Source organism: Salinivibrio sp. IB574 (assembly GCF_001996205.1).
GTDB lineage: Bacteria > Pseudomonadota > Gammaproteobacteria > Enterobacterales > Vibrionaceae > Salinivibrio > Salinivibrio proteolyticus.
Map to the genome: position 1 here is coordinate 1 of NZ_MUFN01000011.1, position 57,671 is coordinate 57,671.

The following is a 57,671-nucleotide window of genomic DNA, read 5'->3' on the forward strand; positions in this document are numbered from 1 at the left end:
CCCGAGTTCGCCTCTTAGCGCTATGTATTCACGCTAAGATACCTGCTTATGCAGGTGGGTTTCCCCATTCGGAAATCCCAGACTCAAATGGCTTTTACTGCCTTATCTGGGCTTATCGCAAGTTAATACGTCCTTCATCGCCTCTGACTGCCAAGGCATCCACCGTCTACGCTTAATCACTTAACCATACAACCCCAAGAGGTCTTTTTGCTCGATCTTTCTCTTTTATACGGCCTCTTGCTCACCGTTTGCTTGGTCACGTAACACGTTACGCTCCCAGCGACAAACGCCTCGCGCGAGATTGTCTAAAAAAGAAATCTGCGTCGCAAAACCACTGAGTGTTGAATCATCAACTAATTAAGGTTTTGTTTTTGCCGGACTCAAAATAGAGACTTTGCTTATCACTAAGACAAAGCCCAAGCACACTTGATTGTGTGAGTGACATTTCTGTCACTGATTGAGAACTTTACTGTCATTNAACGCCTCGCGCGAGATTGTCTAAAAAAGAAATCTGCGTCGCAAAACCACTGAGTGTTGAATCATCAACTAATTAAGGTTTTGTTTTTGCCGGACTCAAAATAGAGACTTTGCTTATCACTAAGACAAAGCCCAAGCACACTTGATTGTGTGAGTGACATTTCTGTCACTGATTGAGAACTTTACTGTCATTCTTTAAAGAATGACTTGTCAGCTTTCCAGATTGTTAAAGAGCATGTGAATCTATCAAGACGATAATCCACTTTTTAAAAACACTTGTTATAAATGTGCTTAAAAAGTGGTGGAGCTAAGCAGGATCGAACTGCTGACCTCCTGCGTGCAAAGCAGGCGCTCTCCCAGCTGAGCTATAGCCCCATCATGAATTCCTTAGATGCTGGTGCCAATTTCTTTTGAAGCAAGGCGAGGCATTTCGACGCTTAGTAAACTAAACGAGTAAGGCATCAACGCCGCATCAGGAGAAATTGGTGGGTCTGAGTGGACTTGCAATCTGTGTGAACACTCGCAAGAATAGCGTCAGTAAGGAGGTGATCCAGCCCCAGGTTCCCCTAGGGCTACCTTGTTACGACTTCACCCCAGTCATGAACCACACCGTGGTAAACGCCCTCCCGAAGGTTAAGCTATCTACTTCTGGTGCAGCCCACTCCCATGGTGTGACGGGCGGTGTGTACAAGGCCCGGGAACGTATTCACCGCAGCATTCTGATCTGCGATTACTAGCGATTCCGACTTCATGGAGTCGAGTTGCAGACTCCAATCCGGACTACGACAAACTTTAAGGGATTCGCTTAACATCGCTGTCTCGCTGCCCTCTGTATCYGCCATTGTAGCACGTGTGTAGCCCTACTCGTAAGGGCCATGATGACTTGACGTCGTCCCCACCTTCCTCCGGTTTATCACCGGCAGTCTCCCTGGAGTTCCCRMCATTAYKYGCTGGCAAACAAGGATAAGGGTTGCGCTCGTTGCGGGACTTAACCCAACATTTCACAACACGAGCTGACGACAGCCATGCAGCACCTGTCTCAGCGCTCCCGAAGGCACTCCTCTATCTCTAAAGGATTCGCTGGATGTCAAGAGTAGGTAAGGTTCTTCGCGTTGCATCGAATTAAACCACATGCTCCACCGCTTGTGCGGGCCCCCGTCAATTCATTTGAGTTTTAACCTTGCGGCCGTACTCCCCAGGCGGTCTACTTAATGCGTTAGCTCCGAAAGCCAAAGTCTTAAACCTCAGCCTCCAAGTAGACATCGTTTACGGCGTGGACTACCAGGGTATCTAATCCTGTTTGCTACCCACGCTTTCGCATCTGAGCGTCAGTCTTTGTCCAGGGGGCCGCCTTCGCCACTGGTATTCCTTCAGATCTCTACGCATTTCACCGCTACACCTGAAATTCTACCCCCCTCTACAAGACTCTAGCCTGCCAGTTTCAAATGCGGTTCCGAGGTTGAGCCCCGGGCTTTCACATCTGACTTAACAAACCGCCTGCATGCGCTTTACGCCCAGTAATTCCGATTAACGCTCGCACCCTCCGTATTACCGCGGCTGCTGGCACGGAGTTAGCCGGTGCTTCTTCTGCAGCTAACGTCAAGCAATGCACGTATTAAGTACACTACCTTCCTCACTGCTGAAAGTGCTTTACAACCCGAAGGCCTTCTTCACACACGCGGCATGGCTGCATCAGGGTCTCCCCCATTGTGCAATATTCCCCACTGCTGCCTCCCGTAGGAGTCTGGGCCGTGTCTCAGTCCCAGTGTGGCTGATCATCCTCTCAAACCAGCTAAGGATCGTCGCCTTGGTAAGCCRTTACCTTACCAACTAGCTAATCCTAACTGGGCCCATCCCRACGYGATAGCTTACATGTAGAGGCCACCTTTGGTCCGTAGACATTATGCGGTATTAGCCGTCGTTTCCAACGGTTATCCCCCTCGTCAGGGCAGGTTCCCAGCCGTTACTCACCCGTCCGCCGCTCGACGTCCAGTAAATCCACCGAAGCTTCAATACTGCCGTTTCCGCTCGACTTGCATGTGTTAGGCCTGCCGCCAGCGTTCAATCTGAGCCATGATCAAACTCTTCAATTAAAGTTTTTTNACGTCCAGTAAATCCACCGAAGCTTCAATACTGCCGTTTCCGCTCGACTTGCATGTGTTAGGCCTGCCGCCAGCGTTCAATCTGAGCCATGATCAAACTCTTCAATTAAAGTTTTTTCGAAACCGAAGTTTCAGCTCAATGAATACTGATTACTGTTTATCTCCGAAGAGAAAAACGAATTGACTGTGCCGAACAACTRTAAAAGTTGTCGTTTGGTCACTCAGTTCATCGAATAAATCTTTTTGTCTATTCTCAACGAGTGCCCACACAGATTGCATAGGTCAAATTGTTAAAGAGCGTCGCTCAATTTTGAGCGGGAGTGGCATTTTACGCCACAGAGGCAGTGAGTCAAGCTTTTTGTTTACTTGGCTTTGCTGCCGTTTGTTAGCGCGGTTTGCCGTGCCAACGAGGAGCGCATTATAGAGAGGTATTTTTGTGACGCAAGGGGTTTTTAAATAAAAAAATACCGACCGAGCAAAAAACACACAAAAGGGTGCATTAAAGGGGCTGGGTTTAACCATGGCGATGGATAGAAGCGGTAAAATAAAAGGTTAACGACTGGGAAATCCCTCGGCTATCTTTCCAACTTACAATGACTTCCAACTGTTTAGCATAAGGGCCTGTCTCCCCCATCAAGGTTTTTGTGGTTTTCGCTTCTAGTTGGTAAGGCGTCTCTTTGGTTTCAATCAAGCACCCGGCAATATTTGAAAGCCCAATCATTTCTCCATTGTTTGCTGAGCATGGTGTATCAGTGTTGATGCGCTGCCAAAGGGCGAGTTGATCACTGGCAATATGCATGGCTCCTTCGGCTAGCCGAGCATTATATTGCCGAGCTTCAATCTCTGCGGTGAGGCTATACAGCCCTAACCCCGTGACAGAAACCAGCACCAGCGCGATCATTATCTCTAAAAATGAAAAGCCAGATTGAGACTTCATCGCCTTTACCCTCCACTGGGTGGTGTTAGGTTGTAATAGCTATTGGGTAAGGGCCTTAACTGTCCGAGCCCCTCAAAACTAGCACGCTTATTACCATCATCATAATTAGCAACCAACGAGCCATTTATGACTGTATTTCCACCGGGCACATCAATAATAAATGCACCATTGGTTTTAAAACTACCATGAAACCAAAATGGGACTCGGCTTGCTTGCTCAGGTTCTCGCACATTGGTTGTAATATGCTGGCAAAGCTCACTTATCGACGCATTACTATGGCTACATGATAGCTGCTTGCCCTGTCCTACCGTCATTCCCCACTGTTTTGCAAATTCATTGGCCTGAATAGTGGGATTAAACTGATACACTGCGCCGTTAAAGGGATCTATCGTACCACGAAGTGCCATGATGCCATCTTGCACAACCAATAGGATGGGCGGGCTACTCGGCAAACTCTTTTCCCCTCCACGGCTTAAATCACAAGGCCCATCAACCCAGACTTTAACGTTAAGTTGTCCGTTCCCCTGTTCCATCGCGTTGTAGACCGCTTCATAACATTTCGATGCATCGCCATGCGTTTCAACGATGGTTCCGCCTTTTTCCTCAAACTGCTGTTTGGCAAGCCGCCACTGTGAACGCGGGACACCAAAAAAGTCTTGGAAAAGATCCATCTCCTCCACATTGGTTTGTACATCTTTTTTGAGCAGCTTCCTTGTCTCATCGCGGTTATCAGCTACTTTGTAATCGAGCACCTCAGTTTTATACTCAGGTGCACATTCATCTCCTCCTCCTAAGTGGACGGAGAATGTGTTTTGGCTTTTTTCCTCTTCGTTCTCCGGCACACCTTCACTTGGTTTTCGCGGGCTAATCCTCACATCACCACCAGCAATAATGGACTGACATTCATAGCGTCCATCGTCACGTTTTTTGCCCTTCGCCGGCCGCCACTTATTCGCTCCATAAAATAACGCCGAACCTGACGTGACAAACGCCGCCGCGCGACCGCCTCCCGCGCCTTGCAAGGTGACTCCAACCTGCTGCTGATGTGAGTGACTACTTAGCCGCCACAACGAGGGATTGTTTGGCCAAGGCGCTAGCTCTAATCGACTTCCAGCCACACCTTGGCACTCTGATAATTGAGTCAGCCCTTTGGCCGCATCACCGGATGAGAGATCGAGGCCCTCTTGATAAATTTTCGCCACCGCACAATCTAACCCCGCCCAAGCCCGAGAGAGGTACTCTTGGGTTTTAATTCGTGCCTGCGCCTGCTGGATATCATTGATCGCACGCTGACTCACACCAAACACCATCAACAGTGCAATCAAAGCAATACTGGCTACCACGACGAGCGTTGCAATACCGGTTTGTGTCTTCCTCATAACTGCCTCATTGTATTGCGTAATACCAGAGTGCGAGATAGGGTTTCTTGCGTGTGTGGGGCCTCTTTTAACGCGGCAGATAAGGTGATGGTTAGGGCCGTGACGGTGCGATGGTTAGACGTGCTCACTTCTTTGCGCTCAAAAGTCAGGTTATCAATTACAATGTTGCGTGAAGAGATATCTCGCCAGTAACCGGACTGACACGTCCAGTTGGATGTATTGTCGTGGTTCTCGTAGATTTCTACAGCCTGATTATCAGCATCAAACCGAAAGCCTTTGACATCATCTTTTCCTGCATCCAACTGAGGAACGACGCCCGCCTGTTGGTAGGCAAACCGAATGCATTGCCCCTGATTGTTGCTGCCAGTGTCGTCAATCAAAATCAGATGCTTATCTACTTGGAACGCTGCTGTCTCACCACACTGATAACACAATCCAGCTCGACGAATATCAGACTCCATCATGGTCAGTAAGCGGCTTAGATCAAGGGACAAGTTAGTCTTCGCATCAAGACGGGTTTGAGTCACACTGGCAGACGTCATCATCGACAATGCCGCCAACATGACCATCAGGCTAACCGATAAACCGATCAGCAGTTCGAGCAAACCATACCCCCACTGATTAACTACTCGCATCGTTTTCGTCCTCAGTGCGGCAAGTCGTGTTGTCTTTATTTTTGCAATGGCTAAAACCAAGGTACTGACGGATTTGCACGATATAGTCTGGCTGTTGGCTCTTTGCGGTGCTTAATCCCAGTGTGAGGTTGAGGTTCGGCCGCTGGGTGCGAAAGTCAATCGTGAATAAATCGCCGTCAGGTTGTACTTGCCACTTTTCTTTAACTTTCTGTTTTAGCGTGACCTGTTTATCTAGCCTCACCATCAAGGCTTGGGTTTGGTGACAGTCGAGAGACGTTGGCTGTCGGCCTGCTGATGTTCGGGCTGTGGACACTGGCTCTGCTTTGGCAACAATGCAATCCACCCCATCCTCACTCACGAAGCTGACAACATACGGACGACTTTCTTTAACGGCTCGGCTTTGAGCCAATTGAAACAAACTGGTGAGTGCCGCACTGTCATTGGCAATTAACGTCGCTTGGCGCGCTTTTTGAAAGTTGGGAAACGCAATGCTGCAAGTGATCGCCAGCACAGCAAGCGCGATTAGTGACTCAATTAAAGTAAAGCCATGAGAAAGCCGCTTCAGATGAGGGATAAAACGCATACTGCCTCCCAAGTTAATCGCCCACCGATTGATGATGAGAGTACCACTGCCCTAGGCTGGATGACGTTTTAGTGACAGAGTCTTCGAGAGGCTAACAAAAATGAGCTTTAACAGTATCTCACGCTTACAAAAAGGCGTGACATTAGTCGAGTTACTGTTTGGGGTAGCCATTATTGCTACGTTGGTAGGCATCGCGTTACCCGCTTATTCTCATTACAAACAGCAACAAGAAAGGCAACATGCAAAGCGTAATCTGGTTCAGCTGCAAGGGTGGATAGAAGATCATTTTATTACCCATCAATCCTTTCCTAACTCCAGCGACCAAACTGAGTTAAAAGATAAGCTGTGCGAAAACTGTCAGCTATCTGAACGCTACAACTTTGCAGTCCATGGGCAAACGAAAAGCTATTATGTCACTGCTACGCCACGTCAGGAAAGCGCGCAAAACAACGACCCCTGTGGGGTATTGACCTTATACCCGAGCGGGCTAATTGCCGCGCAATCAAACCATAAAGACTGTCCGCTTCCCCATATACAGCGGCCGACGAAAGGATAAAAAAATAGCCAGCACAAGGCTGGCTATTCATTATCTTAGTGTTCTTTGGACACGTGGCACTTTTTACCCGGTAAGGTCATCGAAGAATTTCTTCACGCCATCGAAAAAGCCTTCTGATTTTGGCTTATGCTTTTTCGCTTCGCTTCCACTGAATGACTCTTCAAGCTCTTGTAAAAGCTCTTTTTGACGGCTACTCAATTTGACAGGGGTTTCCACCACCAGCTTACAAATAAGATCGCCCATACTACCGCCACGTACGGATTGTACGCCTTTACCGCGCATCCGGAACATGCGTCCCGTTTGCGTTTCGGCCGGCACTTTCAAGCTCACACGGCCATCCAACGTCGGGACTTCAACTTCGCCGCCGAGTGCGGCCATTGTGAAACTAACCGGCACTTCGCAGTACAGGTTATTGCCATCACGAGTAAAAATATGATGCTCGCGAATGTGTACTTGTACGTACAAATCACCCGCTGGGGCACCGTTTTCTCCGGCTTCACCTTCACCCGATAGGCGAATACGATCCCCTGTATCGACGCCAGCTGGAATTTTCACATTCAGGTGTTTGGTCTTTTTCACACGACCTTGACCATGACAGCTGTTACAAGGGTCTTTAATAATGGAGCCGCTACCATGACAGGTTGGACAGGTTTGCTGCACAGCAAAGAAACCTTGGCGCATTTGCACCTGACCAATACCATTACAGGTACCACAGGTTTGCTTTTGCGAGCCAGGTTTGGCACCGCTGCCATGACACGTATCACAGCCTACATAGGTCGGGACTTCGATCTCTTTGCTGACGCCACGGACCGCCTCTTCAAGCGTTAGCTCCATGTTATAGCGCAGATCGGCACCACGTTGCGCGCGTTGCTGACCACCGCGACGCCCTCCGCCGAATATATCGCCGAATACGTCACCAAAAATATCGCTAAAGTCAGCGCCACCGCCGAAACCACCGCCGCCGAAGCCGCCGCCACCCATACCGCCTTGTTCAAAGGCTGCGTGGCCATATTGATCATAGGCAGCGCGTTTTTGTGGGTCGGTCAGCACTTCGTACGCCAGCTTAATTTCTTTGAACTGGTCAGCGGCATCTTCGCCTTTATTACGGTCTGGGTGATATTTCATCGCCAGCCGCTTATAGGCTTTTTTAATATCGCGCTCGCTCGCATCGCGGCTTAGACCGAGCACTTCATATAAATCTCTTTTTGACATGGTCTGACTGCACCTGTTTACGTCAACAAAACAAAGACGTTCAAATCACGGTTTGATAAAACGACGGGCGAAGGAGATTGCTCCCCTACGCCCGTGCTTACTAACGACAGCGCTTTCGCTTATTTCTTGTCGTCGTCTTTGACTTCTTCAAACTCAGCGTCAACAACGTCATCGTCTTGTTTCGCTGAATCTGCACCGGCGTCTTGTTGCGCCTGCTCAGCTTGTGCTTGCTGCTGAGCAATTTCCATCAGTTTTGATGAAGCCGCGACCAGTGCTTGTACTTTCGCATCGATGGCTTCTTTATCTTCGCCATTGCGCGCAGTTTCAAGCTCAGAGATCGCTGTTTCGATCTTCTCTTTGTCTTCTGCTGGCAGTTTGTCGCCGGCTTCTTCAACTTGCTTACGGGTGCCGTGAACCAGCTGATCCGCTTGGTTACGTGCAGTTGCGAGCTCTTCGAACTTCTTGTCCGCTTCTTTGTTCGCTTCTGCTTCTTGAACCATCTTCTCAACTTCTTCGTCACTCAAGCCGCCAGACGCTTGGATGGTGATTTTCTGCTCTTGACCCGTTTGCTTGTCTTTCGCAGACACGTTCAAGATACCATCAGCATCAAGATCGAAGGTCACTTCGATTTGTGGCACACCACGTGGCGCAGGCTGAATGCCTTCTAGGTTAAACTGACCCAGTGATTTGTTATGCATGGCTTGCTTACGCTCACCTTGAATCACGTGGATAGTCACCGCGCTTTGGTTGTCTTCCGCAGTCGAGAACACTTGGTTCGCTTTGGTTGGGATCGTGGTGTTCTTCTCGATGAGCTTAGTCATCACACCACCCATGGTTTCGATACCCAGTGACAGAGGCGTTACGTCAAGCAGTAGCACGTCTTTTACGTCGCCTGCCAGTACACCACCTTGCACTGCCGCACCAACAGCAACCGCTTCATCAGGGTTCACGTCTTTACGTGGGTCTTTACCGAAGTACTCAGCAACTTTCGCCTGTACCATTGGCATACGGGTTTGACCACCTACCAAGATGACATCAGTGATTTCATCAACAGACAGCTCTGCGTCTGCCAGAGCAACTTTCATTGGCTCAAGAGAACGTTGAACCAAATCTTCAACCAAAGACTCAAGCTTGGCGCGCGTTACCTTGATGTTCATGTGCTTAGGACCAGTAGCATCCGCAGTCACATAAGGCAGGTTCACGTCAGTTTGCTGTGCAGAAGAGAGCTCGATTTTCGCTTTTTCTGCCGCTTCTTTCAGACGTTGCATCGCCAATGGGTCTTGACGCAAGTCGATGCCTTGCTCTTTCTTAAACTCGTCGACCAAGTAAGTGATCAGACGGTTATCAAAGTCTTCACCACCTAGGTGCGTGTCACCGTTAGTCGCCAGTACTTCGAACGTTTGCTCGCCATCTACTTCATCGATTTCGATGATAGAGATATCGAAGGTACCACCACCCAAGTCATAAACTGCGATAGTGCGGTCGCCGCCTTTCTTGTCTAGACCATAGGCCAGTGCGGCTGCAGTTGGCTCGTTGATGATACGCTTAACTTCTAGACCTGCGATACGACCAGCATCCTTAGTTGCTTGACGCTGAGAGTCGTTAAAGTAAGCAGGTACTGTGATAACCGCGCCAGTCACTTCCTCACCGAGGAAGTCTTCAGCGGTTTTCTTCATTTTCTTCAGAACCTCAGCAGAGACCTGAGGTGCAGCCATTTTCTGGCCTTTCGCCTCAACCCACGCATCGCCATTGTCAGCTTTGACAATTTTGTATGGCATGATGCTGATGTCGCGCTGTACTTCTTCGTCTTCAAAACGACGACCGATCAAACGTTTGATCGCGAACAGGGTGTTTTCTGGGTTTGTCACCGCCTGACGCTTTGCAGGTTGACCGACTAGCGTTTCACCGTCTTGTGTATAAGCGATGATTGAAGGTGTTGTACGATCACCTTCTGCGTTTTCAATCACGCGTGCTTTTTCACCGTCTAGTACAGCGACACATGAGTTGGTTGTACCCAAGTCAATACCAATGATTTTACCCATCTGGTGCTCTCCGAAATTCGTTCTGTGGCTTTATTGCGTTACACCCTATGTGGGGGTAACCGTGAGAGGTTCAACCCCTCACCGCAAATTTTTATTTAACGCTGCAATCTAAATAAGGGCAGCATGCTTGTTTTCAAGGCCTGCGATAAAAAAAACCGCATTTTTTTAGGCCTTTTATATCGAGTGGCTGACAAAAAGGCCTGTATTTATTGACGTTTTCGACGTCGGCCTTATTACGCTTTTTCGTCAACGTTGCCTTGTGGTGCCTTAGATACCATCACCATCGCTGGGCGCACGACGCGACCATTTAGCTCGTAACCTTTTTGCATCACCATCATTACGGTGTTTGGCTCGTGCTCAGCGCTTTCTTGAATTGACATCGCTTGGTGCAGTTCAGGATTGAATGGCTGACCTTGCGGATCAATCGCGTTTAGGCCGAACTTTTCAACCGTATCAGTCATGGTTTTTAGGGTAAGCTCCACCCCTTCAACCATAGGCTTGATGGCTTCGTTTTCTTTATCCGCCATCTCGACAGCACGCTCCATGTTATCAATCACGGGCAACAGCTCACCGGCAAACTTCTCTAGTGCGAATTTACGCGCTTTATCGATTTCTTGCTCGGTGCGACGGCGCATATTGTCGACATCCGCACGGGCACGCAGCACGCTGTCTTGCTGCTCTTTCACTTTCGCTTCACTGGCTTCAAGTGCGGCTTCAAGCTCGGTAATACGTGCAATCATGGCCTCGGTCTCGGCGTCTTCGATATCCGCCGCACTACCGCTCACTTGTTGCTCAGTGGCCTGCTCTGCGTTTTTGGCTTCAGCAGCTTGCGCTTGTTTTACGGCTTCCTGCTCTTGCTTCACTTTCTGTTCTTCGCTCATGATCACTCCGACACAAATGGCATTGCCCAGCACGCCACTGGGACTATTCAACTTGATTGACGGGGTTATTATGGGGATGAATATTCACGATTCAACCATCAGGCCAACCCAAATCACGACAATCGCGAATTTGCCGCGTTATACTGGGCACAAATAGACACAGGATCCGCATTATGTCGACACCTTTTACACGCATTGCGCTTATCGGTAAGCCCCGTAATCCAGAGGCCGTGAACACACACATTAGCCTTTACCATTGGCTCACGGAGCGTGGCTATGAGGTGTGCATTGATACGCGTCTTAACGCTAACTTGGGGTTACCCGATGCGCATTACTTGGATCTTGTTACGATTGGTCAACACGCTGACTTGGCCATCGTGATCGGGGGCGACGGGAATATGCTGGGCGCAGCACGCGTGTTATCGCGCAGTGACATCAAGGTGATTGGGGTGAATCGGGGCAATTTAGGCTTTTTGACCGACTTAGATCCCGACGCCTTCGAAAACGCGCTTGAAGCCGTCTTAAACGGTGAATATATGGAAGAAGATCGGTTTTTACTCGAAACCGAGATCCACCGTCATGACCAAGTCAAAAGTCATAATGCCTCACTGAACGAAGCAGTGCTCCACCCAGGGCAAGTGGCGCATATGATTGAGTTTGAAGTTTACATTAACGAACAATTTGCCTTTTCTCAGCGCTCCGACGGGATCATTATTTCAACCCCCACCGGCTCCACGGCGTACAGTTTATCGGGAGGCGGCCCTATTCTCTCTCCGAGCCTAAACGCGATTTCACTGGTCCCTATGTTCCCTCACACCCTATCCAGTCGTCCGTTAGTCGTCGATGGCAACCGCCGCATTAAACTGCTGGTTTCGCCCGATAACCGCGGCACGCTGGAAGTCAGTTGCGACGGACAAGTCTCTCTTCCCGTGAACCCTGGCGACGAGGTGCACATTTATAAAAGTCCGGCCACGCTGAAGCTTATCCATCCCAAAGATTACAATTATTACAACACGTTACGCACCAAGCTAGGCTGGTCGTCGAAACTCTTCTAATCGCTTCCCTTGCCGTAAAAGGGCATAAAAGCAGGTTCGCCTGCTTTTTTTTGTGTGCAATTTTTGTGCGGAAACTCCCAGAAGGAACAATTCTTCTTTTTACATATTCACTGGATGTAAAAACAGTATATACTGTATCTATACACAGTTGTTTATAGATACAGGTGTTTTCCTATGTTAGCCGATATGACCATTCAAAACTTTGCCATCGTGAAATCCTTGGAGTTGGAGTTTAGTAAAGGAATGACGGCGATCACCGGAGAGACAGGTGCAGGTAAATCGATTTCTATCGATGCGCTCGGCCTTTGCCTAGGCGACCGCGCGGATGCCAATATGGTACGCCCCGGCGAAAAACGCGCAGAGATCACCGCCAGTTTTACCCTCGAACAAAACAGTGCGGCACGTCGTTGGTTGCAAGACAATGAGCTTGAAGACGGCGACGACTGTATTCTCCGTCGCGTGATTACCAAGGAAGGCCGCTCTCGTGCTTACATTAACGGCAACCCTGTTCCTGCCTCACAGCAAAAAGCCCTAGGACAACTACTGATTAATGTCCATGGCCAACACGCTCACCAACAACTGTTGCGCCCAGAACACCAGATCACCCTGCTCGACCAATATGCCGGACACCAATCACTACTCGATAAGATGGCGTCTCGCTACCAACGTTGGCGTCGTGCTAAAAACGAGTTAAAGGCACTGATCAAGAAAAAAGACGATCTCGATGCACAACAACAACTGCTGGAATATCAAGTCGGCGAATTGAACGAGCTGGCACTAGGCGAAGAGGAATACCAGCAGATTGAAGAAGAACACAAGCGCTTATCAAACAGCGGCGATATTGCGATGACAAGCCAAGCAGTCGTGGATTTGCTCAGTGATAGCGAAGACGCTAACGCGCTCAACCTTTTAAATGCCGCACAGCAACGCTTGGTTGAACTGGCCACACTGGACAGTCAATTTGAGCCCTTAGCCACGCTCATTGAAGAAGCGCGCATTCAAGCGCAAGAAGCGAGTCAAGAAGTGACCAGTTATCTCGACCGGTTAGACATGGATCCGCAACGCTTGCAATATCTTGATGCGCGTATGAGCACGATTATGAGCTTGTCACGCAAACATCATGTGCAACCCGAGGCGCTTTATCAAACGCACCAACAACTGATCCAAGAACTGGATAAATTAGCCCATAATGATGAGGCGATTGAGCAGCTCCAAGCCGACGTGGATGCGCATTTTGCCGCCTGTTTGGATACGGCAGAAAAACTCAGTAAAAGCCGACGTCGTTATGCCCGTGAGCTCAATAAACTGATCACGCAAAGCATGCACCAACTGAGCATGGAGCACGGTACCTTTGAAATCCAAGTCGAAAACAAAGCCGACACTCACCTAAGTCCCTTAGGGGGAGATGCGGTGGCCTTTTTGGTGTCAACCAACCCGGGTCAACCGCTGCAACCGCTCGCAAGGGTTGCCTCTGGCGGTGAGTTATCTCGGATTTCATTAGCCATTCAAGTGATCACCGCCCAAAAAGTGGAAACCCCGAGCCTGATCTTTGATGAAGTCGATGTAGGTATCAGTGGTCCAACAGCGGCGATTGTCGGTAAGTTACTCCGTCAATTGGGCCAATCGACCCAAGTAATGTGCGTAACACACTTACCACAAGTCGCCGGATGCGGGCATCAGCAAATGTTTGTCGCCAAACAAACAGAAAAAGGCACCACGACCACCCGTATGTATCCGTTGGCCCGCGAAGAACGCATCAATGAACTGGCACGCCTACTCGGCGGTAGCGAGATCACCGAACGCACGCTGGCCAATGCCGAAGACTTGCTGGTTGCCGCATAGCATGCGTCAACCCATGGCACTCACCGATTCGCGACACCTCACAAACCTGTGAGCGTGTCGCCTTTTTCTCTTTTTAGAGCGAACTTTTTTCGATTCTTCCCATCCAATCGCTAGTCGCGAGCAGGTTTTTTACATATATTCCGCGCTTGTTTATACTCATCCGCCTTTCGTCAGGGACGAAAAAGCCTGTATCCACGGAACGATTTGCGTGTGAGTGATATTATTTGCCATCAACGAGACAGTGAAGATGTTAACTATGGGTTGGACTAAAGCCGCCATTGCTGCCCTAATGGCAATTGCCATTACTGGCTGTTCTTACGCCGAGAAACTGGTTTATCGCGTCGATATCAATCAGGGCAATTACATCGAAGAAAAAGCCGTAGACTCACTTAAGTTTGGCATGACCAAAGAGCAGGTTAAGTTCTTACTCGGCCCTCCTATGCTGGTCGAATCTGGCTACCCAAACACGTGGTATTTTGTCCAATGGCAACAACCTGGTCACCAAGCGCCAACACAAAAAGATCTCGTGCTCTCTTTTGATGACAACAACCAGTTAGTCAAGGTCGATGGTGACTTCACGCCGGGTGAAAGCTTTTTCGAAGCCGTCCAATAATTCACGTTTCCGCGCGGTATCGCCACTGCGCGGAGCTCCTATGCCTTCGCGTTCATGGTAGTCTTAAGCTTTTACGCTTAGCTATCACACTATGAAACATATCTTCGAACACCATGGAAAACGCCTTGCTTACCAAGATGTTGGGCAAGGGCCTGTTCTGTTATTCGGCCATAGCTACCTGTGGGACAGTGCCATGTGGGCGCCTCAGGTTGAAGTGTTAAGTCGCCATTACCGTTGCATTGTGCCTGACTTGTGGGCCCACGGGGACTCAGACGATGCCCCCGAGCAGACACACTCGCTCGCTGATATTGCGGCAGACATGCTCGCACTGCTCGATCACCTCAACATTGAACAGGTCACGCTCATTGGTCTGTCCGTCGGCGGAATGTGGGGCGTTGAGTTTGCTCAGTTAGCGCCTTCGCGTTTGAAAGCATTGGTGTTAATGGACACCTTTGTCGGTCGCGAGCCCGAGGTAACGCACCAAAAATACATGGGAATGCTCACCACTATCGAGCAAGTCCAGCATGTCCCCGCGCCGCTTCTCGACGCCATCGTGCCACTGTTTTTCGCTCCCACCACGCTGGCACAGCAACCGCACTTCGTCGACGCTTTCCATCACTCGCTCCAGCAACTTGAAGGCGATCGCGCTAACGCCGTCGCTCGTATTGGCCGCCTTACCTTTGACCGTCGCGATCAAATCGATGCTCTCGCCAAATTAGCATTGCCCGTGCTGATTATGGTGGGGCAACACGATGTGGCTCGTCCGCCGCTTGAGAGCTATTTGATGCAAGATGAGATCACAGGCGCGGAGCTCACACTGATCCCAGAGGCAGGACACATTGCTAACCTTGAGCAACCAGAACGAGTTACCGAACGTTTGACGCATTTTTTACAACACGTCTATCGAGACTAATGCGTTAACAAGACAACTATCCGCGCTCTCTTGATACAAAAAAACGCCGAGAGTCGGCGTTTTTTCATGTTCGTTGCGAAAGCCGTTGACGGCGTTAAGAGCGCTTGCGCTGAGTATCCACGCGTCCACCCGTAACAGGATCCGCTTTTCCTTCTAGCTTCGCGCGTTCCGCTCGGCGTCGGCGAATTTCTTTGGGATCTGCCTGCAGTGGGCGATAAATCTCAATACGATCTCCATCACGCACTTGCGCATCCAGCTTCACGGTGCGGCTGAAGATGCCAACTTTATTGTTGTCTAAATCAATCTCTGGGTAAGCTTTAAGCACACCAGATTGGCGAATAATCTCTTCAACGGTCGATTGCGGTTTCACCACACAATTAAAAATCCGCTGCTCATTCGGCAATGCGTAGACCACCTCAACACGGAGTAGTGTTTCTTCACTCATAGATCGTTTTCGCTCGTTCAGTAAATGCTTTCACCATACTACTTGTTAGCTCGCTGAAGATACGACCAAACGCCACTTCAACTAATCGATTGGTAAACTCAAATTCAAGATCGAGCTCAATTTTACAGGCGTCGCTGGAAAGCGGTGTAAAACGCCAACCTCCGCTCAGCCGTTTAAATGGCCCATCGACCAATGTCATATCAATGCGCGTGTTTTCCACCAAGTAATTTTTGGTCGTAAAGGTTTTCTTAATGCCTGCCTTCGCCACGTCTAACGATGCCACCATGGTTGTGTCAGTGTGCTCAATCAAGCGTGTGCTCACACACCCAGGCAAAAACTGTGGATAGGCCTCAACATCATTCACCAAGGCAAACATTTGCTCAGCACTGTAAGGCACTAAAGCCGAGCGGATAATTTGCGGCATAAGGACTCCTTGCAAGTTAACCGCGAAATCATACCACCGCCTCATCTATTCACCAAAGCGTGCAGCCGCGTGTATCGACAAATACAGATGCGCTTCACTCAGGCTCGTGCGATAATCCTTTCATTCCTCAACACATAGCCTTTATAATGCGCCCACTATGGCTAAGAAAAACGCAAAGAACAAAGCAAGCAGTAACACCATCGCGCTGAATAAAAAAGCTCGCCATGAGTTCTTCATCGAAGATGACTTTGAAGCTGGGCTTGAGCTACAAGGCTGGGAAGTAAAATCTCTCCGTGCCGGTAAAGCCAATATCAGCGAAAGTTATGTGTTGCTGAACGTCAAAAAGCCAGAATCATGAAAAACGCAGCACGTTAATCGTTGACGCGGCAGATCAATATGTTAGACTCTGCCGTCCAAACTCTGGGGCTGATTCAGGATTCGACAGGATTGAGAAGGCCCGTGGAGCATGCCGAGGGGCGGTTGGCCTCGTAAAAAGCCGCAAAAAAATAGTCGCAAACGACGAAAACTACGCACTAGCAGCTTAATAACCTGTTGAGTGCCTATCCTCCCTAGCCTTCGCCTGTAGGACGGGGATCAAGGATAGTCAAAACCAAACAGGATCGCGTGGATGCTTTGACCCGAAAGCTGAAGCGTTAAATCTAAGTCGGGTATGTCTTTGTGTGGCGTGTTTGTCCGCAGCACACTGACGAGATTAAAGACAAACTAAGCATGTAGCGCCATTGGTTAGACTGATTCTGGACGCGGGTTCAACTCCCGCCAGCTCCACCACTTTTCTATAAGTTGTTGTTTTAGATAAAAGTTCCTTTGTTTCAAGTAGTTAAAAAGAGTATGTGTGATACAAAGCTGGCCTACAAAGGTGAAACTTTGCACATATATCGACGTAAAAACAGCAACATCTATTACTTTCAAAAGCGAGTTCCCAGCCATCTAGTCGAGCACTACGGCAGAAAGCTAATTCGCTTCTCCCTTAAGACCTCCGATAAGAAGCGGGCTAAGCAGCTAGCTGCAATCGAGGCTGGTCGTTTAGCTGAAGAGTTTGCAAGGCTTGACGGTCACTCCTTACCCGAGCGGAAAGTTGAGCTAGTCGATCTGCAAAACCTTGCAATTGAAGCGGCTAATCAATGGATTAAATATAAGAGAGACCATATGTTTACTAGTGGTGTCTCTTATGAATCTCTGCATCACGGTCTAGATGAAAGCCTATCCAGCATTCAAGAGCACGCAGAGAACATGCTGTACCATGAAGCAATGTTTGACGATAACCTCCGTGTGAAGCGTGTTTTTGAAGGAGCCTTGCCTGATAGAGCTTCCGACATATATAGCGGCCTAGAACCACAACAAAAAGCAAGAGTGTTCATCGAATTTGCTAAGCAATTGAGAGCTCAAACTCAAGGGCTTCACGCTTTGATATCTGGAGCGACACCAAGCATTACAGGTGTTGTAAAACCTATTCCAAAAATTGAGAAAGCCCCTACAATCGAGCGCGTTGCAGCTGAATTTCTTGAAAATAAAAAGACAGAAATGGCGGCTTCTGGTAAGCCTATGAGCAGCAAACTGGAGCAACGCTATCAGGTCTCTTTTGAGTGCTTAGTCGGTCTACTCGGTGGTGACACGCCTATCAGAGACGTATCTACAGCAGATATTCGCGAACTACGTGATGTATTGATAAGTACTCCATGCAACTCATCTAAGCTGAAGGAGACAAGAGCTCTAACAACACCTGAGCTTATTGCAGCTGTTAAGAATGGGCAGTTACAGCACTTAAAGAGCCTATCTGTAACCAGTATCAATCAGCGTCTAGAAGCTGTCTCTGCAATGTTCAAGTTCGCAGTGCAAGAGCGTTACGCAAGCTTTAACCCAGCAGAGAGCGTCAGGCTCAAGAAAGCAATAGCATATAAGGATGCTCGCTTGCCATACCCACCTGAAATGCTCAGCAAGCTGCTCCAGCTAACCAAAGGAACGGTACACTATTGGATTGTGCGTGTTGCTTTATGTTGTGGTCTACGTATGAACGAGATTGTTCAGCTACGACCATCAGACATCCGCCAACAAGAGGGAATCTGGTACATCTCCGTCAATGATGAGGACGGCAAAGCTCTGAAGACATACACCTCTGCCAGATCAGTTCCTATACCGGACGTATTGCTTAAACTTGGATTTATTGAATTTGTACGCTCTGTCTCGACGGAGACCATCTTCAATATCAAAAAGCCCAAGGGAGGCGGGTATCGCTCTGATATCTACAGCAAGAAGTTCAGGTACTTCACAAACATCCACGACCTAAGAGCCGACCGCGTTACTTTTCACAGCTTAAGGCACAACTTTAAGGACTTAGCGTTAAATGCAGGCATCCCTGAAGTAGCTTATAAACAGCTAGGTGGTTGGGCCGACGGCTCAGTAAGCGGTAACTATGGTTCAGGGCTGACAATTGCCAACTTGAAGAAGTATATAGAGACCATAGACTACCCCATCGACGAGCAAGAGGCAGCTGATACTCTACTCTCTATGGCAGGATAGTTTTTCTAGAGCTCCTATATGGACTCTCAGGAAGCCTAAGACAGCCAAGTGGAAACACTATTGTCGATTGATGGGGCGAGTAGCAGTGCCCCATGATTTCTCTAACCATTTCCTTTAAGCGGTAGACCAGACAAACCATAATGCATAGGAGGAAGCCGTTTGAGGCTAAAGCCCTTGTGTCGGTTTGCTGTGTGTTCTCTCTGATGGCTAAGACTGTGTTAGTCAGGACGTGGTCTGCCAGTTATCTAACAGAGATGTAATCAGATCTGACAGATTACTCTAGCTCACTTTGGCCCCAAAGTGTTTGGAGCCAATGCACTACCCAATTTTGAGGCATGCATTTTCCCTATCAAGTCTAATCCGATGAAAGAGATTAAGGCCATGCTTACTTTGGAAATATTTCAGGGCGAGCACATGCGTTACGCTATATTTATCCGATGTAAACTCTGACTTCCTCGTGCTCGTTGCACCAAAGTTCGTTGTCTATATGCACGATGGTCTCTAACCCCGATTTAACTTTGGTCTTCTCTTCGTCGGAAAGCATTCCTTCATCAAAAATACGCTTCCATTCTTTAGGATAGAAGGTGGATAGAATAAACATAGTAAATGAAAATGGCGTCATCTTTACTTTAACAGGTATTCTGGAATTATTCTCAAAGCCTATGTGTAAGTGGAACGCAGGGTGTGTTAGACGACAATACTCATTTTTATCAAGGCTCATGTCATACCTAACGGGAGTATAAGGGCTATACGTCGCAATGCTGTCTACAAAGTTTTGATATGCGATCGAAAATTCCGATGACGATAAGTATTGATTTTTATCATCTTCAGTGAATACCTCATCCCATATGTCTCCAAACTCTTCATGTAAAAAATCTTCACGAGTAGGTAATCTGAGAGGAGCCATTAAAAACCTGAAGCTATCTTCTTCATAAATGAGTAATGAGCCATCTGCGAGTAAAAAATGATACCAATAGCGTTTTATATAAGTCTCCCATTGGTCTCTGTAGTTTTTCCCTCGCAGATCCGCAACGTAGTTCTCAGGAAAATGAATCATGGGATTGTATTGTTCTAGCATCCCCAGTTCATTTAAAACTCGCTTAGTTAGCTTTAACGATGCGCCAGAACCAACGTCCATTATTTCTTCCCTTTTCTACCTTCACTTTCAGCCAAGTATTCCTGCATTTTCTCAAAAGACCCGAACTTTTCTGCTAGCTTTTTTATGCTATCAATATCTTTTTGGCTAACTGACTCAGCCATCTGTAGATCATGTTCAATATCCTGTCCCTCAAGCGCTGATGGGTATTTAAACTTAATGCTAGGAAGGTTGCCGATAGCAGTTTCTATCTCCCCAAAAAGCCTATCAACAATTTCACCAACCCCTGTAATACAGATCCAACCCTTGGTTCGTGTTAAAGCTGTAAAGATAAGGTTTCTATTTCTCACACTGAGGTTGTAAGAGAGAAAATCAGTACCCATTAGGTAAACTGAATAAGCTTCGTTGCCTTTAGCTTTATGGATTGTACTTAGTGTAACTCGACCTTTAACGCGAAAGTCGCTTATTGAATACTTCTCTGCATGAATGTTATTCGTATAAATTTCATGCTCCGACAATATGTCAGTAAGTCGATTAAAATATCCTTTACACCTGTAGTCATCGGCACACATGACTAGAATATCTTCAGGCAATAACCCTTCGCTTTTAACGTCATTTATGATGCGTCGAGCAACTTCATTAACCTCTGCATCCATATTTTCAGCTTTATGCATTAAGATTAAGTCACGAGCCTCTTGGTCTGCCAGTGTTGGAGAATGTCTTTCATCCCTCAATACATGAACATCTTCTTTCTCTCGAAAAGCCCCTTCATCTTTGCCAATAACTTGATATCCAAGCGACTTCCAGTGCTCCACGGTTTCGATTTTCTGAACTTGCTTACCGTAGACACCAAGACCTACGCTATGAGCACAAACTAGCGTTGCTAGTGGTGTTCTATAACAACAATTTAAGTATTTCTCTTTGATGAATTGTGTCCCATCATCATAGATTTGTGCAGCTGTAGGTACTTGGCTTTGAAAAATATTCTGAAAAACATCAGCTCCAAATGTAGCTTGTTTGTTCTTCGCTAACTTAGTGCACAATCTCAAAAAGTACTTATTGTAATCTTGTGCTTCATCAACAAACACATAGTCGTAAATAGGGGATATTTCCACATTATCAAGCAAATCTTTACACGCAAATTCAAACGGTTCCATATCGTGAGGTTTATATTTCATTGCCTCAGGATAAGTAAGGAATCTATGGTTAAATGCATTACAAGCCTCCCAATAAACACCATCATTTGTGCGGCCCCCCCAAGAGTGTTTAATTGCAACTCGATCTAGATTACTCAAGTCATCATCAAACTCTCGATAAAACCTTTGGATCAAACGTTTCACATGTTGATAGAGGCTTTTTGTTGAAAAAGTATACAGTATTTTGCTTTGTTCTGATTCTGCGCGAATTAACGTTATAGCAGCTTTCATTGCAAGTACTACCGTTTTACCTGATCCGGCAAGACCTCTTATCCTTTGAGGCCCAGATAATGCAGGTATATAACCTTCTTGCTGATCTTTATCAAAGAGCAATATCTTCGACTCTATTTGACTAATTTTGGCAACTTTAGAGTTGTCGTCAAAACCAGTTAGATTTCTATCTTCTGGTTTCCAAAGCCCTTTAGCTCCTTGAATCGTCGAGATACTTTCCAAGAAAACATTATCATCAACTGCAACTTCACTCTTGCTTATCATTTGCTCGACATCGTGGAAATTCAGAGCATGTGGATTCTTCAACTCTATGGCTGCTAACTCTTCTTCCTCAAAATGAGGAGCATAAAGTAAAGTGCTAAATGGAACCTTGAGTTGATTGAAACCACAAGATAGACGCTTATTCCTAATTAGCCTTGCAAAAACGTTATTGGCAACGTCTAGAAGTTCATCATCTGCATGAGTCAACTTATCCTTACTGTATGAGTTCGCATCTGTCGTATGCAGAGACCAAATACCGTACTTTGAACTAACTAGGATAAGCTGCGAAATAATTAGATTATCATCACTCCCTTTATATAAAGGAAAGTCGACAAATAGTTGAGCGCCATCAAGTTCCAAGGGTGACTTTTTCAAACGCTCAACTAAGTCATTTAATATTGGAGTTGCTGTAAAATCATACCCGTCTGGGTTTATCTGTAACATTGTGCTTTCCTAGATATAGAAGAAACAATATGCATATGACCATCTAATATAACACTGATTAGAGGTATAGGCATTACTCTCCTTCACATTTCACAGTCCACATATCAGTTATGAATTTAAAACATTCTCACTTGACCTACTGAGTATTGATCGGATACCAAGTGGCTACATAGCTCCCTTCCACTCGGCTCTCTGGGAGTCGAGTTTGGCTATTTGCCATATCTGTAATCATTCACGATTTTCTAATGTTCAATTTTATGAAACTAATAATTGTCCAAAAGCGATTTTGATGGCACAAGGGACACTCTAGACGGCTAGGTCACCGCTTGACTACCATAGATGTCCGACTGTGTATAAGTCAGCGCACTAAACATATAGCCAAGCACTACTTATGAGAGCGTTGTCTATGAATTGGCCTGACGTAGTCCTCGAAGAGAAACTTAAAGCTCAGGTGTACCTGTGTAGCGTCGGTGTTGCTCCAGCTATCACCGCCTAGCTTACTAGAGCAGGTAACGGTATTCAGACCAACGATATTAAGAGACGTAAAGCTTTCCTCTTGGTTGTGCCCATGCAATATCTCACTAGCACCTACAGACCATAAAGCTCAGACAAGCTCTAGACGACTGCTTCTCATAATGATAGCTCCTTCTATCAAGTGAAATGACAGTCAGCTAAGAGCCGCTCTGCTTGACTACTTATCCATGTAATCAAAAGAACAATAGTGCTGGTGGTCTCTTCGTGTCTACTGAAGCTAGTGAGATAGAGATGAAGCAACCAAGGACTCTTAGTGTATATCTAAAAGTTTCCCTTGGGGCTCTTCAATTAGACGTTGTAAATGGCAGTGTTAGCTCAGAAGCTATCTACGATACATAGACCAAGAAAACAGACGGATAATAAGAGTAATCATCAAGGGTGTCTGTGTTGTCTCACTCTCCTCATACACAATCAATGGACAGTCGATACTGCTCTAGTATGACATTGTTATCATCAAGACGTATAAGGATAGATGTACTCTTAAAGTTGTCTCAGAGTCCCTTCAATTAGACGTTGGAAATCGAAGGGACCACTTCATCATATGTCCAAGTGGTTACAACCTAGAAGCGGCATGCTTTATTATTAATCCCACCAAAAACCACACTTCAAGCTAGCCTCTGTAATCTTTTTACTGACGACACAGAGCACCCCAAAGCCTCCGCTGTCGCATTAATAGAGTACCCCTTTGAGCGAAGCTCACGTACCTTCTCTTTGCTTATCGTGTGAGGACGACCCATATGCTTCCCTTCTGCCTTTGCGCGCTCTCTGCCTGCGTTTGAACGCTCTAACATCTTCCTTCTTTCCATCTCTGCCACCTTGGACAGAATGGTCACCAGAAGCTCTCCTGCATCTGTGCTGAGGTCTACCCCCAGCCTTGTCACAATGACGTTCACACCGCCCCTCAGAAGCTCTCTCACGGTGTTTTGTACGTCAATGCTGTCTCTGCCCAATCTATCAAGATCGACCGTCACAAGCGTGTCTCCTTCACGCACATAGTCGAGTAGCTTCTTAAACTCAACATTTGTAAACCCATGAAGTAGAGAAAAAGAACACTCATTCCAAGTGAGGCATCACTGCTTATTAAAGATATTTTCGATTCCATAAAGTCAGACACTGCAGTTTCTAGTAGGGGGTATAGGGGGAATTTATACAACACATATATAATTAAAGTCACAAGAGAATTTTTTACAAAAAACAAATCGAAAATAAAAACATGAAAAATATTAACACACAACATCTTCAATTGTAACCTATGTTGCTGATTCAAAAGGAAAAGGATATTAGAAAATAAAATGTCACATGTGATTGAAATTAATTTCATAGCTTTAAAAATTGAAAAATAAAAATAAATATAGGCGCCTCTTGAACAGAGGATTAAATGATGAGAAACCCAATACACACCAATGTAAACAGAGTACTAAGTTATTACGGGATGAACTTAAAGAAAGGGAGGTCAAACTACTATTTATCATATTACAGTCAAGGCGAAACCTCTGTCATAAAAAATAACAACCCAAGAGATGCCATAAGAGAAGCAATCAACAGACAGGGTGACAGAGATCTTTACATACAATTAATAAATCAATTGCGATTTCTTAAACTAAACCCTAAAAAGCAATTATACTTCAGTGAGATTTTTATACTCGACCCAAGGTATACAACCAGACCTTCTCCTCCTTTAGGAACACTAAAAGATGCTTACGATTTTGCTTGTGAGATGAGATGGAACTCAAGGAATATAAAAGACCACAAAGCAACAAAAAGAAAAGCAGAGAATGTCATCAAACATTTTGGATATTCAACACCAYCAAGTGATATCACGCCAAGAAGACTCGTTGATTACGTTGGTTATTTACAAGCTAAAAACTTATCTAATGCAACTATAAATAGAAATTTGAGCAAGCTGAGGGTAGTACTGAGACACGCTGTCATGCTTGACTACATACCACATGTACCGGATTTCCCTTGGCAAAAATACTCTAACGCTAGAACTCGCATACTTAGTAAGGAAGAAGAAGAGAAGGTAATAAGTTTCTTTCATAAGAAAGGTAATACCCTTATGGCTGATTTTGTGATGGTAGCAATCGACACTGGTGCTAGAGTTGGTGAACTTATGAGGCTTACATGGTCAGACTACAGACTAGAGAGTGAGTCTATTTTTATACGAAACTCTAAAAATGACGAATTCCGAACCGTTCCTCTAACAAAACGTTCCCGACATGTCTTTAAACGAAGGTATCAAAACATGTGCAGCCCAGAAGAAAATATATTCAATCTGACTCAAGACCGTCTTAGTTGGCAATGGAAGGTTATGAAAAAGTCTCTAGGGTTTGATAAAGAGAAAGAATTTGTCCCTCATATGATGCGCCATACTTGCGCTACCAGATTAGCAGAGTTAGATGTAAATGATTCCAAAAGAATGTTATGGATTGGTCACAAAACACCTGTTATGACTGCGCGGTACACACATATGACATCAACCTCACTCAAAAGCGTTGTCGAGATAATAGATTCTCAAGCATGAAAAGAAACAACTCTGATAGGCTATATAATTAACATAAAGCGAATACTGCCAAAGATAAAGCGCCACCAGCAGCATAGCTAATTCATATAATCTAGAGCGCTAGGTGAATAACCATTATAGCCTAGCGCTCAAAATATTTTATTCGTACAGATCTATAGAAGCTTTAAGCTGCCCTGCGTATTGGAATATGTCATCAACGCTATCAATCGGATTCTTAGTTTCTTTCTTGTTTGCGTCGAATAGACCAATGTATTTCTGGCGACCGTTAAAGTGTAAGCGACATAGAGGTTTACGGTTGTTATCGTCGAGCAAGATACCAAAGTAGCTTTGAGTATCACGGTGTGCAACGCGAGACACCTCTACTTTTTCACGTAGAATAGCTTTCACGACATTGTAGCCATCTAACTCCTCTTCTGTCGTCACAATCTTCGGATTGCCATCATCTTCATCCACAAGGTTAACATCACCTTGTTCACCTTTGCTCTCAGCTGAGACCGACTCTCTCTCCTCACTGCCGATTGCATACTTCAACCTTGCATTGATGCTGTCGTTCAGAAACTGTTTGAGGGCTTTCTTCGTTATCTCTGTAAACTGAGCTTTGACTTTAACTGTTTGTATTCCATCATAAACCTTAGAGGTTAGCAGTTTCACAAAGTCCTCTTCTGGATCCTGAAACTGTTCAGACAGTACTTTCTTTATCTGATTTAAGTACTTCAACTCTCCTGCTGCATCTACTACTGAATCAACATCAAAGGACGTCTTAGTCAATTTCTTAAGCTCGGGCACCACATGCTCATCAACTTCCGACATATCCAGTACCAAGAAAGGCTTATTGTCCATTTTGTTTGGTGCATCAAGATCTGTGAAGAACTGGTATTCACATCCGTTGGTTAGGATAGCAATGCGAGCATTAGTAACAGAGAAGTAGCGGTAAAGCTGACTAGAATGCTTTGGTGAGAGCGTTTCATTTACCTTTTTGCACTCTATTAGGATCTGCACTTCACCATCTTTCATTAGAGCGTAATCGACCTTCTCACCCTTCTTAGTACCTGTGTCAGCGGTGAACTCGGGGATAACTTCGCTGGGGTCAAAGATGTCGTAGCCAAGTACATTATGAAGAAACGGCATCACCAAAGCTGTCTTTGTCGCCTCTTCTGTTTCTATTGAATCAGCTAGCTGCCCCACCTTTTTCGATAACGCTTGCAGTCGCTCAATAAAGTCCATTTGTCTCTCCTCATATGCGCTTAAGTGAACAAGCAGATGCAACAGCCATATACAAATGCTTGCTCATTAAACCATCAACTAGTGACTTGTGCTGTGATTTAAGACTCAACTGCACCGACAGCTAGACAAACTCTTATCTCGCCTCTTTCACTCACATACAAATGTGGGCTACAATTGTCGAAAATTCCGGTATCACACTAAAAAGAAAAAGAAACAAAAACAATAAAATCAGCATCTTGGAGAAAAAAGGCGTTTTGGCAACTAGCCTCCCGCCAGCTCCACCAATCGATTGGAAAGGGCGACAAGTCATTGATTTGTCGCCCTTTTTGCATCTTTAATACTTGGATTTAGACTGTTTGTACTAACGTTTGGTACTAAAACATGCGCTACTGTGGTCCTGTGGCCCTATGGATTGGGACGAGATTTTGGACATACTGGAGAGTGAGTAAATGGTGGAGCGCTAGTTAAGCGATGAGGGTTAACCAGAAAGGGAGCCGAATGATTGACTCCCTTGGTTGGGTTCTAACTAGCCTAGAACGAATTTATCAACCGAGTTCTACCCAATACTCTTTGTTGACCTCTAGCATTTCATCCAAAATTTCTTTGGCTTTTGAAGCGCTTGGAATTGTGGCTGACAAGGTAAATGCTTGCCATAGTCGTTGGTAAGAGCCCTGAACGTGAGCTTGAACAACAAGCTTTTCAACTGATACTTGTTGGTTCATCATGCCTTTTTGGAATTCAGGGATTTCACCTATTTGCATCGGTTTAGCGCCTGTGTTGTCTACAATACAGGGAATTTCAACCATCGCTGTTGGATCAAAATTACTAATAGCACCGTTGTTAGGAACGATAAGTAGCATTCTCTCCTTGGTGTTAAAGGCTATCGCGGTCGCTAAATCAACGATGTACGACGCGTGTTCCTCAACCTCGATGGTGGTATCCTTTGCTGTCCCTGCTGCGATAATGCGATGGCATTCGGTGAACACTTCCTTCTCGCGTCCATCCATCACCTCATTAGCCCGCGTGTAAACCTTATCAGAGTGCTCCACAACATAATCAGGATACAGATAGTATTTAAGGTATGTGTTTGGGATCGTTTCTGGGTCCAGCGCATACACATCACGCACTTTGATAAACGTATCTTTCCATGATTCGTCGGTATGCTGAGCACCGTTCATCGCGCTAGGTGGCAAGTAACCATGCTCTTTCACATACGCTTTAATCCGAGGCATGAGATCTTCGCCGGTTTTAGCATCTTTAAACTCTTTCCACCATCCAAAGTGGTTCAGGCCGTAGTACATCACATCAAACTGTTTACGGTCTTCATACCCCAAGATTTCAGCGATACGGGTCTCTATCCCAATCGGCATGTCACAGATATTAAGCACTTTCGAATTAGGCCGTAGCACTCGACAAGCCTCAGCAACAATTGCTGCCGGGTTGGAGTAATTAAGCATCCATGCATTTGGTGAATACTTTTCCATGTAGTCGATAAGCTCAATCACGGCAGGAATGGAGCGTAAACCGTAAGCCATACCACCTGGGCCACACGTTTCTTGGCCCACACAGCCATGACGAAGCGGGATTTTTTCATCTTGCTCTCGCATGGCGTAAAGACCAGCGCGAATATGCGCCATGCAAAAATCAACATCCGTAAAGGCTTCTTCTGGGTCGGTGGTATAAGAAAACTCGATTTGAGGCGCTCGCTCTTGTAGTAAGATCTTGCATGCTTGAGCCACGGTTTCCTGCCGAGATGCAAAGTTATCGTAGAATTTCAGTTTACGGATCGGAAAACGATCTTGGTTTTCCAGTAGCATCATGACAATACCCGGGGTGAAGGTTGAGCCGCCGCCTGCGATAACAACTGAGAATTCTTTTTTCATCATTTCCTCTCTTATTTGGCTTAAATCATTTGCCAATGAATAGCTTGTTTATAAGTGTCTGATAGATATTTTTTAAATGGCTGGGTTTGGCGTAATCTCTGCGCCCTCTTCACTTTTTGCTTGTTTTTCACCTCGGTGCACAGCGACGATTTTTTCGCACTCTTCCCGAAGCTGGGGGACGTTTAGACCAATAATGACCTGTACAGCTTGGCCATTCGTCACCACATTGACCGCCCCGGTATTCATAAAGAACTCACGAGATGCAACCTTACTTGGGTCGGCAACCGTCACACGTAAACGTGTTGCACAGTTATTCAACTCAACAATGTTTTCTGTTCCACCTAGGCCGTCCAAGGTTTCAGCCGCTTGTACTTGCAGTGGGTTGACCGCATGACCACCTTTGCCGGTAATTCCGTGTTTTTTATTGAAGTCATCTTTAGTGTGAAGTTTGAGAACGGCATCGCCTCGACCTGCAATTTGCACATCAAACTTTTCAATTAAGAACTTAAAGGTGACAAAGTAGATAAGCGTGAATGCCAGACCAATTAGAATTTGGGTCACGACCATACTGGTGTGATTGCCAAGTAACGGTATCCAATTCCCTGTGACAAATTCGATTAACCCTCCCCCCATGTTTCCAACGACGCCGAAGCTATACATCATCATCGCCATGGTGCCAGCAAGGAGCGCATGAATAGCGAACAGCCAAGGCGCAATGAAAAGGAACGTAAATTCGAGTGGTTCAGTAATACCCACCAGCATCGCCGTGAGCGTCGCGGGAATGAGAAGCGCTGCGACCTTTTTACGATTCTCGGTCTTAGCTGTGGCATACATGGCCATCGCAATCCCGACACAACCAAAGACTTTCGAGTTACCGTGTAAGGCAAAGCCTCCCGCAGGAAAGAGATCTTTTATCGCCGCTGACGATTGAGTGAAACTCTCGAGATTCATAAACCAATCAGCCGTGATGCCATTCGGAGTCGCGATGTTACCGAAGACAAACGGGGTATAGATGAAGTGATGCAGGCCGGTTGGGATTAAAATGCGTTCGAGAAAGGTATATAGCCATACACCAAAAGACCCTGACTCCAACATGAACGTTTGTAGACTGAGGATGCCCTGTTGAATGGAAGGCCAAATATAAAGAGTGAGCCAAGCTGCTGGGATCATCGCGAAGAATGACAACATGGCGACAAAAGATGCACCCTGAAAAATGCCTAAATAGGCCGGTAACGTTTTTTCAAACGTACGATTGTGGATCCAGGTGATCAGAGACGAGATTATGATGGCACCAAAAATCCCTGTATCGAGCGTTTTGATCCCGGCCACTTCTGTGAGTCCTGATGTGCCACCGATAGCCTGTGAAAAATCAACACCAAAAAACTCGCCCCAAAAGCCTCCCATTGCATTAACGAAGTAGTTAAACGTGAGGTAGGACACGAGCACAACCATCACTGCTCGAGCATGTGCTGTTTTAGCAAGACCTATCGGTAAGCCGATAGCAAAAAGCAGCGCCATGTTACGGAAGATGGTCCATCCTCCTTCTTCGATGACTTTTAGTATTTGGTAATAAAGGCCCTCTTTATCTGCAAGATCGCCGACAAACACTGGGTTTTTCAGAACAATACTTAACCCAATCAGTATCCCAACAAACGGGAATAGCAGTACAGGGGTGAACATTGCTCCGCCTAATCGTTGTATTGCACTTAACATAAGCAGCTTCCTTGGTAATGTTTTTTTAGGCTTTGTTGTCTTCTGACAACTACAACCTATACCCGCCCCAAAAACAATACAAATAAAATACAATTAAATCGTGACAAGATACAAATAAATACAACAAAGCTAAAAGCAGGGCAAAAAACGTACTAAACATTGATCTCGTTGCTTGATAAACAGACAAACCAGTGTTTTAGGGTCGGAGGGTCGCTTAATTTGTCTTTTTTTTGTATTATCTGGAAGGTGTACTAGAGAGGTGTGAAAGATGCTGTATAAAAAAGTGATGCAAGATTTGCGCTCACGCATCAATTCAGATGAGTTCGAGGTTGGTGATACCCTTCCGACAGAAAAAGCACTCAGTGAACAATATGGCGTTAGCCGAGTCACTATACGTAATGCTATCGATGAGCTGGTTGAACTAGGATTAGTCGCAAAGCGTCAAGGGGCTGGCACAACCATCATCGGTAAAACGGTCATTGGCTCGTTGCTGACATTGAAGAGCACCAACGAGTACTTCTCAAGTACAAACACAACGCTTGAATACAAGATTGATGAGTTTTCTCTCATAGATCCAGACGAAGAGCTGGTACGGCTCTTAAAGGTCGAGAAAAACGAAAAAGTTTATTTTATTCGTAGATTCAAGCTATTAAATGGAAAGCCATCCGTATACGAAGAGTCTTACATGCCTGCATCACTCTATCCTCGAATGAATGTGATGTCTTTAGAAGGCTCAAAGTATCGCTACCTCGAAGAGGAGCTAGGCCTTGATATCGACGGCGCGTCCCAAGATTTCGAAGCCATCCTTCCGAGCGAGTCAATGTGTCGGATCCTAGATATCGATCCATCAACGCCATTACTTCAAGTGCTTTCCATCGGTTTGCTAAAAGACGGTCGTGTCTTTGAGTACACAAAGCTGGTATCGCTACCTGGCACTATGTCTTACAAGCATTACCTTAAACGTGGTGAGTAGATGATTCTTCCAGTTTAAATTTATCATTAAATTCAATTTCTTACTTTTAGCGCTTTGAATCTAAATCAATTTTGTACAATACAGGCACGAGGGGAACGTATAGGGTTTTGCACCTCTGCTGTTTCAAGCGCGTTTAAAACATTTTCTCCTGAGCGTTAGTAACGTTTTCTAAAAATAGAGTATGACGTAACTGATTGTAAAACAACAAAACAGTGGTTTTGCTCGCGAGGCTCTACTTTTTCACATTTTCATTGTGTTGAAAAACAGTTATTACTTATTAAGGATATGTGTTACTTGAAAAAGCAGGCATAAAAAAGCCCCGCGATAAGCAGGGCTTGTGTTTTTGTAGAGTATCGCTTGCTTTATTGACGAGATTGACAGCGTTTGAGTCCCAATCCTGCTAAAATAAGTAAAGACAAGATCCCAAATGAACCTCCACCGCTGCTATCGATGTTATCTAACTCGTCACTATCATCTCCATCTGTGGATCCATCACCACCGCCATTGCCTGCTTCCGCGACTTTTGTATAGCTGATAGTTATTTGTGTGTCGTTCGTATCCGCAAGGGCTAAGCTAGTATCTGTTTGTTCGGCCCCATCGTTGACGGTTACGGTTATCTCACATGATTCTAGCGGTTTTAGAACTGTGTTTTCACAACCCTTCACATCAAACTCGCCGTTGTCATTAACGATGTAAGGGTTAATGTTTTCGTCCAATGATGTGAGGTTTTGTACAGCAAACGTATGAGATTTTGTGTCAATTTGGTTTTCGTTGTACGCAAATGTCACGCCAGTCGGTGCGGTGACTTTGTTAATCGCGTTTGCGATGTCTGACAAGTACCAACTCAAGTGCGTGAATTGCACCCATTTGTTATCAAAGGCCGTTCTTTTTGCTATCGCGTAGATGCTATTAGGTTTTATTTCTAGAGGCGTGCCGGAGTCACCTGATTGTGGCACGCTCTCTGGTTTGCTAGGTAATAACGTTATGAAATCGAAGATCCCATAAGTACAGTTGTTATCACCAGTACATGACGAGTTGTCAGACTCGCGAACTACTCGTGGCACGTAATCAGCTGATGCCATATCTTCATGGCTGTAATCGATGTAGATATCGGTTTGCTGCATTGTATCCGGTGTCGCACCATTTTCATCTAGACCCCACCCGCGAAAGGTAAACGAGTCACCGTTATTTACGTTCCATGTATCCGTAGTGCTCGTATAGCTTTGTAGCATGGCTGCGTTGTTACTTTGATCTAGTTTAGAGTTCAATTTTAGTACGGCAATATCGTATTGAAACGCGCCTTTTGTCCAATCTTCTGCGTCACGGGAAATGCTGAACGTAGGGTTTTCCGCGATCACTTGGTCAACTTCTGCATATGCCTCATCTTCAGTGTTGTCTCGATCAAGAAAGTTCACGATAGAGTATGAGGTTTCTATTTTTTTGTTGGCGTTATATTTTACGCCCTGATAGACCGAAATAGCGTTGCTTGCGCCTTGGTCGATTTCCCACGCATAGGCGTTAGATACGCCATTGCCGGGGTTGTAGCTTTCACCCACACAGTGAGCGGCAGTAACAATATATTCTCCTGAAACCAGCAGCCCGCCGCAGGTGCTTGTTGCGCCATCACTATCTTGAGTTTCAAACCGCACGATATAATCGCGGTAATCGCTTTCATCAACATCCGTACCTAAGCTCACGGCGCTGGCTTGAGTAGTTGTCAGAGCTGCTAGCACACTGACTGCGAGAAGTTTTTTCATGTATATAGTCCTTTGTTTTTGATGTGTTGCCATCTTAACCGCCTTTTGGGGAATGCAAGGGGCGTCGTGGCCTAGTGTATATTGTTATTTTTTAAGATGGTTAGCGCGCCCCTATAATCAAGATCATAATGCCTGTAATCACAGCAAGGCGAAGATAACGACGAATTAAATAGCCAAGTATTGCCATTATTATTCCCACCACAAAGGCGTACAGGCTTAATGCAATCCATCGAATCAATCGGCCAAGTCCTTTAAATAGTCGTGACAGATGTGTTTTCATGACTTTGCTCTCTTTTTAACCTGTCACCATCTTAGCCGGCTTTATAAAAATGCATGGGTGGTTGAAAGTTACCCACAGAAACAGAGAGTAACTTTGTTAACTTTCTGATATTCAAAAGCTGAATTTGCGGCCAAGATTAAAGGTATCTCAATTTGAATGAAAGTTCTGACTTAATAAATGAGGGGCAACACCAACTCTAATGAGTCCCCAACTTCCCTATCTCTACACGATACATAACCGTTGTTGCCGCTTTAGACTGATTAGAAAATTTGGATGCTTTATCAGATCAAGCCATACACTAAATAAGGCTATTGGTTTTACATGACCTATAGTGATTTCTAATGTATAAGCAAAAAAGAATGCGGTGTAACCTGTTGATTGATCTCGCCAGATCAACAACCAACAAGGAGTACACAGCATGGACAACAATCATAACGTTACTGAGCTTCATAAGCCAGACAACCCACTCAATGAACTGCTCAAACAAGGCGCGCAGCAGTTTTTGGCTCAAGCCATAGAAGCAGAAGTCCAAGCCTTGCTAGCGCAGTTTGCATCGCTTCAAGCTGACGGAAAGCAAGCCGTGGTTCGCAATGGACATTTGCCTGAGCGCGCCCTGCAGACGGGCCTTGGTAACATCACGGTTAAAGTACCCAAAGTGCGTGACAGAACACGTAGCGGGATTAAGTTCAACAGCAACAAGCTAGTTCCGCCTTATCTCAAGCGGACCAAGAACATTGAAGAACTCATTCCCTGGCTCTATTTACGGGGGATTTCAACAGGCGATATGCAGCCTGCCTTGGAATCTCTTCTGGGCAAGCCATGGGATTGTCAGCAAATAGTGTTTCCCGCCTCAAGCAACAATGGGAAGCGGAATACGAACAGTGGCGTAAAAGAGACCTGAATAAACGACGGTATGTCTATATCTGGGCCGATGGCGTTTACACCAAAGTACGTATGGATGACAAGCTTTGCCTGCTGGTTATTATTGGTGTCGACGACACAGGCCGCAAGGAAGTATTGGCGGTTGTTGACGGTGCACTGGGCTTTTGGAATGATGCCGCCAAACACTGGCCGACCACACGTCATCCGCGCTGCTGGGTAAACAAGACAGCGAATGTGTTAAACAAAATTCCGAAGTCTGTTCAGCCAAGAATGAAAGAGTCGCTTCACGATATCTGGATGGCGGAAACGCGCAAGGACGCTTATAAAGCCTTTGACCTGTTCGAGAAGCGGTATGGTGCCAAATATCCTAAGGCTGTAGAGTGTCTGAGCAAATACAAGGCAGAAATGCTGGCATTTTACGACTTCCCCGCAGAGCATTGGACTCACATCTGAACGACGAACCCGATCGAGTCAATGTTCGCGACGGTGAGGTTGAGAACTAACAAGACGAAGAGTTGTGGAGGCCGGAAAACTGCGCTCTAAATGGCCTGTAAACTGATGATAACTGCCGAGGAAAATTGGCGAAGACTGAGAGGATTTACTCTGCTCGTGGACGTTATCAAAGGGGTAAAATTCCGAGATGGTGTTCGCGAGCCTGAGGGAGATCAACAGGACACAGCTTTGGATGCAATACACCAGATTTAACTATAGCTCCAGCTGGTCAACCTTCAATCCAATGCAGAGGAAACCTGCACTGCACCCCATACCCTAAACTCATAAAAAACAAAATCGAGAGCAATGATAAAGCATTCTTTCGAAAAGCCACGCAATGTTAATTTACTCGGTATTTTGCGAACATGCGGGAAAAGCCCCTAATGGCTTGCATTAACAATAGCTCTGATATGATAGGTCATCACCGATAAAAAGGAACTCGTTTTGTCACCAATCAAACTGATCATGATACTGACGGTAACAGTTATTATCGCCCAGACACCAACTATCCATGATGCGTTTATATGGGACAGAATAGCAATAGAATCTGGCCAGTGGTGGCGTATTATAACGGGGAACCTGACACACACTAACCTCGAACATCTAGCCATAAATCTCTCGGGATTGGTTGTGTTGTACTTTTTTCATGGACATTACTATGACCATAAATTACTTGTTCCGATCGTATTGATGATGTTGGCGATTGGGATTGCGATGCTTTTGAGCCCATTCGACTGGTATGCTGGACTTTCTGGGGTTCTATATGGCCTATTTGCTTGGGGGTGCGTTCGAGACATCAAAAACAATGCCTCATGCGGGAAGGTGTTGCTCGCAGGAGTGGTGATCAAGTTGGGTATTGATAGTTATACTGGTGGCAACGCCATTACTGAGGCATTAATAAACGCAGGTGTCGCGTATCAAGCACATTGGATTGGCATTGTCGTAGGGTTAGTGTGCGCGATTACACTATCATGCCGGGGAGAATCATCAACAGATTGAGCAGATTGGCAGTGAGTATAGTTCCAAATCAGAGGGGGATTTGATCGATGAGTTTCGAAGAAGCCAAACAGAAGTTAATTCTGAAGAGGCAAAGTACCGCTGGGCATCTACATGGTTGAGCTGCCAAGCCAGAAACTCAAGCAAGAGCCGGGCCACCTCCGGTTTCAGACGAATGTGATAAAAGTTCGGCGTGCAAACGGTATTGCTGGGGACGTCGGCGATGGCTGCGGCATGGTTACGAGTGCCTTTGGCCATGAATATCAGGTCGCTGGGCCAAAGATTAATTGGGGCGCTTTTGGCCCGGCAGAGGGCTTTTGCATCTTTATCACTCAGGGGCTCACCGAGAACAATGTGCCGGAACTGCACCACGTAAGCATCCCCGTGCTATCTATGGGGAGCCTTCCTCGTAACGGGTAGCTAGGCTGGACAGTCGCCAAGCTGCACAGAGGGAGTTTTTGTTTGGACTGCTCACTCATGCAGTATGCTCAATGATGCAATAATAGTTGAGCATTGTGATTCACTATGAATCACCAGGCAAGATGCATGATTTGTTTAAAATTGCTCACACTTCGCTTTTTCTACGAATTCTAAAAAGCCCTCGTCAAACTTCCACCGCACTATCTCTTTCCGCGATCCTTACCATCACCCATTCTTCCACTTCACTTTCTGCCCACACAACCGCTCTGCCTCCCAGGGGCACGCTTTTCGGGAAGGTGCCGTCTTTCATCAAGTTGTAGAAGGTTGAACGGCCAAGGCCTGTCATGTGTTTTACTTCGCTCAATTTAAATAATCTCATGATGTTACTCCGTTATTAGACTCATGAGATTTCCGCGCACGTAAAGATTTACCGGTTTACCCCCCCCTCTTGCACCCACTCCCCTAACCAACCTGATTTCAGATATATGTCATCGATACGCATAGCCACATCAATCATTTAAAGGAGCCCCCCTATGCGTAAGTCACACACTCCCCTGTTTACCCCTGCTGACCACTACCCTGTCCACCAGCCATCTGAGTTGAACCAGCTCTTAGAGCACGCGGCGGAAGCGCTGGCCCAAAAGTACAACCGCGAAGGCACCTTCACGAGCCCTAACAACGTGATGGAGTACTTAAAGCTCAAACTCGGCGCGCACGATCGTGAAGTGTTTCCGTTGATGCTGCTGGATAACCAACATCGACTGATCCAGTTCGATATCCTGTTCTTTGGCACCATCGATGCCGCGTCTACCTATCCACGCGAAGTGGCGAAAGCAGCACTGAGTCACAATGCAGCCGCCGTTATCTTGCGCACAATCACCCATCAGGGATTGCTGAGCCGTCAAAGGCAGACCGTCACGTAACTGACAAGTTGATTAAAGCGCTGGGCCTTATCGATGTTCGCGTTTTAGATCATGTGGTTGCTGGTGAAGACTGTGTGTCTTTCGCCGAGCGAGGCTGGATCCCAGTCGTGTAGCGGCTTCAAAGGCCATTCTTACACGCCACACAAGTACACAGGCAGCGATACCTTTCCCTGCTTCTCACTATGTTAAAACGGAAAGCAGCCAACCTAGGTGTAACAAGGGTCTGGCTGTCTCTGTCGTCACAATGTGCGCGACGTGTTAGCTTGAGGCCCCCGACCTTACTTTTGATAAATACTTCAATATTTGATCATTTCATCCCCTACAGACCGTGACCATTCTTCCTAATCCTCTCAACCTCTCTTCTTAAAAAGAAATATATTAATAGCATTAAAGGGAATCCAATAACGAGGCCCTTATAATGAAAAGAAACTATCCATTCGCATTAGCAATCAGCCTGTTTATCTATTCAGCCACAGCACATGCAGAGGCTATTCTCCATGCTTTTAATTGGCCGTATCAGCTTGTAGAAGCAAGAGCAGAGCACATTGCTGAAGCTGGTTACAAGAAGGTGTTAGTGGCGCCAGCGATGAAGTCGTCTGGCACAGAGTGGTGGGCACGCTATCAGCCTCAAGATCTTCGTGTTATCGACTCCCCATTAGGCAATAAACAAGACTTTCAAGCCATGATTGCAGCCCTCGGCCAGCATGGTGTAGCTGTTTATGCCGATGTGGTGCTCAACCACATGGCGAATGAAAGCGGATTACGTGACGATCTTAATTACCCCAGCGCACAGGTCTTAGAACACTACGCGCAAAACCAAGAAGCGTTCGAGCAGCAAACACTGTTTGGACAGCTCTCGCAGCATTTGTTTTCCAGCATGGACTTTCATCCAGAAGGCTGTATCACTCAGTGGCATGACCCAGGCCATGTGCAATATTGGCGTTTGTGCGGTGGAGAGGGAGATGTAGGCTTACCCGATTTGGATCCGAATCAGTGGGTGGTGGAGCAACAGCGTGCATATTTATCAGCGCTAAAAGCGATGGGTGTGAAAGGGTTTCGGGTCGATGCAGTCAAACACATGAGCATGTATCACATCAATCAGGTCTTTACGGACGCCATTCGTGAAGGTATGCATATTTTTGGCGAGGTGATCACCAGTGGTGGGGCCGGCGATCAAAGCTATGAGGCGTTTCTTTTGCCTTATTTACAACAAACCACCCATAGCGCTTATGACTTTCCTTTATTCTCGCAAATCCGTCGCGCGTTTTCGTTCCAAGGTAGCCTCACTCAGTTGCATCATCCTGAAAGTGTTGGTCAAGCGCTGGATAAACACAGAGCGATCACCTTTACCATTACCCACGACATACCGACTAACGATGGTTTTCGCTACCAAATCATGGATCCCACTGATGAAGTGCTCGCCTATGCCTATATTCTTGGCAAAGACGGAGGGAGTCCGCTGATCTATAGTGATGAGCTTTCTGCTGGGGAAGACAAAGATAACGGTCGGTGGCAAGGCGTGTGGAAGCAACCTGCGATGAAGGCCATGCTCCGCTTTCACAATGCAATGCACGGCAAGCCAATGACGGTGATTGGCAGCAACCAATGTCTGCTGTTATTTAAGCGCGACCAAGCCGGTATTGTGGCGATCAATAAGTGTGACGAGCCCCAATCTTATACCATGGATACACGCGAATATCCTCTGAATTGGTATCGTCCTTATTATGATGTTTTGAGTGATGCGACCACCACCATCTCATCGGATTTTCACACTATCACCATTCCTGCCCGCTCGGCGCAGATGTATATGCATTAATCTATGTCGCCGCCGTCTTGCTATGCCAAGCGGCGGATTGACAGTCAGTGAAATCCGCCGCACCCTATCTTAAAAAGTGGACAAGCTGGGTGTCATGATGACTGTGAATTTTGAGCAAAAAATCCGTCCAGATCGGCCTTTTAGAACGCAAACAAACGGCGATTTAATGAAGCAGTTTGAAAGCGATCGTGGGCGGATCATTACCTCTGCCGCCGTACGCCGTTTGCAACAAAAAACTCAGGTTTTTCCACTTGAACGCAATGCCGCGGTGCGCAGCCGCCTCACCCACTCTTTAGAGGTTCAGCAAGTCGGGCGCTATATCAGTCAACTGATTGCCGACAAGCTGTCTGCCTCGCAACTCGCTCCCCCGCTCGACCGCTGCTTGGAAACCTTGGTTGAGATGGCTTGCCTGATGCACGACATAGGTAACCCACCGTTCGGACACTTTGGCGAGCAAGCGCTCAGTGATTGGCTCAGTGAGCACGTCCCTTATATCTATCGGCAACATTTTAACGACGAACTGCCTGAAGAGGTACAGCGCGATCTCTGTCATTTTGAAGGCAACGCACAAGGCATACGGCTGATCCATACCTTACAACAGCTGAACCTCACCTATTCGCAAGTCTCCGGCATTCTTAAATACACTCGGTGTGGTAGCGAGCCGAAACCTGCAGATAACGACGACCGCGCGTACCTTAAAAAGAAAGTCGGCTATTTTCTCAGTGAACACGCGTACATTGGCGATTTGCAAAAAACGCTCGCCATCTCGCCCGGCTGTCGTGCCCCAGTCAGTTACATCATGGAAGCGGCCGATGATATTTCTTATGGCATTGCCGATTTAGAAGACGCCGTTGAAAAAGGCGTACTGACTCTCGCGGATTTGAAAGCGGCCTTAAAGGCAACCTTTGTACAGCTTACCCAAGCCAGTGAGGAGCATGACGACAACACCATGGCGACCATGTTAGAGAATGCTGAAAAGCGCAGCCACGGCAGTGACAGTCAGTTTTTTGTCTTCTTGCGTGTAGAGGTCAATCAACGCTTGCCTCGCCATGCCGCCCAACGCTTTGTCGATCATTTGCCCGCCGTCGTTGATGGCACCTTTAATCACGCGCTAATTGAAGATAACAGCGTCAATCATTTACTTGTACAAACCTTTAAAAACGTCGCCAAGGCGCATGCCTTTTGTCACCCAGAAGTGGAACGCCGCGAGCTACAAGGCTATCGCGTCATCCATGGCTTGATGAGCATCTATCGTCCACTCCTCACCTTGCCCAGTGAGGTGTTTACAGCCTTAGTTAATGGCGAGCCGGTCAAGCCACAAGCGTCGATATACACCCAGCGGCTATTTAAAAAACTGCCTGAAAAACATAAAAAAGCCTATCGCGACGCGGTGCAAAAACAGGCCCTGGCGGAGCAGATCCCTTCTGCCACTGCGCGTGAGTTCTATTTTCGTACTCGCCTGCTAATTGACTATATCAGCGGTATGACGGACCAATACGCATTCGACGAGTACCGCGCCTTTCATGTGATTGAAGAGGGATAAAAAAACCGCTCCGTGGTTGGGAGCGGTTTTTTGCGATGAGGCTATTAGCCAAAGCGCTTTTGCCACTTATCAATCACCGTGGCGCCAATCAAATCGCCTTGCACATTGACCGCGGTACGGAAAGTGTCGAGTGGGCGCTCAATGATCAGCAAAATAGCAATGGCTTCCAGTGGAATACCCGCTGCCAGCAACACCAACTGCATACCCGACATCGAGCCCGACGGCATGCCCGGTGCGCCTACCGACGAAACCATCGCCATAATGAAGATCATCACAATGCCGGTCGTCGACAGGTCAATGCCGAACAATTGTGCGAGGAACACCGCAGCAATGCCTTCAAATAACGCGGTGCCATCCATGTTCATCACCGCGCCCAACGGCAAGACCATGCTCGCGGTCGACGGGGTAACTTTAAGCTCTTCTTTGGCAGCCTGCATCGATACAGGCAGTGTCGCAGCACTGGATGAAGTGGCAAACGCCATCGCCAGCGGTGCAGAAATTGCGCGAAACAGACTCACAAAGCCAATACCACCGGCAACGCGTGCAATAAGCGGCAACACGATCAGTGCATGGACCATCGTCAGTCCAAACACCAAAGCAGCGAAGCTAAATAGCTGACCGAATAGATCGTTATCCCCTTTGTGGGAGAATTGGAAAACAATCGCAAACACCGCAAATGGCGCCAGCTTGATAATTCCTGCCACCATGGTGTTAATGCCTTTATTCAGCCCGCGAATGGTCTCGAATAATGGGTGCGACTCTGGCAGTGCGACAATCAGCGAAATGCCGAACAAAATGGTGAACACCACAATCGCCAACAGGTTACCCTGAGTCACCGCGGCAAACGGATTCACCAACGCCATATTAATAAGTTTGGTGGCAATGGCTCCGGCACCTGCAGCATCTTGATTGATAAAGCTAATGCTCTCATCCACAGGCGGTGCATTGGTGAGCGGTTGCCATTCGGGCATCATGAGTGCTGCGCCAAGGCCAATGGTGATCGCAATGGTGGTGGTAAAACCGTAAAACAAAAGTGTTGCACCACCTAGGCGCTTAAGGCGAACCACATTGCCAATATTACTGATCCCTTCCAGTAACGAGAGCAATACCATCACGCCGACCACGGCTTTGAGTAGACCGATATAACTGACCTTGGCAAGCATAAGCAACGGATACCAAGTGGTCTGTTCCGCGTTCTCAATGGGGCCGAATACCGTGCCCACTAGCCAAGCCAGTGCGGCCGCCACTGCAATTTGCAATGGCAAAGAATGTCTAAGGGTTTTCCACATTGTCTTTTCCCTAATCACAGCGTTATAGCTGCATAATGATGATTTATCTGCATTTTTGTAGCGAATTGGCGACAAATCATAGCAAGTAGCGGAATTCAGCTCATGTGAAAGTTATGAACAATCTGGAATAACTAGTAACAAAATGGTTGGTTGGCGAATGAGACCACACTTTTCACTGCAAATACCAAGAAAGCGCATGATAAAAAAGCCCGCCATGACGGCGGGCTAGGGATAACCACAAAGCCATTATTGGGGGCGTTGGTTTTGTGGGTTGAGCTCTAAGTTGACAGGGGTATCTAGCTCTTGGTTCAAGGCTTTTTCAAGTTCTGCCACATTGGTGCCCGGTGTGGCTTCAAGTAGGGCAACGCCCTCTAGGTAACTTACCAAACTTAAACCGTATTTTTGAGCCAGCTCACTCGCGTGTGCTTCGGTCGCTTTGACCAAAATAGAGCCGGTAACAGTCAAAGGCGTGCTTTGCGCGGATACAGCGACCTTATCGCCAACCATCACGCCCATTTGTTCACCGCTCATGCTGCGAGCGCTGTTGGCCGTATCCACCACCACGTAGTCTTGGCCGTTCAATTGCACGCTACCTGCGCTAACACTCAAGCTAAAGCCCATGATAGCGAGTGCTGAGATCATCTTTTTCATACTTCGTCTCCTATTAACCACGGTGACCGATAACACGCAGTGACCATTGGGTCAGTTTGCCATCATCGCGGTTGTTGGGCATGGATTTAACCTCGCCACCTAAGGTGTACTGGCGTGTATCACCGTCAGTATCCGTGACATAGAGCCTCCACTGACCTTGCGATGCTTCACCATTAAATTTGTGCGATAGCATTAAATGGTCGGTAAAACCTTCTGGATAGGTGGGATCCAAGGTGTTTGACAGCATACTGTTACGTGGTGACATCAATACGCTGCGAGTCCCTGCGGGCGACTCTAACTCAATGAGCAAATCAGACATACGGCTGTGCTCAATCGAGGTACGCACTTGTACCGCCTCGATAGTGAGGTTATCGGCTACTTGCACACTGTCTGATGTCGCTACCGCCCCAGCATCGGCTATCGCAAGCCCAGTTTCACCCTCTTGGTTATGATAAGACCACGCCCAATCCGTGAACACTTGTGCAGGAAGTGGCTGATATGTCTTCGCCGCATCGAGTGCCGCATTGACATCAATCAAACCAAACCCATAGGTTGGGCTATACCAACGCCCCGCAGCATTTTGTTTCCAGCCCTCTAGGCCAGTCACCGTGCGCTCACCACCACGTGCTGTTTGATAGGTTAAAAGAACATCGGCATCGTCTGCATCCACGCGTGTCGCGGTCGTCGCTAATAGGTGACGAATATCGCGCTGCGATAGGTTCGGGTAGGCTGACATCATCAACGCAAATGCCCCTGAGGTATTTGGCGCCGCCGAGGAGGTCCCGTTCATCACGCTGTTGAAATCACAGGTGTTATCTATCTCCGTGCCACCGTGCAGGTCGTGCGAATCGTAAGGAATACTATCATCACGGTTATATCCCATCGTACAACCGGTGAGGTCCGTGGTGATATGAGCGGGTTTATTGGTGCCATACTCCCCACCCGGTGCAGTCAGGAACACATTGCTCCCGACCGACGAGTAGGAAGAACGTTCACCGTCTGCATTGAGCGCGCTAACCGTGACGTTCCAATAATTCGCATTATCAGACGATTGGTTGCTATTTTGCCACGGTAACCCATGGTTATCGTCGACAGGACCAAAGCGCTCACGATTAAACGAAGTACGCTTATAACCATTTCCCGCTGATTTGATGAATACCGCCCCCAGTCCGCCAAAGGCTTCCGTGCTCATTTTTTTGTATTGGGCATTCTGGCGACCATCATAGCTCATTGGGTCATCGCTGTAGGGATAGCTGCGCACCCCAGAACCACCATAGCTTTGGTTGAATATACGGACATCATCCGAATAGCCTTCGCGACCATGGCTGATCTCCCATGCATTTTGGCTTTGATATGCGAGGTAGTTATACCCTTGCAGGTTGGCAAGCGGCGCAACCCCCATACCGCCAAGGCCGTTATCTCGCACTGCGGCGATGATGCCAGCCACCGAGGTACCGTGTGCGGTATCACGATTACTCCAGCCTTCTGGCGTCGGGTCATTGTCACGCTCGACAAAATCGTAAGATTTTCCGGCACGGACATTGGCGGCCAAGTCTGGGTGGCCAATCTCCAACCCATCATCGACAACAGCGACATTGACGTTTTGGCCTAGAATAGCCTGTCGGTGAGCCCACCAAAGGTTTAGATCGTTCCCCGCTTGCCCACCTTCGAGGGCAAAGGCTTTTTGACCACTGTTGAGTAGGTGCCACTGCTGCGCTGTAAATGGGTCGTCGCCCGGCAAACAACGCTCTGCACTGGTGCGACTAATATCAACAGGCTCATTGCCCGTTAACGCCACACAAGCTTGTGGGTCTGGATCGGGCTCGACAGGCTCAGGCACTTTTGCCATCGCCCACGCCCCGGAGGTGTGGAAAAGCGCGCCGATAATCAACGCAAGAGAGCTGTGTTTGTGCATTTATCATTCCTTTTTACACTAACTAGACGTGTCTCGATTCTGAGAGACCCATCATTAGTAAAAAGAAATAACCTAATGATAAACAAGCAATTAAAGAAGATGTGATCTTGTGCCTAGCTTTTAAACAAAAATCATCTAAAAAACTGACCACACCCCGCACTTGTTAACATTTAATTCACGTAAAAAATCAGATATTGCGACAAAATAGGCAATATAAAAACGTAATAAGGTATACTTTTTTATTTTAAGGGAATTGTCACAGAATTATTTAAGAAATGATGCAAGTGCTTCACCTCGACGCACTCCAGATAAATCGGCTATTCGCCGTGTCCCCCCTTTCTCAGCCCGCAACCCAAAGAGTCATTGACCCATCGACGAGGGAGATAACGTCGAAGACGGATAAATCATCTACACTCATTAATGACAAATAAATCAATAAAGCAAGCGGATATTAATGGGAATAGTAAGGCGGATATCTTGAGTAAAGCGTCACTTGATCAGTTTAAACAGTACTTTTTTGATGCGCTGGATATCGTGCCACTGCCCTTATTGATATCGGAAGGGATTGTGACTGATGAAATTGGCAATAACAATCGCGTCCATATTTTCTTTAATCAAGCCTTCCGACAAGAACTCGGCTATACCCTAGATAGTATGCCAGACATCTACCAATGGTTTGAAAAAGCCTATCCGGATCCTACCTATCGGCAAGATGTCATTAACCAGTGGCATCAAGCCGTGCACGAAGCGCAAGCACGCGGTGAACGCACCGTTGAACTTCCGGCATTAATCACCCATGCCAATGGAGAGCAGCGTTGGTATGCGGTCACGGCACAAGTCGATGTCACGCCAAACCCAGATTGGCACATCGTTGTTTTTCGAGATATCCATCAACTCAAGACGTCACTTGATGAGACGACGCACGCCTCTCTGACTGACAGTCTGACCCAGCTAGCAAACCGGCGCGGTCTAACAGAATGGTTTGAGCAATATAGTCATCGCACTGCACTCGGCACTATTGTGTTAGATATTGACCGATTCAAGCAGGTCAACGATAGCTTAGGGCATATTGCGGGGGACCGGTTGTTAGTCCAGATCGCAAGCCAACTTAAGCAGTTTTCACCGTCGAAAGCATGCTGTGCCCGTTGGGGAGGCGAAGAATTTGTGATTATCATACCGGACTGTACACGCCAGGACGTGCTCCAGCTGGCCAACACCCTTTGCCATCATGTTTACCAAGAAGGGTTCTTGTGGCATGCCACTCGCCATCAGGTTAGCGTCAGCGCAGGCATTAGCTTCACAGAAGCGGACCATCATTCACTGGATGAGGTGGTTGCGCGCGCGGACCGAGCAATGTATACCGCCAAACAGCGTGGCCGCAATCAGGTATGCGCTGATCTCCCATAAGCTGCCACTAGCTTCGCCACGGTTGCATTGGCAATCGCCGTATCCTGCACCCCGGTACCAGTCAAATCACACACGGTGATCGCATTACGCGCGCGACACAAAGGACGACCGGATGCCACCACTTTGCCCAACTCTTCAACGTGCCGAGACAAAGCAAGGTGTTTTAATTCCCCCAAGGTTTCAGACTGAGTACGTCGGTCAACCACCAGCCAATCAGCACGTTGTAAGATCTCGGGGGCTAGTTCACGCTTTTCTGGGCTATCTGCCCCCATCGCCGTGATATGGGCACCAACCGGAATATCTTCCCAATAGATAACTGGCTTGGTCGCCGGCGTGGTGGTGACAATAATATCCGCCTCTTGGCAAGCGCTATTGGCACTGGTGTGAACATGTACGGTCAACGATAGGTCATGCTCTATCGAGGTTTTATACTGTTGGGCCTGCTGCTCATCCCTTGCCCAAACATGCACCGTGGTGATATCTCTGACCAAGGTCAGAGCGGCAACTTGAAGCCTTGCCTGCTTTCCGGCGCCAATCACGGCCACCTCTGTCGCATCATCTCGCGCACAATACTTGGCACTCACTGCCCCTGCGAGCGCGGTTCGAATGTCAGTGAGATAGCCGTCGTCAAACAGCACCGCATCCACCATCCCGGTTTTGGCCGAAAAGACCACCATCAAGCCATTCAGACTCGGGAGCCCGTATTGAGGGTTATCAAAGAACCCCGGACTTACTTTGATCGCGAATCGCTCTGCACCGTGGATATGTGCTGTTTTAACATCGACCTCCCCATTATTCTCCGCAATCGCCATACTCAACACTGGGGGCATGGTTACCTCGCCTCGTCCCAAGGCAATAAAGGCTTCTTCAATGATACCCAGTGACTGTCGGTCTAACCCTGTGACGGCTTCAATCTGTGGTCGATGAAATAATTGCATACAGGCTCCTTATTCATGCACTTGTTCACTGAGTTGTTGCACATCCGCTAAGGTGTCAGTCGACACATTTTTGCCGCTCACGACAATCACCACTTTCTTCCCTTGCCAAGCCAACCTGTGTTGCTTACATGCAGCCAATCCCACGACTGCCGCGCCTTCTACCCAGATATTTTCGCACTGCCACACATCGATCATCGCTCGCGCAATGTAGGTCTCATCGACGTGATAGTGCTCAGTCATCACGTTCGGCACCAATGCAAAGGTGTATTGATTTTCAAGGCCAATACCACCACCGAGGCTGTCAGCTAACGATGGCGTCTCGGTGACGGCAACCGGATAGCCCACACGTAGACTTTCTGCCATTGCGGCACCGTCGCGAAGAGACACACCAACCACAGATACGCGCGGTGCGATTTGGAAAACGGCAAGGCCTATTCCACCAATGAGCCCGCCGCCAGATAACCCCGCCGCAATCACATCGACATCAGGTAGATCTTCTACAATCTCTAGCCCAATAGTGCCTTGGCCAGCAATGATGTCGGGATGATCAAAAGGGGGGATATAACACAACCCTTCACGTTGCACGGCCTGAATCGCGATACGCTCTGCATCATCTTGTGAACGCCCTTCTACGCGAACATCCGCCCCCAGTGCTTTCACCGCTGCTACTTTATGCGACGGTACAAGAGACGATAGGCAAACCGTTGCTGGAATATTGAGTTGCTTCGCCGCGTAGGCCAGCGCACGCCCATGGTTTCCCGTTGAACATGTGATGACACCCCGTGAGCGCGCTTTATCGCTCAGCTGACTGAGCGCATAGGCCGCTCCCCTCAGCTTAAACGCACCAGTAGGCTGGCATGTTTCTAACTTGAGCCAAATTTCAGATTGGTAGCGGGCGGATAGTCCGGGCGAAAACACCAAAGGTGTACGAGTAGCAATGGCCCGTATCGAACGGCGCGCCAAGTACACATCATGCAAGCTTGGGGTCATCGGCCTCTCCTTTCGCTGCATTGCCATTTTGACAGCCTAGATCTCAAATGCGACTTCATCCAACCCCCGCCTGTGGGCGAGTGATGCCGTTATCACGTATCATAAATCAACCCTAAGGAGCCTTTATGAGTTGGATTGAAACGAACGAGGCCATCTTCCGGCTGAGTGTGTTTGTCGCCGTGCTGGCGGTGATGCTACTCGCTGAGTGGCGTAGGCCCAAGCGCCCCCTCACCAGAACACGGCGAGAGCGCTGGCGGGGCAATATTAGTTTGACGGTGTTTAATACCCTAACATTACGCTTGTTTGCCCCGCTAACGGCGGTCGGTGCCGCGTCATGGGCTCAAGCTCATCATGTGGGCGTGTTCAATGTACTCGCTCTGCCCGAGGCATTCGCGATAATACTGACACTGGTGCTGATGGATTTGGCTATTTGGTATCAACACAAGCTATTCCATCAATGGCCTTGGCTATGGCGTTTACATCTTGTCCACCACGCGGACATGGACATTGATGTCACCACAGGAGCACGTTTTCATACCGTAGAAATTTGGCTTTCCATGCTGATTAAATGTTTAGTTGTCATGATGCTCGGTGCGCCTGTGATCGGGGTGATCCTTTTTGAGACCTTGCTAAGCGGCATGGCCATGTTTAATCACAGTAATGTCGCCTTGCCCACACAGGTAGATGCATGGTTACGCCGCGTTATCGTCACCCCCGATATGCACCGGGTGCACCACTCGACCCGTTTTCATGAGTGCAATGCCAACTATGGTTTCAATCTGTCTTGCTGGGACCGCTGGTTTGGCACCTATGTGCCGCAACCGCGTAAAGGCCATCACGGGATGCGTATCGGCTTAGCCGAAGTCAGCCAAGCCACTGACGCCAGTCATATTTTGGGGATGCTGCGTTTACCTTTGCGTTGGCGTATACTTCAGCGCGCCTATCAAAACAACAAGGAGATGCAGGCGCATGAGCCAAGTCATCGTCACATCCAAAAACCCCGCTAAAATCGCCGCCGTTGAAGCTGCCTTTCGTGATGTTTTTCCTGAACAGCCCTTTACGTTTACCGGTGTCGCGGTCCCCAGCGACGTACCAGACCAACCCATGACAGAGAAAGAAACCTATGCCGGTGCCTGCAACCGTGTTCAGCATGCCAAAGCAAAATACGAAGGGGATTTTTACGTCGGGGTAGAAGCCGGACTAGACCACCAGCATACCTTTGCATGGATGGTAATCGACGATGGGACGACACGCGGTGAAGCGCGCTCAGCCTCTCTACCGCTACCGCCAGAGGCACTGCGCGCATTACACCATGGCGAGGAGCTGGGGGATGTGATGGATCGTATGTTCAGCGAGCAGAACGTTAAGCAAAAAGGCGGCGCGATTGGTATGCTCACTGGACATCGCTTAACGCGCTCAAGCGTTTACCATCAAGCACTTATCTTAGCCTTGATTCCGTTTCTACATCCTCATCTTTACCGCTGATAAGCCAAGAAAAAACGGAGCCATAAGGCTCCGTTATCAATAAAACTGTGGCGTTTCCGCTAGTCGGTGTGCGCTTTCTGCTCTGCTTCGCTTTTGAGTAAACGCGCCAGCCACGCTTTACTGTCATCATCAAGGCGCTTGAGCTCATTGGATCCGCGCGTCACGGTAGCGATGCCAACCCCCAGCAACTGACTCAGTTGGCGCTGGCTCATTTTACCTTCCAATAGCTCGTGTAAAATATTGATCCTCGCGACCAAGGTATCACGCTCATCTGGCGTCAGTAGCGCCGTCAGCAACGCATCATCATGGCCATCTTGTCCGGCACGACGCACTAAAGCGATAACATCTTGCCACCCTGAAAATGCAGGTGATTGCGACATGGTTTCCTCTCACGGTTAACGTCAGTGCGGCAAGTGTACCATTAATAACGTTTCGCTAACTCGTTGGCCCGTAAAAATTGAACCGGCTCCCCCAATAGCTGACGGTAATAAATTTCAAACATCAGCACATTTTGCACATAATGGCGGGTTTCATAAAACGGGATCGACTCAATAAAGGCAATCGCATCCATATGGCCTTGCGATCGTTCTAACCAGCGCGATACCCGATGCGGGCCAGCATTATAGGCAGCAAAGGCTAAGATGCGATTGCTCTCAAAGCGATCTAGCATCATTTTTAGATAGCCACTGCCAAGACGAATGTTCACCCCAGGATCGCTTAAACTCGCCGGCCCTTCGTAGTCATAACCAAGCTCCCGCGATGTTTCTCGCGCCGTCCGCGGCATGAGCTGCATTAAGCCCCGCGCGCCAACATGAGACACCGCGTGAGTAAAGAAGGCACTCTCTTGCCGAGACAACGCCATTAATGTGGTTTTATCCACCCCTCGCTCACGGCTGAAAAACTCAAACCACCACTGATGCGCAAGCGGGAAACGCAACGATAAGTGATCCCACATTTTTCCGGCGATCGTTGCCTGCACCGCCAAGTGATACCAGTGCTTTTTACTGGCGTATGCCGCCAATAACGCAATTTGCGCATCGCTGGCGCGGTTGAGGACGTAATACCATTCACGTTTCGCGGCATAGATTTTGTTCAGCGCAATCAGCTCATCCACTCGCGCTAACACATCTTTCACTGGCATCAGCCCCTCTTCTTTGAGGACCGCTGATCGGGAAGGGATATGAATGGCTTGATCCAAATGCTGCGCCGCAGCGACACTGTAGAAGTTGCGCTCTCCCACCATGCTGGCGAAGGCACGATTAGCTTGCTCACTATCCCCCAACTCGAGCTGAATGCGCGCATCCCAATAGCGCCACTTCAACGATTGCTTCTCGCTATCACTGAGCAGCGACAGCCACGCATTAAGCGCGTGCCAATCATCGTCCAATAACGCTAACCGGAAGCGCCGCTCAATCAAGCCATCGTTGCGGGTATTGCGAAGCATGCGATCACGCCACCCCGCAAGAGCAGGATCGTCATCATTCATCAATTGGCTGATCAGGTAATCGGCAATTTCTTGGCGTTCACGCTTATCATAATGTTGCCCTTCAACCGTACGACGAAACTGACGAATGGCTTGCGCTTCGTCTTTACGCGACAAGCGTTCAAATGCCAGCCGGGTTAGCTTTTGGTTAAAAGGCGTCACCTGACTGCGCTTGGAAAAGTCAGCCACCTTCTCAGGCTCATCATAAAGCGCCAGTACCTGCTCGCCTTGTGGCTGATAAGACGCCGGTAATTGGCGATTTAAATACCGCATCAGGCTACGGTTACGTGCTTCAAAGGTTAATAGCATCCGCTGTAAGATCAGCTCTCCGGTTAAGAGTTTTTGCTCAGATAAAAAACCGAATAAGGGATCGCAAGCACTGTCTACCGACTGACCCGAGAGATAAAGCGATTTCGCCCCACTGCGCGCCAATGCGCGGTTGCCTGCCTGACTGTGGGCGTAATAATACTGGCACTGATAACGCTCACCACGCGGGACATCGGTCTGAAAAGCCACCAAGGTTTTCCATTCCCCTCGATCGGCAAGCAAGGTCAAATAGTCGGCCCGTAAGCTGTTTACAAAAGGCAACGAATTGTAGCGGTTAATAAAGTTAGTGACCGACTTGTGCGACTTTAATGACAAATTGCGAGTAAAGTCACGATAGTCCAAATAGGGATAAAGCGGGTAATCACGAAGCTGGCCCTTTAAGGTGCGAAAGCGCTTGAGATCACCACGCTCGATGGCGTCGATTGCGGCCTCATATTGGCGCTGTTGCAGCGTTAATTCGGTGCCGTCAGGGGTGGCTGAGGCCAACACCGCCGGCGCGGCAAAGCTGGATGTCACTAATACGCCTGACACTAAAGGGCGTGAGAAGGCACGGACACAGGCGACAGCGAGACGATACGCTGCGCCATATGGCCGGGAGAAGGCAGTGAGTAATTCCATGTCAACGGTTGCTCCTGTGTTCCTAACATCGAGTAGACAACAGCCTGGCAGGCAAATTCCCTCGATGTTAACGCCTGAATATGACGATCACTGTTAAACTTGGCAAAGTTAACGTTAGAATAGCGTCTTTCACTCCACAACTATTAACGCGAGCAGAAATGGCTGAGTACGTATATACCATGTCGCGGGTGAGCAAGATCGTGCCACCTAAGCGCCAAATTCTGAAAGATATTTCTCTATGTTTCTTCCCCGGCGCCAAGATCGGTGTGTTGGGTCTAAACGGTGCGGGTAAATCGACCCTATTGCGCATCATGGCCGGTATCGATACCGACATTGAGGGTGAAGCCCGTGCGCAACCAGGCTTAAAAGTGGGGTATCTGCCCCAAGAGCCGGTATTGGACGAAGACAAAACGGTTCGTGAAACCGTCGAAGAAGCGGTTGCCGATGTTAAAGACGCGTTGAACCGACTCGATGCGGTTTACGCGGCTTACGCTGATCCAGATGCAGATTTTGACGCCTTGGCGCAAGAACAAGGAGAACTGGAAGCCTTGATCCAAGCGAAAGACGGTCACAACCTCGACAACGCCCTTGAACGTGCCGCTGACGCCTTGCGCCTCCCTGAGTGGGATGCACAAATTAAGCACCTTTCGGGTGGTGAGCGCCGTCGTGTTGCCATTTGTCGCTTGCTCCTTGAGAAACCAGATATGCTGCTTCTTGATGAGCCAACCAACCACTTGGATGCCGAATCTGTTGCATGGCTTGAGCGCTTCTTGGTCGATTACACCGGTACTGTGGTAGCGATTACCCACGACCGCTACTTCTTGGATAACGCTGCTGGCTGGATTCTGGAGCTTGACCGTGGTGAAGGTATTCCTTGGGAAGGTAACTATACCTCTTGGCTGGAACAGAAAGACGTTCGCTTGAAGCAAGAAGCGTCACAAGAAAAAGCACGTCAAAAAACCATCGAGAAAGAGCTCGAGTGGGTGCGTCAGAATCCAAAAGGACGTCAGGCCAAATCTAAAGCGCGTATGGCGCGTTTCGAAGAGCTTAATACGTCAGATTATCAACGCCGTAACGAGACCAATGAGCTGTTTATCCCACCGGGTCCACGCTTAGGCGACAAGGTCATTGAGGTGAACAACCTCACCAAATCCTTTGGGGATCGTGTCTTGATTGACGATTTGTCGTTCAGTGTGCCTAAAGGGGCCATCGTCGGTATTATCGGTCCAAACGGTGCGGGTAAATCGACGCTGTTTAAGATGCTAAGTGGCACTGAGCAACCAGACTCAGGCACCGTGGAAGTGGGTGACACCGTCCAATTGGCATCGGTGGATCAGTTCCGTGACAGCATGGATGACAATAATACTGTCTACGACGAGATCTCAGAAGGGGCGGACATCATTCGCATTAACAACTTTGAGTTGCCAGCGCGCGCCTATGTGTCTCGTTTCAACTTTAAAGGGAGCGATCAGCAAAAACGCATCGGTGAGCTTTCCGGTGGTGAGCGTAACCGTGTCCACCTTGCCAAACTGCTTAAAGCAGGCGGTAACGTACTCCTTCTCGACGAACCGACTAACGACCTTGACGTAGAAACCTTGCGTGCACTCGAAGAAGCCCTGCTTGAATTCCCAGGCTGTGCCATGGTGATCTCGCACGACCGCTGGTTCCTAGACCGTATTGCAACCCATATTCTTGACTATCGTGACGAAGGCCAAGTGAACTTCTTCGAAGGTAACTTTGCTGAATACACCGATTGGTTGAAGAAAACCTTAGGGGCGCAAGCCGCTGAGCCGCACCGCATCAAGTACAAGCGCGTCGCGAAGTAATCGCCGCACGACAGGCCCTGCTGGACGGGTTGAGGTAGCATTCTACCGCCTCAGCCCCCAGCGGGGCTTTTTATGCGTCCTAAACCGTATTGTCTCCGGTACATAGCGCAATAAAGGTAACCAAACGTTGCAAAAGTGAGACAAAACGTCTAATTCCCGTGCCATCTGCACCCCATTGCCTACACTGAAAACAGACATCTATAGGAGATGCTGTCATGTCAGAGCGTAGAAAATATTCCCGCGTGATGTATCGTGCTCCCGCGATACTCAAACAGGATGGTCGTGAATGGCACGCACACGTACTCGATTTATCCCTAAAAGGCGTGCTACTCAGTTTGCCCAACAATTGGGAATCTGACCCTGAGCGTAAAGAGTTCGACTTGGTCTTTTTTCTCCATGATTCAGAGATAGAATTAGACATGGAGTGCATTCTCGTGAACAACTGCGCGAATTACTTACATCTTTATATCGATCACATTGACATTGATAGTGCCAGTCATTTAAAAAGGCTCGTTGAACTTAACGTCGGCAACGATGAACTTCTCCATCGCGAGCTCGCACAACTGACTGACCATATGGCGGAGCCACAAGCTTAGTGCCCGCGCGGTCATGGACGGTATTTAATGCAGGCCAGCAGTAGCCAGTCATGACAGATCACATTCATATCGCCGTCACGCACCCCAATGGCGTGAAGCACTTCACCCTCTGCCCCACTCGTAAAAAGGTGGTGCAGACGCTCGCGCTTGTGTTACTCGCACTGCTCACCGTCACCTTTGCCAGCTTGTACTTTCTCTCTGCACGCTCAACAGAGGCCGAAGCCGCCGTGGAACGTTTACGGGATGAACGGGCGGCGCTGAATGCGGAATTAGCGGTCCTGCAACAAAAACGGGATGAGTTAACCGCAACCATTGAAAATAAAGACGTTGAGCTTACTGCGCTCACGCAACGCGTGGTGACCGTCGAAGATATGCTGGGGTTAAACTCGGTCGCTAAAGACGCCTCACTCACTCACCGTTTAGACGTCGCGGCCATTAACTCTGCAGTGCGGTACACCATGTTGCAGCTCATCCCCAACGGCAAACCGATTGAAAGTTATCGGCGCTCATCCGGATTTGGTTCACGCACACATCCAGTCACCGGCAAAGCCAAATTTCATATGGGATTAGATTTGACCGCAGACAAAGGCACGCCCGTTTATGCACCTGCAGATGGCGTAGTGGAATACGTACGCCCGAGTCGCAAAAAAGGCTATGGCAACTTTGTCAAAATCGACCATGCTTTCGGCTTTATGACCTTGTACGCACACCTTGATAAATTCAATGTGCGCAGTGGTCAGTTCGTGAAAAAAGGCGATCTGATTGCTTGGTCCGGCAACACTGGCTTATCGACAGGTCCTCACCTGCACTATGAAGTCCGTTTTTTGGGACGCGCGCTGGACCCGCGCCGCTTTATTAAATGGAGCGCTGAGAACTTTGATACCTTGCTGGAAAAAGAAAAACGTGTGGGTTGGGGCCATTTAGTTTCGGTAGTAGAAAACTTGGTAGAAACTCAGGTTCAGGTCGCCAATATGCCCGACCCTGAGCCACCGCTAAGTACCGCGCAACAGCGCGAGGCGGATTTAGACGTGACACCTACCAACGTCTCGATGTAGTCACTCAACAAAGCTCACAGAGATCTGCGCCTGCGCAGCGAGACACGTGAGCTTTGTTGTTTATCACTGCGGTTAGAGGTCTTCTAACACATCCAATGCATCAGACAGCTTGCTTACCCCAAAGACTTGCATGCCCTCAAGCGGCTGCTTTGGCATATTCGCTTTCGGGACTACCGCTTTTTTAAAGCCGTGTTTCGCCGCTTCCATCAAGCGCTCTTGACCACTCGGCACAGGGCGAATTTCACCGGCCAAGCCCACTTCGCCAAAGACCACCAAATCACGGGGTAAAGGTCGATCGCGGAAACTAGAGATCAGCGCCAACAACAAAGCGAGGTCGGCACTGGTTTCGGTCACTTTGACGCCACCCACCACATTGACGAACACGTCTTGATCCGACATTTGCAGCCCGCCATGTTTGTGCAACACCGCCAACAATAACGCCAGTCGGTTTTGTTCTAAGCCCACCGCGACACGACGAGGATTGGCTAGCTGCGAATAGTCGACCAGTGCTTGTAGCTCTACCAACAAAGGACGGGTCCCTTCCCATACCACCATCACCGAGCTTCCCGACGTCTGTTCTTCACCGCGGGAAAGGAAAATCGCCGAAGGGTTGCTGACCTCTTTCAGCCCTTGCCCGGTCATCGCAAACACACCCAATTCATTCACCGCCCCAAAGCGGTTTTTGTGGCTGCGTAAGGTTCTAAAGCGACTGTCACTTGAGCCATCGAGTAGAATCGAACAGTCAATACAGTGCTCGAGCACTTTCGGCCCAGCCAAGGTGCCGTCTTTGGTCACATGGCCAACCATAAATATCGCCACGTTGTGCTGTTTCGCGTAGCGCGTTAAGGCGGCCGCTGACTCGCGTACTTGAGACACGCTACCCGGTGCCGATTGCACATCACCGACATGCATGACTTGAATCGAGTCGATAACCATGATTTTAGGTTGCTCTTTCTTAGCGACCTGACAAATGGTTTCAACGCTGGTTTCGGATAACAGCTTGAGTTTGTCTTTGGGAAGCCCAAGTCGGTCAGCACGCATCGCAACCTGTTGGAGTGACTCTTCACCAGTGATGTATAGCGTCGGTAAGTGCTGCGCTAAGCCCACCATGGTTTGCAATAGCAAGGTACTTTTACCGGCACCCGGATTGCCCCCAATCAAAATGGCCGCGCCAGGCACAATCCCACCACCAAGAACGCGGTCTAGCTCTTTAAAACCACTGCTCAGGCGTGGCACTTCTTGCAAGTCAATCTCTTGCAACGTCTGTACTTTACCTTCCGCACTCCCCGCGTAGCCGGCATATTTTTCATTGCGCGCGACTTGAGGGGACGCGGCAAGGCGTACTTCTGTGATGGTATTCCACGCACCGCACGCTGAGCATTGCCCTTGCCAGCGGGGAAAATCAGCGCCACAGTCATTGCACACGTAGGCCCGTTTTGTTTTTGCCATTCGCACTCCAATACGTATGATGTCAGCTAATTCACAAAATGATTGCTATCTTATTAATTATTCCCAAACTTTTTTGATAGCGTGCCGCTACAAAAGCAGGCCAATACTTTAACAGACTTTGCCATGAAGCAGGATGATTACCAGGGACTGATTGAGCAACTGCTTCCTCTTTCCCAAACCCCAAAATTTGAGGTGCTGCTCGACAAGCTAACGGCTAACGAGCCGAACTCTGCCAAGCTGCTGATCAAAATGGAGATCAGGCGGCTGATGGCGCCGTGCAATCGCACCATTGATTTGCGTGGAAAAGTCGATGGCGAATGTCACGAATATGACTTGCATGGCAAGAAGCATTGGTTGGACGATGTTGCCATTAACTATTACTACGAGCGCTTGCCACTTTATAATGGGCAACTGACCCAAGGGTTATGGGAAGATCTGCACAACACCCCAAATAACTTTCGCGTCCAACACGAGAAAGCCAAGCAGAACCAGCAAAAAGGGCAAGGCCCAGTCACCGATAGTGCTCAAACGGCGTTATTACCCGAGAAGCTGACCTTTGGCAGCTATCTATCACGCAGCGAAAGTCGCATTCACTATGCTACGCAAGTCTTGATCACCTTGCAGTCGGGTCAGGAAGTTCACGGGACCACCAGCGACTTATCAAACTCAGGCTGCCGCGTGCGCGTCCCCGCCGCCTTTGACTACCCGCCAAGCTCAGAAGTCACTGTCCGGTTTGCGGCGTTAGCAAAGAAGTATCTCGACCCCGATCTTGAAGATGGCTTGAGCTACCGCATTATTGGTGTGGACCAAAACAATGATAGTACGAGCAATGCTTGGTTACGCCTGCGTCTTGATACCAGCAGTGACGCCATCAAACGGGCATTGGAGTCCGAAATGGCATCGCCAGACTTTCGCGGGAAACAAGACGGGGAAGATAAACTGCTGACCCTCAAGCTGCAAAGCTATGAGCAATCTTTTTTGCATCACACCAGCGTACTGCCGCTCTATTTTGCACAAGATAAAATGGAGTATGTGCTCAAAACGCGACAAAATCATAGCCTTTGGGATTACTGGCATGATGAACGCAACCAGCCTGTGCTCAATCATCTTTTCGACCCACAACGCCTTTCATTATTACAAGTCGAAGGGGCGGCCAATAGCCAGTTGCTGCTTTACTGTTTTTATGTTGACAAAAATAAACGTCGCTTTTTCTACTCAGCCTCCCCCAGTGAGATGAGTGTGGAAGAGCGCCAGCTGTTTTGGAAATTAGGGGCTAAACGGGCATCTTGGCGGGCGTTTAAAGTGACCATGTCGGCCATCACGGCTGCCGATATCGAACGACTGCAGGATGTATCGCCAGACTGGCTCAACAAATTGAAGACATTGACGCACGTGGCGCTGGTACAGGATGTGACACATCATGATGCGCAGCAGGCCTATTTAAGTCACCCCAAACCCGAACGCTCGAGCCAAGCACTGCGCCGCTTTTTACATGAGCGTAATCCTGTGAGCCAAGCCAGCTTAATTTCCTCCGATATGCAGCCGCAGCGCCGTGAGCCACGTTATCAATACCGCTCTAAGGTCTCTTTGGTGCATGCTGAACAGGGGTTTATGGAAGGCGCGCTGTTAGATTTTTCCTCGGGCGGACTGAATGTTGCACTCAAGCAGCCCTTTCAAGGGGCAAAAGACGATCTGATCTCTGTCTCTCTCGATGCCTTTGTGAAAATAGACCGCCGCGCGCCTTTGGTAGATATGCCTTATCAGGTTATCCGAGTCAGCCCTAAACGCAATAATATCCAGCTAAAGCTGGTCAACGAAGC

At 47.9% G+C, this 57,671-nt stretch carries 44 protein-coding genes, 1 tRNA gene, 2 rRNA genes, 1 other RNA gene and 4 pseudogenes (1 of these 52 running past the window's edge); 22 read left to right on the forward strand and 30 right to left on the reverse strand.

Annotation, left to right across the window (positions count from 1 at the left end):
* From BZJ17_RS06665 to BZJ17_RS06695, 7 genes are all read right to left on the reverse strand, one after another.
* A 23S ribosomal RNA gene (locus tag BZJ17_RS06665) occupies window positions 1-186 on the reverse strand; the annotation flags it as partial.
* Window positions 187-776: 590 nt separating this feature from the next.
* Window positions 777-852, reverse strand: a tRNA-Ala gene (locus tag BZJ17_RS06670).
* A 163-nt stretch (window positions 853-1,015) separates the two neighbouring features.
* A 16S ribosomal RNA gene (locus BZJ17_RS06675) occupies window positions 1,016-2,570 on the reverse strand.
* 523 nt (window positions 2,571-3,093) lie between these two features.
* Window positions 3,094-3,516, reverse strand: coding sequence for a prepilin-type N-terminal cleavage/methylation domain-containing protein (locus tag BZJ17_RS06680; protein WP_069591131.1), 423 nt, complete (start codon window positions 3,514-3,516; stop codon window positions 3,094-3,096).
* Between the two features lie 5 nt (window positions 3,517-3,521).
* Window positions 3,522-4,895, reverse strand: coding sequence for a hypothetical protein (locus tag BZJ17_RS06685; RefSeq protein ID WP_077640190.1), 1,374 nt, complete (start codon window positions 4,893-4,895; stop codon window positions 3,522-3,524).
* The gene (locus BZJ17_RS06690; RefSeq protein WP_077640191.1) at window positions 4,892-5,530 is read right to left on the reverse strand and encodes a hypothetical protein; all 639 of its coding nucleotides are present in this window, start codon (window positions 5,528-5,530) and stop codon (window positions 4,892-4,894) included. Before BZJ17_RS06690 ends, BZJ17_RS06685 begins: the two co-directional genes overlap by 4 nt.
* Window positions 5,517-6,113: a prepilin-type N-terminal cleavage/methylation domain-containing protein gene (locus BZJ17_RS06695; protein ID WP_077640192.1), complete on the reverse strand. Its 597-nt coding sequence runs from the start codon at window positions 6,111-6,113 to the stop codon at window positions 5,517-5,519. Before BZJ17_RS06695 ends, BZJ17_RS06690 begins: the two co-directional genes overlap by 14 nt.
* Before the next feature lie 100 nt (window positions 6,114-6,213).
* Here BZJ17_RS06695 and BZJ17_RS06700 point away from each other — a divergent pair, with 100 nt between their 5' ends.
* Window positions 6,214-6,669, forward strand: coding sequence for a type IV pilin protein (locus tag BZJ17_RS06700; protein ID WP_077640247.1), 456 nt, complete (start codon window positions 6,214-6,216; stop codon window positions 6,667-6,669).
* Window positions 6,670-6,732: 63 nt separating this feature from the next.
* Here the strand turns inward: BZJ17_RS06700 and dnaJ are convergent, their stop codons facing one another.
* The 3 genes from dnaJ to grpE all read right to left on the reverse strand — a co-directional run bounded on the left by dnaJ (window position 6,733) and on the right by grpE (window position 10,804).
* Window positions 6,733-7,881, reverse strand: a complete 1,149-nt coding sequence (dnaJ, locus tag BZJ17_RS06705) for a molecular chaperone DnaJ (protein WP_077640193.1) — start codon at window positions 7,879-7,881, stop codon at window positions 6,733-6,735.
* A 119-nt stretch (window positions 7,882-8,000) separates the two neighbouring features.
* Window positions 8,001-9,923 carry a molecular chaperone DnaK gene (gene dnaK, locus BZJ17_RS06710; protein ID WP_077480964.1) on the reverse strand — a complete coding sequence of 641 codons (1,923 nt, stop codon included), beginning with the start codon at window positions 9,921-9,923 and terminating at the stop codon, window positions 8,001-8,003.
* A gap of 233 nt (window positions 9,924-10,156) precedes the next feature.
* Window positions 10,157-10,804, reverse strand: a complete 648-nt coding sequence (gene grpE, locus BZJ17_RS06715; protein WP_077480966.1) for a nucleotide exchange factor GrpE — start codon at window positions 10,802-10,804, stop codon at window positions 10,157-10,159.
* 173 nt (window positions 10,805-10,977) lie between these two features.
* Here grpE and nadK point away from each other — a divergent pair, with 173 nt between their 5' ends.
* From nadK to BZJ17_RS06735, 4 genes are all read left to right on the forward strand, one after another.
* On the forward strand, window positions 10,978-11,859 hold the full coding sequence (gene nadK, locus BZJ17_RS06720; RefSeq protein WP_077640194.1) for an NAD(+) kinase: 882 nt from the start codon (window positions 10,978-10,980) through the stop codon (window positions 11,857-11,859).
* A 174-nt stretch (window positions 11,860-12,033) separates the two neighbouring features.
* On the forward strand, window positions 12,034-13,701 hold the full coding sequence (recN, locus tag BZJ17_RS06725; RefSeq protein WP_077640195.1) for a DNA repair protein RecN: 1,668 nt from the start codon (window positions 12,034-12,036) through the stop codon (window positions 13,699-13,701).
* A 256-nt stretch (window positions 13,702-13,957) separates the two neighbouring features.
* A complete protein-coding gene (bamE, locus tag BZJ17_RS06730) occupies window positions 13,958-14,314 on the forward strand; it encodes an outer membrane protein assembly factor BamE (protein ID WP_069591158.1) in 357 nt (118 codons plus the stop codon).
* A gap of 91 nt (window positions 14,315-14,405) precedes the next feature.
* Window positions 14,406-15,227, forward strand: a complete 822-nt coding sequence (locus BZJ17_RS06735) for an alpha/beta fold hydrolase (protein WP_077640196.1) — start codon at window positions 14,406-14,408, stop codon at window positions 15,225-15,227.
* 94 nt (window positions 15,228-15,321) lie between these two features.
* On the opposite strand, the gene BZJ17_RS06740 is transcribed toward BZJ17_RS06735, so the two are convergent.
* Window positions 15,322-15,672, reverse strand: a complete 351-nt coding sequence (locus tag BZJ17_RS06740) for an RnfH family protein (protein ID WP_069591153.1) — start codon at window positions 15,670-15,672, stop codon at window positions 15,322-15,324.
* Entirely contained in the window at window positions 15,665-16,096 is a 432-nt protein-coding gene (locus BZJ17_RS06745; protein ID WP_069591154.1) for an SRPBCC family protein, read from the reverse strand. Before BZJ17_RS06745 ends, BZJ17_RS06740 begins: the two co-directional genes overlap by 8 nt.
* Before the next feature lie 157 nt (window positions 16,097-16,253).
* Here BZJ17_RS06745 and BZJ17_RS06750 point away from each other — a divergent pair.
* The 3 genes and pseudogenes from BZJ17_RS06750 to BZJ17_RS06760 all read left to right on the forward strand — a co-directional run.
* Window positions 16,254-16,430, forward strand: a pseudogene (locus BZJ17_RS06750) (SsrA-binding protein); the annotation flags it as partial.
* 88 nt (window positions 16,431-16,518) lie between these two features.
* Window positions 16,519-16,885: a transfer-messenger RNA gene (ssrA, locus tag BZJ17_RS06755) on the forward strand.
* Window positions 16,886-16,945: 60 nt separating this feature from the next.
* Window positions 16,946-18,634, forward strand: a complete 1,689-nt coding sequence (locus BZJ17_RS06760; protein ID WP_077640197.1) for a DUF6538 domain-containing protein — start codon at window positions 16,946-16,948, stop codon at window positions 18,632-18,634.
* Window positions 18,635-19,064: 430 nt separating this feature from the next.
* On the opposite strand, the gene BZJ17_RS06765 is transcribed toward BZJ17_RS06760, so the two are convergent.
* From BZJ17_RS06765 to BZJ17_RS17590, 4 genes and pseudogenes are all read right to left on the reverse strand, one after another.
* Window positions 19,065-19,772, reverse strand: a complete 708-nt coding sequence (locus BZJ17_RS06765) for a DUF2290 domain-containing protein (protein ID WP_077640198.1) — start codon at window positions 19,770-19,772, stop codon at window positions 19,065-19,067.
* The gene (locus BZJ17_RS06770) at window positions 19,772-21,862 is read right to left on the reverse strand and encodes an ATP-binding domain-containing protein (protein WP_077640199.1); all 2,091 of its coding nucleotides are present in this window, start codon (window positions 21,860-21,862) and stop codon (window positions 19,772-19,774) included. The genes BZJ17_RS06765 and BZJ17_RS06770 overlap by 1 nt, the downstream gene beginning before the upstream one ends.
* Before the next feature lie 1,139 nt (window positions 21,863-23,001).
* Window positions 23,002-23,133 (reverse strand): helix-turn-helix domain-containing protein, encoded by a 132-nt coding sequence (locus tag BZJ17_RS17585; protein WP_277868794.1) that lies wholly within the window; start codon window positions 23,131-23,133, stop codon window positions 23,002-23,004.
* Window positions 23,134-23,145: 12 nt separating this feature from the next.
* Window positions 23,146-23,400 (reverse strand): annotated as a pseudogene (locus BZJ17_RS17590) (recombinase family protein); the annotation flags it as partial.
* Between the two features lie 374 nt (window positions 23,401-23,774).
* On the opposite strand from BZJ17_RS17590, the gene BZJ17_RS06780 reads away from it, so the two are divergent.
* Complete coding sequence (locus BZJ17_RS06780) at window positions 23,775-24,920, forward strand: site-specific integrase (protein ID WP_077640201.1); 1,146 nt, start codon at window positions 23,775-23,777, stop codon at window positions 24,918-24,920.
* Between the two features lie 138 nt (window positions 24,921-25,058).
* On the opposite strand, the gene BZJ17_RS06785 is transcribed toward BZJ17_RS06780, so the two are convergent.
* From BZJ17_RS06785 to BZJ17_RS06795, 3 genes are all read right to left on the reverse strand, one after another.
* Window positions 25,059-26,144, reverse strand: coding sequence for a type I restriction endonuclease (locus BZJ17_RS06785; protein ID WP_077640202.1), 1,086 nt, complete (start codon window positions 26,142-26,144; stop codon window positions 25,059-25,061).
* A 545-nt stretch (window positions 26,145-26,689) separates the two neighbouring features.
* Window positions 26,690-28,030 (reverse strand): 6-phospho-alpha-glucosidase, encoded by a 1,341-nt coding sequence (locus tag BZJ17_RS06790; protein ID WP_206744520.1) that lies wholly within the window; start codon window positions 28,028-28,030, stop codon window positions 26,690-26,692.
* A 69-nt stretch (window positions 28,031-28,099) separates the two neighbouring features.
* Window positions 28,100-29,740 (reverse strand): alpha-glucoside-specific PTS transporter subunit IIBC, encoded by a 1,641-nt coding sequence (locus tag BZJ17_RS06795; protein ID WP_077640203.1) that lies wholly within the window; start codon window positions 29,738-29,740, stop codon window positions 28,100-28,102.
* 268 nt (window positions 29,741-30,008) lie between these two features.
* Here BZJ17_RS06795 and BZJ17_RS06800 point away from each other — a divergent pair, with 268 nt between their 5' ends.
* Window positions 30,009-30,713, forward strand: coding sequence for a GntR family transcriptional regulator (locus BZJ17_RS06800; protein WP_077640204.1), 705 nt, complete (start codon window positions 30,009-30,011; stop codon window positions 30,711-30,713).
* Between the two features lie 362 nt (window positions 30,714-31,075).
* On the opposite strand, the gene BZJ17_RS06805 is transcribed toward BZJ17_RS06800, so the two are convergent.
* Window positions 31,076-32,470: a trypsin-like serine protease gene (locus tag BZJ17_RS06805; RefSeq protein ID WP_157893169.1), complete on the reverse strand. Its 1,395-nt coding sequence runs from the start codon at window positions 32,468-32,470 to the stop codon at window positions 31,076-31,078.
* A 100-nt stretch (window positions 32,471-32,570) separates the two neighbouring features.
* Window positions 32,571-32,750: a hypothetical protein gene (locus BZJ17_RS06810; protein WP_077640206.1), complete on the reverse strand. Its 180-nt coding sequence runs from the start codon at window positions 32,748-32,750 to the stop codon at window positions 32,571-32,573.
* A gap of 418 nt (window positions 32,751-33,168) precedes the next feature.
* Between BZJ17_RS06810 and BZJ17_RS06815 the strand changes: the two are divergent.
* A pseudogene (locus BZJ17_RS06815) lies at window positions 33,169-34,337 on the forward strand (IS256 family transposase).
* A 231-nt stretch (window positions 34,338-34,568) separates the two neighbouring features.
* On the forward strand, window positions 34,569-35,123 hold the full coding sequence (gene rrtA, locus BZJ17_RS06820; protein ID WP_108743790.1) for a rhombosortase: 555 nt from the start codon (window positions 34,569-34,571) through the stop codon (window positions 35,121-35,123).
* Window positions 35,124-35,724: 601 nt separating this feature from the next.
* Here rrtA and BZJ17_RS06830 read toward each other — a convergent pair.
* On the reverse strand, window positions 35,725-35,919 hold the full coding sequence (locus BZJ17_RS06830) for an AlpA family transcriptional regulator (protein ID WP_077640209.1): 195 nt from the start codon (window positions 35,917-35,919) through the stop codon (window positions 35,725-35,727).
* Between the two features lie 154 nt (window positions 35,920-36,073).
* On the opposite strand from BZJ17_RS06830, the pseudogene BZJ17_RS06835 reads away from it, so the two are divergent.
* From BZJ17_RS06835 to dgt, 3 genes and pseudogenes are all read left to right on the forward strand, one after another.
* Window positions 36,074-36,576 (forward strand): annotated as a pseudogene (locus BZJ17_RS06835) (JAB domain-containing protein).
* A 305-nt stretch (window positions 36,577-36,881) separates the two neighbouring features.
* Window positions 36,882-38,279 carry an alpha-amylase family protein gene (locus BZJ17_RS06840; protein WP_077640210.1) on the forward strand — a complete coding sequence of 466 codons (1,398 nt, stop codon included), beginning with the start codon at window positions 36,882-36,884 and terminating at the stop codon, window positions 38,277-38,279.
* A gap of 97 nt (window positions 38,280-38,376) precedes the next feature.
* Window positions 38,377-39,822 carry a dGTPase gene (gene dgt / locus BZJ17_RS06845; protein WP_077640249.1) on the forward strand — a complete coding sequence of 482 codons (1,446 nt, stop codon included), beginning with the start codon at window positions 38,377-38,379 and terminating at the stop codon, window positions 39,820-39,822.
* A 44-nt stretch (window positions 39,823-39,866) separates the two neighbouring features.
* On the opposite strand, the gene BZJ17_RS06850 is transcribed toward dgt, so the two are convergent.
* From BZJ17_RS06850 to BZJ17_RS06860, 3 genes are all read right to left on the reverse strand, one after another.
* Window positions 39,867-41,111: a dicarboxylate/amino acid:cation symporter gene (locus BZJ17_RS06850; RefSeq protein ID WP_077640211.1), complete on the reverse strand. Its 1,245-nt coding sequence runs from the start codon at window positions 41,109-41,111 to the stop codon at window positions 39,867-39,869.
* Window positions 41,112-41,357: 246 nt separating this feature from the next.
* Entirely contained in the window at window positions 41,358-41,762 is a 405-nt protein-coding gene (locus BZJ17_RS06855; protein ID WP_069589189.1) for a hypothetical protein, read from the reverse strand.
* 13 nt (window positions 41,763-41,775) lie between these two features.
* Window positions 41,776-43,677: a S8 family serine peptidase gene (locus BZJ17_RS06860; protein ID WP_108743791.1), complete on the reverse strand. Its 1,902-nt coding sequence runs from the start codon at window positions 43,675-43,677 to the stop codon at window positions 41,776-41,778.
* Between the two features lie 477 nt (window positions 43,678-44,154).
* On the opposite strand from BZJ17_RS06860, the gene BZJ17_RS06865 reads away from it, so the two are divergent.
* Complete coding sequence (locus BZJ17_RS06865; protein ID WP_157893170.1) at window positions 44,155-45,084, forward strand: GGDEF domain-containing protein; 930 nt, start codon at window positions 44,155-44,157, stop codon at window positions 45,082-45,084.
* Here BZJ17_RS06865 and BZJ17_RS06870 read toward each other — a convergent pair.
* Both BZJ17_RS06870 and eutB read right to left on the reverse strand, forming a co-directional pair.
* On the reverse strand, window positions 45,060-46,022 hold the full coding sequence (locus BZJ17_RS06870) for a cyclodeaminase (protein WP_077640213.1): 963 nt from the start codon (window positions 46,020-46,022) through the stop codon (window positions 45,060-45,062). The two genes, BZJ17_RS06865 and BZJ17_RS06870, sit on opposite strands and share 25 nt — an antisense overlap.
* Before the next feature lie 9 nt (window positions 46,023-46,031).
* Entirely contained in the window at window positions 46,032-47,012 is a 981-nt protein-coding gene (gene eutB, locus BZJ17_RS06875) for a hydroxyectoine utilization dehydratase EutB (RefSeq protein ID WP_077640214.1), read from the reverse strand.
* A 125-nt stretch (window positions 47,013-47,137) separates the two neighbouring features.
* Here eutB and BZJ17_RS06880 point away from each other — a divergent pair, with 125 nt between their 5' ends.
* Together BZJ17_RS06880 and yjjX are read left to right on the forward strand one after the other, a co-directional pair.
* The gene (locus BZJ17_RS06880) at window positions 47,138-48,019 is read left to right on the forward strand and encodes a sterol desaturase family protein (protein ID WP_077640215.1); all 882 of its coding nucleotides are present in this window, start codon (window positions 47,138-47,140) and stop codon (window positions 48,017-48,019) included.
* Entirely contained in the window at window positions 47,982-48,497 is a 516-nt protein-coding gene (yjjX, locus tag BZJ17_RS06885) for an inosine/xanthosine triphosphatase (RefSeq protein WP_077456221.1), read from the forward strand. Before BZJ17_RS06880 ends, yjjX begins: the two co-directional genes overlap by 38 nt.
* Before the next feature lie 59 nt (window positions 48,498-48,556).
* Here the strand turns inward: yjjX and trpR are convergent, their stop codons facing one another.
* Complete coding sequence (gene trpR, locus BZJ17_RS06890) at window positions 48,557-48,877, reverse strand: trp operon repressor (RefSeq protein ID WP_069589177.1); 321 nt, start codon at window positions 48,875-48,877, stop codon at window positions 48,557-48,559.
* A gap of 41 nt (window positions 48,878-48,918) precedes the next feature.
* Window positions 48,919-50,925: a murein transglycosylase gene (sltY, locus tag BZJ17_RS06895; RefSeq protein WP_077640216.1), complete on the reverse strand. Its 2,007-nt coding sequence runs from the start codon at window positions 50,923-50,925 to the stop codon at window positions 48,919-48,921.
* Between the two features lie 158 nt (window positions 50,926-51,083).
* Between sltY and ettA the strand changes: the two genes are divergently transcribed.
* The 3 genes from ettA to BZJ17_RS06910 all read left to right on the forward strand — a co-directional run bounded on the left by ettA (window position 51,084) and on the right by BZJ17_RS06910 (window position 54,402).
* Window positions 51,084-52,751, forward strand: a complete 1,668-nt coding sequence (gene ettA / locus BZJ17_RS06900) for an energy-dependent translational throttle protein EttA (protein WP_077456225.1) — start codon at window positions 51,084-51,086, stop codon at window positions 52,749-52,751.
* A gap of 215 nt (window positions 52,752-52,966) precedes the next feature.
* Complete coding sequence (locus tag BZJ17_RS06905; RefSeq protein ID WP_069589174.1) at window positions 52,967-53,347, forward strand: PilZ domain-containing protein; 381 nt, start codon at window positions 52,967-52,969, stop codon at window positions 53,345-53,347.
* A 50-nt stretch (window positions 53,348-53,397) separates the two neighbouring features.
* The gene (locus BZJ17_RS06910; protein WP_069589171.1) at window positions 53,398-54,402 is read left to right on the forward strand and encodes a peptidoglycan DD-metalloendopeptidase family protein; all 1,005 of its coding nucleotides are present in this window, start codon (window positions 53,398-53,400) and stop codon (window positions 54,400-54,402) included.
* 72 nt (window positions 54,403-54,474) lie between these two features.
* On the opposite strand, the gene radA is transcribed toward BZJ17_RS06910, so the two are convergent.
* Window positions 54,475-55,851: a DNA repair protein RadA gene (radA, locus tag BZJ17_RS06915; protein WP_069589170.1), complete on the reverse strand. Its 1,377-nt coding sequence runs from the start codon at window positions 55,849-55,851 to the stop codon at window positions 54,475-54,477.
* 123 nt (window positions 55,852-55,974) lie between these two features.
* Between radA and BZJ17_RS06920 the strand changes: the two genes are divergently transcribed.
* Window positions 55,975-57,671: the 5' portion of a PilZ domain-containing protein gene (locus BZJ17_RS06920; RefSeq protein ID WP_077640217.1), read on the forward strand. Its footprint extends 661 nt past the window's final position; the window shows 1,697 of its 2,358 coding nt (coding positions 1-1,697); its start codon is at window positions 55,975-55,977; the stop codon falls past the right edge of the window.

What these genes read in the sequence shown, in the direction of transcription:
- BZJ17_RS06680 (WP_069591131.1), bottom strand. Translation starts at nt 3,516, where the DNA reads ATGAAGTCTCAATCTGGCTTTTCATTTTTAGAGATAATGATCGCGCTG.
- BZJ17_RS06685 (WP_077640190.1), bottom strand. Translation starts at nt 4,895, where the DNA reads ATGAGGAAGACACAAACCGGTATTGCAACGCTCGTCGTGGTAGCCAGT.
- BZJ17_RS06690 (WP_077640191.1), bottom strand. Translation starts at nt 5,530, where the DNA reads ATGCGAGTAGTTAATCAGTGGGGGTATGGTTTGCTCGAACTGCTGATC.
- BZJ17_RS06695 (WP_077640192.1), bottom strand. Translation starts at nt 6,113, where the DNA reads ATGCGTTTTATCCCTCATCTGAAGCGGCTTTCTCATGGCTTTACTTTA.
- BZJ17_RS06700 (WP_077640247.1), top strand. Translation starts at nt 6,214, where the DNA reads ATGAGCTTTAACAGTATCTCACGCTTACAAAAAGGCGTGACATTAGTC.
- dnaJ (WP_077640193.1), bottom strand. Translation starts at nt 7,881, where the DNA reads ATGTCAAAAAGAGATTTATATGAAGTGCTCGGTCTAAGCCGCGATGCG.
- dnaK (WP_077480964.1), bottom strand. Translation starts at nt 9,923, where the DNA reads ATGGGTAAAATCATTGGTATTGACTTGGGTACAACCAACTCATGTGTC.
- grpE (WP_077480966.1), bottom strand. Translation starts at nt 10,804, where the DNA reads ATGAGCGAAGAACAGAAAGTGAAGCAAGAGCAGGAAGCCGTAAAACAA.
- nadK (WP_077640194.1), top strand. Translation starts at nt 10,978, where the DNA reads ATGTCGACACCTTTTACACGCATTGCGCTTATCGGTAAGCCCCGTAAT.
- recN (WP_077640195.1), top strand. Translation starts at nt 12,034, where the DNA reads ATGTTAGCCGATATGACCATTCAAAACTTTGCCATCGTGAAATCCTTG.
- bamE (WP_069591158.1), top strand. Translation starts at nt 13,958, where the DNA reads ATGGGTTGGACTAAAGCCGCCATTGCTGCCCTAATGGCAATTGCCATT.
- BZJ17_RS06735 (WP_077640196.1), top strand. Translation starts at nt 14,406, where the DNA reads ATGAAACATATCTTCGAACACCATGGAAAACGCCTTGCTTACCAAGAT.
- BZJ17_RS06740 (WP_069591153.1), bottom strand. Translation starts at nt 15,672, where the DNA reads ATGAGTGAAGAAACACTACTCCGTGTTGAGGTGGTCTACGCATTGCCG.
- BZJ17_RS06745 (WP_069591154.1), bottom strand. Translation starts at nt 16,096, where the DNA reads ATGCCGCAAATTATCCGCTCGGCTTTAGTGCCTTACAGTGCTGAGCAA.
- BZJ17_RS06760 (WP_077640197.1), top strand. Translation starts at nt 16,946, where the DNA reads ATGTGTGATACAAAGCTGGCCTACAAAGGTGAAACTTTGCACATATAT.
- BZJ17_RS06765 (WP_077640198.1), bottom strand. Translation starts at nt 19,772, where the DNA reads ATGGACGTTGGTTCTGGCGCATCGTTAAAGCTAACTAAGCGAGTTTTA.
- BZJ17_RS06770 (WP_077640199.1), bottom strand. Translation starts at nt 21,862, where the DNA reads ATGTTACAGATAAACCCAGACGGGTATGATTTTACAGCAACTCCAATA.
- BZJ17_RS17585 (WP_277868794.1), bottom strand. Translation starts at nt 23,133, where the DNA reads ATGGGTCGTCCTCACACGATAAGCAAAGAGAAGGTACGTGAGCTTCGC.
- BZJ17_RS06785 (WP_077640202.1), bottom strand. Translation starts at nt 26,144, where the DNA reads ATGGACTTTATTGAGCGACTGCAAGCGTTATCGAAAAAGGTGGGGCAG.
- BZJ17_RS06790 (WP_206744520.1), bottom strand. Translation starts at nt 28,030, where the DNA reads ATGATGAAAAAAGAATTCTCAGTTGTTATCGCAGGCGGCGGCTCAACC.
- BZJ17_RS06795 (WP_077640203.1), bottom strand. Translation starts at nt 29,740, where the DNA reads ATGTTAAGTGCAATACAACGATTAGGCGGAGCAATGTTCACCCCTGTA.
- BZJ17_RS06800 (WP_077640204.1), top strand. Translation starts at nt 30,009, where the DNA reads ATGCTGTATAAAAAAGTGATGCAAGATTTGCGCTCACGCATCAATTCA.
- BZJ17_RS06805 (WP_157893169.1), bottom strand. Translation starts at nt 32,470, where the DNA reads ATGAAAAAACTTCTCGCAGTCAGTGTGCTAGCAGCTCTGACAACTACT.
- BZJ17_RS06810 (WP_077640206.1), bottom strand. Translation starts at nt 32,750, where the DNA reads ATGAAAACACATCTGTCACGACTATTTAAAGGACTTGGCCGATTGATT.
- BZJ17_RS06830 (WP_077640209.1), bottom strand. Translation starts at nt 35,919, where the DNA reads ATGAGATTATTTAAATTGAGCGAAGTAAAACACATGACAGGCCTTGGC.
- BZJ17_RS06840 (WP_077640210.1), top strand. Translation starts at nt 36,882, where the DNA reads ATGAAAAGAAACTATCCATTCGCATTAGCAATCAGCCTGTTTATCTAT.
- dgt (WP_077640249.1), top strand. Translation starts at nt 38,377, where the DNA reads ATGACTGTGAATTTTGAGCAAAAAATCCGTCCAGATCGGCCTTTTAGA.
- BZJ17_RS06850 (WP_077640211.1), bottom strand. Translation starts at nt 41,111, where the DNA reads ATGTGGAAAACCCTTAGACATTCTTTGCCATTGCAAATTGCAGTGGCG.
- BZJ17_RS06855 (WP_069589189.1), bottom strand. Translation starts at nt 41,762, where the DNA reads ATGAAAAAGATGATCTCAGCACTCGCTATCATGGGCTTTAGCTTGAGT.
- BZJ17_RS06860 (WP_108743791.1), bottom strand. Translation starts at nt 43,677, where the DNA reads ATGCACAAACACAGCTCTCTTGCGTTGATTATCGGCGCGCTTTTCCAC.
- BZJ17_RS06870 (WP_077640213.1), bottom strand. Translation starts at nt 46,022, where the DNA reads ATGCAATTATTTCATCGACCACAGATTGAAGCCGTCACAGGGTTAGAC.
- eutB (WP_077640214.1), bottom strand. Translation starts at nt 47,012, where the DNA reads ATGACCCCAAGCTTGCATGATGTGTACTTGGCGCGCCGTTCGATACGG.
- BZJ17_RS06880 (WP_077640215.1), top strand. Translation starts at nt 47,138, where the DNA reads ATGAGTTGGATTGAAACGAACGAGGCCATCTTCCGGCTGAGTGTGTTT.
- yjjX (WP_077456221.1), top strand. Translation starts at nt 47,982, where the DNA reads ATGAGCCAAGTCATCGTCACATCCAAAAACCCCGCTAAAATCGCCGCC.
- trpR (WP_069589177.1), bottom strand. Translation starts at nt 48,877, where the DNA reads ATGTCGCAATCACCTGCATTTTCAGGGTGGCAAGATGTTATCGCTTTA.
- sltY (WP_077640216.1), bottom strand. Translation starts at nt 50,925, where the DNA reads ATGGAATTACTCACTGCCTTCTCCCGGCCATATGGCGCAGCGTATCGT.
- ettA (WP_077456225.1), top strand. Translation starts at nt 51,084, where the DNA reads ATGGCTGAGTACGTATATACCATGTCGCGGGTGAGCAAGATCGTGCCA.
- BZJ17_RS06905 (WP_069589174.1), top strand. Translation starts at nt 52,967, where the DNA reads ATGTCAGAGCGTAGAAAATATTCCCGCGTGATGTATCGTGCTCCCGCG.
- BZJ17_RS06910 (WP_069589171.1), top strand. Translation starts at nt 53,398, where the DNA reads ATGACAGATCACATTCATATCGCCGTCACGCACCCCAATGGCGTGAAG.
- radA (WP_069589170.1), bottom strand. Translation starts at nt 55,851, where the DNA reads ATGGCAAAAACAAAACGGGCCTACGTGTGCAATGACTGTGGCGCTGAT.